The 56152-nt window shown below is 74.5% G+C and carries 50 protein-coding genes, 1 pseudogene and 1 riboswitch (1 of these 52 cut by a window edge); of the genes and pseudogenes, 36 read left to right on the top strand and 15 right to left on the bottom strand.

Translation table 11 applies throughout. The features are described 5' to 3' along the window. The 8 genes from infB to GA0070214_RS24335 all read left to right on the top strand — a co-directional run. Positions 1 to 2796, top strand: partial view of a translation initiation factor IF-2 gene (infB, locus tag GA0070214_RS24375; RefSeq protein ID WP_091268545.1) — the 3' portion only. It extends 210 nt beyond the left edge of the window; only the last 2796 of its 3006 coding nucleotides appear in the window; its start codon lies beyond the left edge, outside the window; it ends in the stop codon at positions 2794 to 2796. A gap of 78 nt (positions 2797 to 2874) precedes the next feature. Then, entirely contained in the window at positions 2875 to 3981 is a 1107-nt protein-coding gene (locus GA0070214_RS24370) for a TRM11 family SAM-dependent methyltransferase (protein ID WP_244167835.1), read from the top strand. Positions 3982 to 4015: 34 nt separating this feature from the next. Then, on the top strand, positions 4016 to 4309 hold the full coding sequence (locus GA0070214_RS24365; protein ID WP_091269011.1) for a DUF503 domain-containing protein: 294 nt from the start codon (positions 4016 to 4018) through the stop codon (positions 4307 to 4309). A 139-nt stretch (positions 4310 to 4448) separates the two neighbouring features. Next, positions 4449 to 4931, top strand: coding sequence for a 30S ribosome-binding factor RbfA (gene rbfA, locus GA0070214_RS24360; RefSeq protein ID WP_091268542.1), 483 nt, complete (start codon positions 4449 to 4451; stop codon positions 4929 to 4931). Further along, the gene (locus GA0070214_RS24355) at positions 4928 to 5974 is read left to right on the top strand and encodes a DHH family phosphoesterase (protein WP_091268539.1); all 1047 of its coding nucleotides are present in this window, start codon (positions 4928 to 4930) and stop codon (positions 5972 to 5974) included. Before rbfA ends, GA0070214_RS24355 begins: the two co-directional genes overlap by 4 nt. Before the next feature lie 77 nt (positions 5975 to 6051). After that, the gene (locus tag GA0070214_RS24350; RefSeq protein WP_091268537.1) at positions 6052 to 6462 is read left to right on the top strand and encodes a hypothetical protein; all 411 of its coding nucleotides are present in this window, start codon (positions 6052 to 6054) and stop codon (positions 6460 to 6462) included. Further along, positions 6462 to 6671, top strand: coding sequence for a DUF6186 family protein (locus GA0070214_RS24345; RefSeq protein ID WP_208602894.1), 210 nt, complete (start codon positions 6462 to 6464; stop codon positions 6669 to 6671). Before GA0070214_RS24350 ends, GA0070214_RS24345 begins: the two co-directional genes overlap by 1 nt. A gap of 691 nt (positions 6672 to 7362) precedes the next feature. Continuing rightward, positions 7363 to 8688: an MATE family efflux transporter gene (locus tag GA0070214_RS24335; RefSeq protein WP_091268531.1), complete on the top strand. Its 1326-nt coding sequence runs from the start codon at positions 7363 to 7365 to the stop codon at positions 8686 to 8688. A gap of 29 nt (positions 8689 to 8717) precedes the next feature. On the opposite strand, the gene GA0070214_RS24330 is transcribed toward GA0070214_RS24335, so the two are convergent. The 3 genes from GA0070214_RS24330 to GA0070214_RS24320 form a co-directional block, all read right to left on the bottom strand. After that, positions 8718 to 9776, bottom strand: coding sequence for a hypothetical protein (locus tag GA0070214_RS24330; RefSeq protein ID WP_091268528.1), 1059 nt, complete (start codon positions 9774 to 9776; stop codon positions 8718 to 8720). Positions 9777 to 9856: 80 nt separating this feature from the next. Continuing rightward, positions 9857 to 10858, bottom strand: a complete 1002-nt coding sequence (locus tag GA0070214_RS24325) for a hypothetical protein (RefSeq protein WP_091268521.1) — start codon at positions 10856 to 10858, stop codon at positions 9857 to 9859. Then, on the bottom strand, positions 10855 to 11058 hold the full coding sequence (locus GA0070214_RS24320) for a hypothetical protein (RefSeq protein ID WP_091268518.1): 204 nt from the start codon (positions 11056 to 11058) through the stop codon (positions 10855 to 10857). Before GA0070214_RS24320 ends, GA0070214_RS24325 begins: the two co-directional genes overlap by 4 nt. Positions 11059 to 11169: 111 nt before the next feature. Here GA0070214_RS24320 and truB point away from each other — a divergent pair, with 111 nt between their 5' ends. From truB to GA0070214_RS24280, 9 genes are all read left to right on the top strand, one after another. Continuing rightward, positions 11170 to 12054 (top strand): tRNA pseudouridine(55) synthase TruB, encoded by an 885-nt coding sequence (gene truB / locus GA0070214_RS24315; protein ID WP_091269008.1) that lies wholly within the window; start codon positions 11170 to 11172, stop codon positions 12052 to 12054. A 28-nt stretch (positions 12055 to 12082) separates the two neighbouring features. Further along, positions 12083 to 13009: a bifunctional riboflavin kinase/FAD synthetase gene (locus tag GA0070214_RS24310; RefSeq protein ID WP_091268516.1), complete on the top strand. Its 927-nt coding sequence runs from the start codon at positions 12083 to 12085 to the stop codon at positions 13007 to 13009. A 206-nt stretch (positions 13010 to 13215) separates the two neighbouring features. Further along, the gene (gene rpsO, locus GA0070214_RS24305) at positions 13216 to 13485 is read left to right on the top strand and encodes a 30S ribosomal protein S15 (RefSeq protein WP_043962418.1); all 270 of its coding nucleotides are present in this window, start codon (positions 13216 to 13218) and stop codon (positions 13483 to 13485) included. 220 nt (positions 13486 to 13705) lie between these two features. After that, positions 13706 to 16069, top strand: a complete 2364-nt coding sequence (locus GA0070214_RS24300) for a polyribonucleotide nucleotidyltransferase (protein ID WP_091268513.1) — start codon at positions 13706 to 13708, stop codon at positions 16067 to 16069. Positions 16070 to 16213: 144 nt separating this feature from the next. Then, complete coding sequence (locus GA0070214_RS24295; protein ID WP_377462493.1) at positions 16214 to 17608, top strand: M16 family metallopeptidase; 1395 nt, start codon at positions 16214 to 16216, stop codon at positions 17606 to 17608. A gap of 59 nt (positions 17609 to 17667) precedes the next feature. Further along, complete coding sequence (dapB, locus tag GA0070214_RS24290; protein ID WP_091268508.1) at positions 17668 to 18426, top strand: 4-hydroxy-tetrahydrodipicolinate reductase; 759 nt, start codon at positions 17668 to 17670, stop codon at positions 18424 to 18426. Between the two features lie 139 nt (positions 18427 to 18565). Continuing rightward, positions 18566 to 19375, top strand: a complete 810-nt coding sequence (locus GA0070214_RS24285; protein WP_091268505.1) for a helix-turn-helix domain-containing protein — start codon at positions 18566 to 18568, stop codon at positions 19373 to 19375. Then, complete coding sequence (locus tag GA0070214_RS32865; RefSeq protein ID WP_279615668.1) at positions 19372 to 19500, top strand: hypothetical protein; 129 nt, start codon at positions 19372 to 19374, stop codon at positions 19498 to 19500. The genes GA0070214_RS24285 and GA0070214_RS32865 overlap by 4 nt, the downstream gene beginning before the upstream one ends. A gap of 161 nt (positions 19501 to 19661) precedes the next feature. Further along, positions 19662 to 20129, top strand: coding sequence for a GNAT family N-acetyltransferase (locus tag GA0070214_RS24280; protein ID WP_091268503.1), 468 nt, complete (start codon positions 19662 to 19664; stop codon positions 20127 to 20129). Positions 20130 to 20214: 85 nt separating this feature from the next. Here GA0070214_RS24280 and GA0070214_RS24275 read toward each other — a convergent pair whose 3' ends face one another. Then, positions 20215 to 22317, bottom strand: coding sequence for an amylo-alpha-1,6-glucosidase (locus tag GA0070214_RS24275; protein WP_091268501.1), 2103 nt, complete (start codon positions 22315 to 22317; stop codon positions 20215 to 20217). A gap of 158 nt (positions 22318 to 22475) precedes the next feature. On the opposite strand from GA0070214_RS24275, the gene GA0070214_RS24270 reads away from it, so the two are divergent. The 4 genes from GA0070214_RS24270 (at position 22476) to GA0070214_RS24255 (ending at position 26798) form a co-directional block, all read left to right on the top strand. Beyond that, entirely contained in the window at positions 22476 to 23453 is a 978-nt protein-coding gene (locus GA0070214_RS24270) for a LacI family DNA-binding transcriptional regulator (protein ID WP_244167834.1), read from the top strand. A 25-nt stretch (positions 23454 to 23478) separates the two neighbouring features. Continuing rightward, a complete protein-coding gene (locus GA0070214_RS24265; protein WP_091268497.1) occupies positions 23479 to 24726 on the top strand; it encodes a sugar ABC transporter substrate-binding protein in 1248 nt (415 codons plus the stop codon). A gap of 67 nt (positions 24727 to 24793) precedes the next feature. Beyond that, positions 24794 to 25909: a carbohydrate ABC transporter permease gene (locus GA0070214_RS24260; RefSeq protein WP_091268494.1), complete on the top strand. Its 1116-nt coding sequence runs from the start codon at positions 24794 to 24796 to the stop codon at positions 25907 to 25909. Position 25910: 1 nt separating this feature from the next. Beyond that, complete coding sequence (locus GA0070214_RS24255; protein WP_091268492.1) at positions 25911 to 26798, top strand: carbohydrate ABC transporter permease; 888 nt, start codon at positions 25911 to 25913, stop codon at positions 26796 to 26798. Positions 26799 to 26843: 45 nt separating this feature from the next. Here GA0070214_RS24255 and GA0070214_RS24250 read toward each other — a convergent pair whose 3' ends face one another. Together GA0070214_RS24250 and GA0070214_RS24245 are read right to left on the bottom strand one after the other, a co-directional pair. Beyond that, the gene (locus tag GA0070214_RS24250) at positions 26844 to 27224 is read right to left on the bottom strand and encodes a VOC family protein (RefSeq protein WP_091268491.1); all 381 of its coding nucleotides are present in this window, start codon (positions 27222 to 27224) and stop codon (positions 26844 to 26846) included. Between the two features lie 97 nt (positions 27225 to 27321). Continuing rightward, on the bottom strand, positions 27322 to 27900 hold the full coding sequence (locus GA0070214_RS24245) for a GNAT family N-acetyltransferase (protein WP_091268489.1): 579 nt from the start codon (positions 27898 to 27900) through the stop codon (positions 27322 to 27324). A gap of 35 nt (positions 27901 to 27935) precedes the next feature. Here GA0070214_RS24245 and GA0070214_RS24240 point away from each other — a divergent pair, with 35 nt between their 5' ends. Beyond that, entirely contained in the window at positions 27936 to 29246 is a 1311-nt protein-coding gene (locus GA0070214_RS24240; protein ID WP_091268488.1) for a glycosyltransferase family 87 protein, read from the top strand. On the opposite strand, the gene GA0070214_RS24235 is transcribed toward GA0070214_RS24240, so the two are convergent. Continuing rightward, on the bottom strand, positions 29145 to 29696 hold the full coding sequence (locus GA0070214_RS24235) for a GNAT family N-acetyltransferase (protein ID WP_091268486.1): 552 nt from the start codon (positions 29694 to 29696) through the stop codon (positions 29145 to 29147). The two genes, GA0070214_RS24240 and GA0070214_RS24235, sit on opposite strands and share 102 nt — an antisense overlap. A 129-nt stretch (positions 29697 to 29825) precedes the next feature. On the opposite strand from GA0070214_RS24235, the gene GA0070214_RS24230 reads away from it, so the two are divergent. The 6 genes and pseudogenes from GA0070214_RS24230 (at position 29826) to GA0070214_RS24200 (ending at position 37737) form a co-directional block, all read left to right on the top strand. Further along, positions 29826 to 31055, top strand: coding sequence for a winged helix-turn-helix domain-containing protein (locus GA0070214_RS24230; protein ID WP_091268484.1), 1230 nt, complete (start codon positions 29826 to 29828; stop codon positions 31053 to 31055). A 370-nt stretch (positions 31056 to 31425) separates the two neighbouring features. Next, positions 31426 to 31914 (top strand): annotated as a pseudogene (locus GA0070214_RS24220) (DUF2752 domain-containing protein); the annotation flags it as partial. A 635-nt stretch (positions 31915 to 32549) separates the two neighbouring features. Continuing rightward, the gene (thyX, locus tag GA0070214_RS24215) at positions 32550 to 33287 is read left to right on the top strand and encodes an FAD-dependent thymidylate synthase (RefSeq protein WP_091269003.1); all 738 of its coding nucleotides are present in this window, start codon (positions 32550 to 32552) and stop codon (positions 33285 to 33287) included. Positions 33288 to 33339: 52 nt separating this feature from the next. Further along, positions 33340 to 34266, top strand: a complete 927-nt coding sequence (gene dapA / locus GA0070214_RS24210) for a 4-hydroxy-tetrahydrodipicolinate synthase (protein ID WP_091268482.1) — start codon at positions 33340 to 33342, stop codon at positions 34264 to 34266. Positions 34267 to 34317: 51 nt separating this feature from the next. Beyond that, positions 34318 to 36006: a ribonuclease J gene (locus tag GA0070214_RS24205; RefSeq protein WP_091268479.1), complete on the top strand. Its 1689-nt coding sequence runs from the start codon at positions 34318 to 34320 to the stop codon at positions 36004 to 36006. Positions 36007 to 36180: 174 nt separating this feature from the next. Continuing rightward, positions 36181 to 37737: a S1 family peptidase gene (locus GA0070214_RS24200; protein ID WP_091268477.1), complete on the top strand. Its 1557-nt coding sequence runs from the start codon at positions 36181 to 36183 to the stop codon at positions 37735 to 37737. A gap of 94 nt (positions 37738 to 37831) precedes the next feature. On the opposite strand, the gene GA0070214_RS24195 is transcribed toward GA0070214_RS24200, so the two are convergent. Next, entirely contained in the window at positions 37832 to 39409 is a 1578-nt protein-coding gene (locus GA0070214_RS24195) for a type III secretion system chaperone family protein (protein WP_091268475.1), read from the bottom strand. Next, entirely contained in the window at positions 39406 to 39885 is a 480-nt protein-coding gene (locus GA0070214_RS24190) for a type III secretion system chaperone family protein (RefSeq protein WP_091268473.1), read from the bottom strand. The genes GA0070214_RS24195 and GA0070214_RS24190 overlap by 4 nt, the downstream gene beginning before the upstream one ends. A gap of 113 nt (positions 39886 to 39998) precedes the next feature. Here GA0070214_RS24190 and GA0070214_RS24185 point away from each other — a divergent pair, with 113 nt between their 5' ends. Beyond that, on the top strand, positions 39999 to 42449 hold the full coding sequence (locus tag GA0070214_RS24185) for a DNA translocase FtsK (RefSeq protein WP_091268471.1): 2451 nt from the start codon (positions 39999 to 40001) through the stop codon (positions 42447 to 42449). Between the two features lie 62 nt (positions 42450 to 42511). On the opposite strand, the gene GA0070214_RS24180 is transcribed toward GA0070214_RS24185, so the two are convergent. Next, the gene (locus GA0070214_RS24180) at positions 42512 to 42751 is read right to left on the bottom strand and encodes a hypothetical protein (RefSeq protein WP_091268469.1); all 240 of its coding nucleotides are present in this window, start codon (positions 42749 to 42751) and stop codon (positions 42512 to 42514) included. Between the two features lie 91 nt (positions 42752 to 42842). Then, the gene (locus GA0070214_RS24175; protein WP_091268468.1) at positions 42843 to 43157 is read right to left on the bottom strand and encodes a DMT family transporter; all 315 of its coding nucleotides are present in this window, start codon (positions 43155 to 43157) and stop codon (positions 42843 to 42845) included. Between the two features lie 52 nt (positions 43158 to 43209). Continuing rightward, positions 43210 to 43275, bottom strand: a riboswitch (guanidine-III (ykkC-III) riboswitch). 95 nt (positions 43276 to 43370) lie between these two features. Between GA0070214_RS24175 and GA0070214_RS24170 the strand changes: the two genes are divergently transcribed. From GA0070214_RS24170 to pspM, 7 genes are all read left to right on the top strand, one after another. Then, a complete protein-coding gene (locus tag GA0070214_RS24170; RefSeq protein WP_167364332.1) occupies positions 43371 to 44294 on the top strand; it encodes an ornithine cyclodeaminase family protein in 924 nt (307 codons plus the stop codon). A gap of 76 nt (positions 44295 to 44370) precedes the next feature. Beyond that, on the top strand, positions 44371 to 45936 hold the full coding sequence (gene rimO, locus GA0070214_RS24165) for a 30S ribosomal protein S12 methylthiotransferase RimO (RefSeq protein WP_377462484.1): 1566 nt from the start codon (positions 44371 to 44373) through the stop codon (positions 45934 to 45936). 47 nt (positions 45937 to 45983) lie between these two features. Continuing rightward, positions 45984 to 46565, top strand: a complete 582-nt coding sequence (pgsA, locus tag GA0070214_RS24160) for a CDP-diacylglycerol--glycerol-3-phosphate 3-phosphatidyltransferase (protein ID WP_167364331.1) — start codon at positions 45984 to 45986, stop codon at positions 46563 to 46565. Between the two features lie 93 nt (positions 46566 to 46658). Further along, on the top strand, positions 46659 to 47231 hold the full coding sequence (locus GA0070214_RS24155; protein WP_091268461.1) for a CinA family protein: 573 nt from the start codon (positions 46659 to 46661) through the stop codon (positions 47229 to 47231). A 278-nt stretch (positions 47232 to 47509) separates the two neighbouring features. Beyond that, the gene (locus GA0070214_RS24150; RefSeq protein WP_091268458.1) at positions 47510 to 47959 is read left to right on the top strand and encodes a helix-turn-helix domain-containing protein; all 450 of its coding nucleotides are present in this window, start codon (positions 47510 to 47512) and stop codon (positions 47957 to 47959) included. 167 nt (positions 47960 to 48126) lie between these two features. Next, entirely contained in the window at positions 48127 to 48978 is an 852-nt protein-coding gene (locus GA0070214_RS24145; protein WP_091268456.1) for a PspA/IM30 family protein, read from the top strand. Between the two features lie 16 nt (positions 48979 to 48994). After that, complete coding sequence (gene pspM, locus GA0070214_RS24140) at positions 48995 to 49774, top strand: phage shock envelope stress response protein PspM (RefSeq protein WP_091268454.1); 780 nt, start codon at positions 48995 to 48997, stop codon at positions 49772 to 49774. A 23-nt stretch (positions 49775 to 49797) separates the two neighbouring features. Here pspM and GA0070214_RS24135 read toward each other — a convergent pair whose 3' ends face one another. The 4 genes from GA0070214_RS24135 to GA0070214_RS24115 all read right to left on the bottom strand — a co-directional run bounded on the left by GA0070214_RS24135 (position 49798) and on the right by GA0070214_RS24115 (position 55939). After that, complete coding sequence (locus GA0070214_RS24135; RefSeq protein ID WP_091268451.1) at positions 49798 to 53409, bottom strand: multicopper oxidase domain-containing protein; 3612 nt, start codon at positions 53407 to 53409, stop codon at positions 49798 to 49800. Positions 53410 to 53590: 181 nt separating this feature from the next. After that, the gene (locus tag GA0070214_RS32610) at positions 53591 to 54604 is read right to left on the bottom strand and encodes a zinc finger domain-containing protein (protein WP_244167833.1); all 1014 of its coding nucleotides are present in this window, start codon (positions 54602 to 54604) and stop codon (positions 53591 to 53593) included. A 37-nt stretch (positions 54605 to 54641) separates the two neighbouring features. Then, entirely contained in the window at positions 54642 to 55436 is a 795-nt protein-coding gene (locus GA0070214_RS24120) for an SAM hydrolase/SAM-dependent halogenase family protein (protein ID WP_091268449.1), read from the bottom strand. Then, positions 55433 to 55939 carry a GNAT family N-acetyltransferase gene (locus GA0070214_RS24115; RefSeq protein ID WP_091268446.1) on the bottom strand — a complete coding sequence of 169 codons (507 nt, stop codon included), beginning with the start codon at positions 55937 to 55939 and terminating at the stop codon, positions 55433 to 55435. Before GA0070214_RS24115 ends, GA0070214_RS24120 begins: the two co-directional genes overlap by 4 nt. Positions 55940 to 56152: the final 213 nt, after the last annotated feature.

The following is a 56152-nucleotide window of genomic DNA, read 5'->3' as shown; positions in this document are numbered from 1 at the left end:
CCGGCGGCGACCCCGACGCCGACCCCGACCCCGGGCGCCCCCCGGGTCTCGGCCAAGCCGATGCCGCCCCGGCGGCCGGCCGCGCCGACCCCTGGACCGAAGCCCAAGGGCCCGGTCCCCGGCCCGCCGCAGCCGGCGACCCCGGTCGCCAAGCCGGCGAGCGCGCACGACATCGAGGTGGCGGCCGCCGAGGCGCGCGCCGCTGCCCTCAAGGCTGAGCAGGAGGCCGCGGTCAAGGCCGCGCAGGCCGCCCGCCAGCAGCAGCGGGAGAACGTCCGCCGCGAGCCCCCGACCGAGGGTGGTCCCCGTCCGGGGCCGCGTCCGGGTCCGAACGCGGTGCCGCCGCGTCCGGGTGCCCCGGCCGCCGGCCGTCCCGGTGGCCCGACCCCGGGCCCGGGTGCCCGTCCGGGCGGACGTCCGCCGGCGCGCGGCGCCGGTAACAACCCGTTCGGCATCCAGGGTGGCCAGCAGCAGCGGCCCCCGGCCGCCGGTGCCGGCGGTCCCCGGCCGAGCCCGGCGGGCATGCCGCCGCGGCCCAGCCCGGCCTCCATGCCGCCCCGGCCCAGCCCGGCGTCCATGCCGAGCCAGCGGCCGACCACGGGTCGCCCCGGCGGTCCCGGCGGCGGTCGTGGCGGCCCCGGTGGCGGCGCGGGTCGTCCCGGTGGCGGCGGCGGTTTCCGCGGCGGTCCCGGTGGCGGTGGCGGCGGCGGTGGTTACCGCGGCGGTCCCGGTGGCGGTGGCGGCGGCGGTGGCTTCCGCGGCGGTCCCGGTGGCGGTGGCGGCGGCGCTCCCGGTGGCGGTTTCCGCCCGGGTGCCCCGGCCGGCGGCGGTGGCCGTCCGGGTGGTGGCGGTCGTGGCCGTGGCGGTGGCGCCGCGGGTGCCTTCGGGCGTCCCGGTGGCCGGCCGACCCGCGGTCGCAAGTCGAAGAAGCAGCGCAGACAGGAGTTCGACAACCTGTCGGCCCCGACCATGTCCTCGGGTGCCCCCCGGGGTCAGGGTCAGGTCGTCCGGTTGTCCCGTGGCGCCTCGCTGTCGGACTTCGCCGACAAGATCAACGCCAACCCGGGTTCGCTCGTCCAGGAGATGTTCAACCTGGGCGAGATGGTGACCGCGACCCAGTCGTGCTCCGACGACACCCTGCTGCTGCTGGGTGAGCACCTCGGCTTCGACGTGCAGATCGTCAGCCCGGAGGACGAGGACCGCGAGCTGCTCGCGCAGTTCAACATCGACCTCGACGCCGAGGTCGCGGCGGACCGCCTGGTCAGCCGTGCGCCGGTCGTGACCGTCATGGGTCACGTCGACCACGGTAAGACCAAGCTGCTCGACGCGATCCGCAAGGCGAACGTCGTGGCCGGCGAGGCGGGTGGCATCACCCAGCACATCGGCGCCTACCAGGTCCACGTCCCGCACGAGGGCGAGGACCGCGCGGTGACCTTCATCGACACCCCGGGTCACGAGGCGTTCACCGCCATGCGTGCCCGTGGTGCCCAGGTGACGGACATCGTGATCCTGGTGGTGGCGGCCGACGACGGCGTCATGCCGCAGACCATCGAGGCGCTCAACCACGCCAAGGCGGCGGACGTGCCGATCGTGGTCGCGGTCAACAAGGTCGACAAGCCCGAGGCGAACCCGGACAAGGTCCGCCAGCAGCTGACCGAGTACGGCCTGGTCGCCGAGGAGTACGGCGGCGACACCATGTTCGTCAACGTGGCGGCCAAGCCCGGCATCGGCATCGAGGAGCTTCTCGAGGCCGTGCTGCTGACCGCCGACGCGTCGCTGGAGCTGACCGCTCCGATCGACGGGCCGGCGCAGGGTGTCGCCATCGAGGCGCACCTGGACAAGGGCCGTGGTGCGGTGGCGACCGTGCTGGTGCAGAAGGGCACCCTCCGGGCCGGCGACTCGATCGTCGCCGGTGGGGCGCACGGCCGGGTCCGGGCCATGCTGGACGAGAACGGCAAGCCGGTCGACGAGGCCGGGCCGGCGCGTCCGGTCATGGTGCTGGGTCTGACCACGGTGCCGGGTGCGGGTGACACCTTCCTGGCCGCCGAGGACGACCGGACCGTGCGGCAGATCGCCGAGCAGCGGCAGGCGCGGCGGCGGGCGGCGGCATTCGCCAACTCCCGTGGCCGGGCGACTCTCGAGACGCTCATGGAGCAGCTCAAGGAGGGCGAGAAGACCTCGCTCAACCTGGTGCTCAAGGGCGACGTCTCCGGCTCCGTGGAGGCCCTCGAGGACGCGCTGTTCAACCTCGACATCCCGGAGGAGGTCCAGCTTCGGATCATCCACCGGGGCGTGGGTGCGATCACCGAGAGCGACGTCATGCTCGCGAGCGCCTCGTCCGAGGCGGTCACGATCATCGGCTTCAACGTGCGGGCCGCCAACAAGGTCCGCGAGATCGCCGACCGCGAGGGCGTGGAGATCCGGTACTACACCGTCATCTACCAGGCCATCGAGGAGATCGACGCCGCGCTCAAGGGTCTGCTCAAGCCGGAGTACGAGGAGGTCGAGCTGGGCACCGCGGAGATCCGCGACGTCTTCCGCTCGTCCAAGATCGGCAACATCTCCGGCTGTATCGTCCGGTCCGGCCTCATCCGCCGCAACGCCAAGGCGCGGCTGCTGCGGGACGGCGCGGTCGTGGCGGACAACCTCACGATCAGCTCCCTCAAGCGGTTCAAGGACGACGCGACCGAGGTCCGCGAAGGCTTCGAGTGTGGTCTGACGCTGGGCGGTTACAACAACGTCCAGGTCGGCGACATCATCGAGACCTGGGAGATGCGGGAGAAGCCGCGCGCCTGAGCGGTGTGAACGACGGCGACGGCCGGGGCCTTCGGGCCCCGGCCGTCGCCGTTTCCGCAGGCTGCGACAATCTCGGGCGTGCTCAGGTACGCGCTGCTCCTCGCCCCCTCCGCCAACCGCGTCTACGCCGACGCCGCCGCCCGGCTGGCCCGCGCCGAGCTGACCGTGTTCGCCGGGTCCGGCGTGCTCGACGCGGCGCCGGTCGACGCCGCGGTGGAGCGGATCGGCGGGGTGGAGTACCTGACCTTCGCGGTCCCCGAGCCCGGTCTCGGCGTCCGGGACCTGGCGCACCTGGCCAACCTCTCGGCGGCGTACGCGCTGTTCGAGCGGGTGGGCGACGACCTGCTCCGGCCCGTGCCGCTGCACCCGCTGGCCCGGTACGACTCCGACCTCGTCACCATCCCCAAGTACGCCGGCAAGACCAACGAGCAGTTCACCCGGCTGCTGCTCAACGTCACCCTGCTGGCGTCGGCCTCGGCGCCCCGGATGCTGGACGGGCCGGTCGTGGTGCTCGACCCGCTCTGCGGCCGGGGCACCACCCTCAACCAGGCGCTCATGTACGGCTACGACGGCATCGGCGTGGAGCACGACGGCAAGGACGTGGACGCGTACGCGGCGTTCCTGCGTACCTGGCTGCGGCGCAAGCGGCTCAAGCACACCGCCGAGACGCTGCCGGTGCGCCGGGACCGGCGGCTCGTGGCACGGCGCTTCGAGGCGGTCCTCGCGCCGTCCCGGGACGCGCACCGGTCCGGGGCAACCCAGCGGGTCACCGTGCTGCACACCGACACCACCCGGGCCCGCGAGGTGCTCCGCCCCCGCTGCGCCGACGTGATCGTCACCGACGCCCCGTACGGGGTGGCGCACGGCAGCCGCAGCGACGCGGGCCTGTCCCGCAGCCCGCTGGACCTGCTCACCGCCGCCGTGCCGGTCTGGCGCGAACTGCTGCGCCCGGGTGGGGCGCTGGGGCTGTCCTGGAACACCCACGTGGCCCCGCGCGCCGCGGCCGAGGCGGTGCTGGCCGGCGCCGGCCTGCGGGTGCTGGACGGGCCCGGCTGGCGGGATCTCGCGCACCGGGTCGACCAGGCGATCGACCGGGACGTGCTGGTGGCGGTGGCGAACGACGACTCCGGCGCGGCGCGCCCGACGCCGCGCGGCGACCTGGAGCCGTCGGCAGAAAACGGGTGACCGGGACGACGCCACTGCCGTACCGTTGCTCGCCGTGTACACCGGAACCGCGCAGTTCGACCTGTTGCTCCCGGGGGATTCCCGGTCCCTGAAGGCCAAGCGGTCGTACGTCCGGCCGATCGTCGCGGCGCTCCGCCGGTTCGAGGTGTCCGCCGCCGAGGTGGGGGCGCTCGACCTGCACGGACGTACGCAGATCGGGGTGGCCGTGGTGGCCGCCGAGCCGGCGCACGTCCGCGAGGTGCTCGACTCCTGCGAGCGGCTGGTGGCCGCCCGGCCGGAGGTCGAGCTGCTGTCGGTCCGCCGTGCCCTGCACGGCGAGGAGGACTGAGCGCCGGCACCCGGCGGCCCCGCGCGAGGGCGGCGACCGCGCGGGTAGTGTTCGAGATGTTGGGCGGTCGGACCCGGCGGCGCCCGCGCCGTCCGGTGCCGGCCGTCGTAGGAAGCGGGAAGCCCTGGAGGTGGGGGACATGACGGATCCGGCCAAGGTTCGCCGGCACGCGGAGCGCATCCGTGAACTGGTCGCGTCGGTGGTGCGGAGCCAGATCAAGGACCCCCGGCTCGGCATGATCACCATCACCGACGCCCGGATCACCGCCGACCTGCGCGACGCCACCGTCTTCTACACGGTGCTCGGTGACGCGGCGGCCCAGGCCAGCACCGCCGCCGCGCTGGAGAGCGCCAAGGGCATGCTGCGCAGCACGGTGGGCAAGGCGCTCGGGCTGCGCCACTCGCCGACCCTGACCTTCGTCCTGGACGACGTGCAGGACCAGGTCAAGCACATCGACGACCTGCTCGCGGCGGCCCGCAACGCCGACGCCGAGGTCCAGCGCCTGGCCGCCCACGCCCAGTACGCGGGCGAGGCCCAGCCGTACCGGGTCGAGGAGGACGAGGACGCCGAGGTCGAGGAGACCGGGGACGAGGAGCCGCGCGGCGGCAGCGACCGCCGGTGACCGCTCCCGCCGCGGGCGGCCCGCCGGCCGGTGCCGGCCCGACCGACACCGACTGGGCGGCCGCCGTCGCGGCGGTACGCGGGCTTCCCGCCACCGCGCGGGTGCTGCTCATCTGCCACGTCAATCCGGACGGCGACGCGCTGGGCAGCATGCTCGGCTTCGGGCTGGGCCTGCGCCGGCTGGGCGTACGGCAGCTCCAGGCGACCTTCCCCGGGCCGCCGGAGGTGCCGGAGCCGTTCCGCTGGCTGCCCGGGTCCGACCTGCTGGTGCCGCAGGACGACGCGTACCCGGATCCCGACCTGGTGATCTGCTTCGACGCGGCCAGCGAGTCGCGCCTCGGTGACCTGGTCGACCGCCTGGACAAGGCCGGCACGGCGCTGGTGCTCGACCACCACGCCTCGAACACCGGGTTCGGCGGCATTCACCTCGTGGACCCGCACGCGGCGGCCACCTCGGTGGTCGCGCTCGGGCTGCTCGACCGGCTCGGGGTGACGCTGGACGCGGAGATCGCCGCCTGCCTCTACGTGGCGTTGAGCACCGACACCGGCTCGTTCCGCTTCGAGGCCACCACGCCGGCCGTGCACGAGCTGGCCGCCCGGCTGCTGGCCACCGGGATCAGCCCGGGGGAGATCTCCCGGAGGATCTTCGACACCCGGCCGTTCGGCGCGGTCCGCCTGTTCGGCGAGGTGGTCGGCCGGGCCCGGCTGGAGCCGGCGGCCGCCGCCGGGCACGGGCTGGTCTGGACCTACGCCACCCGCGAGGACCTGGCCCGTCACCACCAGCCGGCGTACGTGCTGGAGGCCCTCATCGACTCGGTGCGCTGCACCGCCGAGGCGGACGTGAGCTGCGTGGTCAAGCAGTCCGGCGACGCCGAGTGGGCGGTCTCGCTGCGCAGCAAGGGCGCGGTGGACGTGAGCCGGGTGGCCATGGCGCTCGGCGGCGGCGGGCACCGGTTCGCCGCCGGGTTCACCGGGTGGGGCACGGTCGACGAGGTGGTCGAGCGGATCCGCACCGAACTGCCCGGCGCGCTGCTTCCTACCTGACCCCTGGGTGAGAACCGGGGGTGACTCCGGGGCGTGCCGGTCTTCCCGCGTTCCGTGACGCTGGGGACAATCGGGTGATGGATCACCCCCGTGAGCTCACCGTCGAGGCGCCCCGGGCCTGGGACCGCCCGGTCGTCTCCGTGCCGGTGTTCATCTGTCTCTCCCTGGTCGGCGGGCAGCTGCCGTCCTTCTCCACCGCGGCCAACCTCTACACCCTGGGCACCGGCGGGGCGTTGATCTGGGTCGGGCTGAGCAACCGGGTGCCGCCCCGGCGGCCGGCGCCGCGGCGGCTGCCGTCCGCCGCGCTCTGGTGGCTGCTGCCGGTCACCGTCTTCGGGGTCCTGGAGGGCGCGACCTTCGTGCTGTCGGTGGGGGACGACTTCCCGACCTTCTCCCGTCTGGCCGATCCGATGCTGGAGGACCAGCTGGTCCGCTCGGCGGCCTGGTTCGCCTGGCTGACCGCGTTCTGGGGGCTGGTCCGCCGATGATGCGCACCCTGGCGATCGGCGGTTTCCTGGCCGCGCTGCTGCTCTTCGCGGCCGTCGAGTGGGCCGCCCGGCGGGAGGGCTCGCGCATCCCGTCCCTGGCCGACGTCTGCGCCTTCGTGATGCGCTACGAGGTCGGCCCGGTGCCGGTCGGCCGGATCGGCCTGTTCGGCTTCTGGTGGTGGCTGGGCTGGCACTTCCTGGCCCGCTGACGCGCGCTCTCCCTGCTGTCCGCATTTCGGGAACAGTGGGCAGCATGTGGAAAGTGAACGTTAATTTGGGTGAGGGCCGGCGCTTCGGCGCTGGTCACGGGGCGGTGGTGCCACACCCGGTGCCGCCTCCCTCCAGGGTCAGACCGACCCGGGCTCACGCTGCCAGCGGGCCGCTCCGGTGATCCCGGACCGCGCTGCCGGCGCTCAGCAGGCCGACGGCTCCGGGCCGCGGCGCGACGGCGGTCGCGGCGGGTCGGCGCGTCGGTGCCCAGCAGGGCCGCCGTGCTTCGGTGGTCCGCACCCTGGAAGGGACATCCCATGGCGACCAAGCGCAAGCCGCAGACCGAGAACACCACCGACGAGGCGCGCGAGCAGATGCGCCGCGCACTGCAGACCTCGATGGACACCCGTCAGTGACGGTGGCCGCCCGGCGGTGACGCCGCAGCCACGACGTCACCGCCGCTCCGGTCGCCCCACCGGCAGCATCGACGTCCCCGAGCAGCTCGACCTCGAGTTCCTCCGCCGCACCTGGCCCCATCCGAGCCGCCCCACCGGGTCGATCATGAGGTTGGCGGCGCTCTGGATCTCCGAAACTGCCGCCAACTTCATGATCAAACGAGGTGTGCGCCTGGTGCGGTAAGTAGTGCGCGGGGTTGCATGCCTTACGGGGCGCGTGCCAGGATCGGCGGCGATGAGTCAGACAGTCGTGCCCGCCGCCCAGTCCGCCACGGCCCGGCGGATCGCCGCGCTCGCCCTGCCGGCGCTCGTGGTGCTCGCCGCCGAGCCGCTGTACGTGCTGGTCGACACCGCCGTGGTCGGGCACCTCGGCCGCGTCCCGCTCGCCGCGCTCGCCATCGGCGGCACCGTGCTGACGCTGACCGCCTGGCTCGGCACCGTGGTGGCGTACGGAACCACCGGGCGCGCGGCCCGCCGGTTCGGCTCGGGGGACCGGGCCGCCGCGGTGGCCGAGGGAGTCCAGGCGTCCTGGCTCGCCCTCGGCGTCGGAGTGCTGGTGGCGGTCGCCATCGGCGTCGGCGGCGGGGCGTTGGCGCGTACCCTCGCGGGCGGTCCCGGCGAGGTGGCCGACGCCGCCGCGACCTGGCTGCGGATCGCGGCGCTGGGCGCGCCCGGCCTGCTGCTGGCGGCGGCCGGCAACGGCTGGCTGCGCGGCATCCAGGACACCCGCCGGCCGCTGCTCTTCGTGCTCGGCCCCAATTTGCTCTCGGCGCTGCTGTGCCCGCTGCTGGTCTACCCGGCCGGGCTCGGCCTGGCCGGCTCGGCCGTGGCGAACGCGGTGGCGCAGACCATCTCCGGTGGCCTCTTCGCGGCGGCCCTGGTCCGCGAGCGGGTGCCGCTGCGCCCCCGGCCCCGGCACATCGGCCAGCAGCTGGCGCTCAGCCGCGACCTGCTCATCCGGGGCGTCGCCTTCCAGGCCAGCTTCCTGTCCGCCACCGCCGTGGCCGCCCGCTTCGGCGCCGCCGCGGTCGGCGCGCACCAGATCGCCGTCCAGCTCTGGTTCTTCACCGCCCTGGTGCTGGATGCCCTGGCGATCGCCGCGCAGTCTCTGGTCGGCGCGGCGCTCGGCGCCGGCGACGCCGCCGGTGCGCGCGCCCTCGCCCGGCGGATCGCCCTGCTCGGCGGCCTCTGCGGCGTGGCGTTCGCGGTGCTCATCGCCGCCGGCGCCGGTTTCGTGCCGTCGTTGTTCAGCTCCGATCCGCAGGTGCGCGAGCAGGCCATGGTCGCCTGGCCCTGGTTCGTCGCGCTCCAGCCGATCGGCGGCGTGGTGTTCGCCCTGGACGGCGTGCTGATCGGCGCGGGCGACGTCCGCTACCTGCGCAACCTGACCATCGTGGCGGCGCTGGGCGGGTTCCTGCCGGCCATCTGGCTGGCCTACGGGCTCGACCTCGGGCTGGGCGGCATCTGGGCCGGGCTGACCCTGTTCGTGGTGCTCCGGCTGGTCGCCCTGCTACTGCGGCTGCGCTCCGGCGGCTGGGCGGTGGTCGGCGCGGTCCGCTGACGTGGTCGGCGCCGCCCGCTGACCCCGGCTCAGCAGGTGTCCGGGAGGTCCAGCGTCGCGGCGGGGTCGAAGACCGCCTCCGGGTCCGGGCCGTCCGGGCCGCCGAAGCCGCGGGTGCCCAGGGCGAGCAGGCCCTTGTCGAAGGCCGCGCAGTCGACGTTGGCGGCGTACGAGTTCGCGTCCTCGATCCACAGCCCGTTCGAGCCGCGTTCGACGTCGTCGGGGTGCGGCATGCTCCAGACCACCGTGTCGTGCACGACGACCAGCGCGTCGCCCGGCTCGGTGCTGCTGGTCCGGAAGGCGTACGACCAGACGAAGTTGGTGGTCACGGCCAGGATCCGGACGCCGTCGGCGTCCTTGGTGGCCCGGTAGCTGACCAGACCCTTCACCCTCGGCTGGTCGGCGGTGAGCCGGGCGCCGGGCGCCAGCCGGGTGGCGTACGCGGCGAACGTGTCGGACGCGAAGCTCTTGCGCATGCCGGCGCGGGCGTCCCGGGCGAACTGCCGGATCAGCGGCTCCGCGTCGTCGGCGGTCATGAACCGGCGGTCCAGCCGCGCGGTCACGAGGACCGTCCGGACCTTCGCCAGCGCGGCCGCCACCTGCTTCTCGGTGAACGGGCCGGTCCGCTTCGCGGCCGGCAGGGTGATCCCCGCCGGCCCCTGCGGGAACCCGGCGGCCGGGGTGCCGTCGAAGGGGCCGGACGCCCGTGGCGGTGCGGCGGACGTGGCGGCCGGCGCGGCGGACGGTGCCGTCGGCGCGGCGGACGTGGCGGCCGGCGGGCCGAACGTCGGGTACACGACGGGCCGCCCGTCCGCGGACGGCATCGACACCAGGACGGCCCCGCCGACCACCCCGACGAAGGCGAGCAGCAGCAGCGCCGTCGCGCCGGTCAACAGCGAGCCGGAGTGCCGGCTCAGCCAGCCCCGCAGCCCGCCGGCGGCGGGCTGCGGCTGGCGCGGCCAGTCCGGCGCGCCCGGCGGTCCGGGCGGCTGGCGCGGCCACTGCGGCGCGGCCGGCGGACCGGGCCGGTGGCCGGGCGTGGGCGCGGAGTGGCGTGGTGGTGCGGAGTCCGGCCGGTCGTCGGTCATCGCGGCCCCCGGTCAGGAGTGGGCGAGATGTCAGTGAGTGTCCCACCTTGTCGGTCGCCGCGGTAGTCCCCGGCCGGGCCTCAGCAGGTGTCCGGGATGTCGAGGGTGCGATCGGGGTCGAAGACGGCGTCCGGGTCCGGGTCGGCCGGCCCACCGAAGCTGGGGGCGCCCACGTCGAGCAGACCCTTGTCGTACGCGGCGCAGTCGATGTTGGAGCCGTACGAGTCGGCCTTCTCGATCCAGAGCCCGTTGGAGCCGCTCCGCACGTCGCCGGGGTGCGGCACGCTCCAGACCACCGTGTCGTGCACCACGACCACCCCGTCGCCGGGCAGCCCGCCCGTGGTCCGGAACGCGTACGCCCAGACGAAGTTGGTGGTGACCTCCAGGAGGCGGATGCCGTGGGTGTCCTTCGTGGCCCGGTAGCTGATCCGGCCCTTCACCCGCGGCTCGTCCGCGGTGATCCGGGCTCCGGGGGCCAGTCGGGTGGCATAGGTGGCGAAGGTGTCCGAGGAGAAGTCCTTGCGCAGGTCGGCCCGCGCGTCCGGGGCGAACTGCCGCAGCAGCCGGTCCGGGTTCTTCGAGGTGATGAACGACCGGTCCAGCCGGCCGGTCACCAGCGCCTTACGGACCTTGGCCAGCGCGGCGGCCACCTGCTTCTCCGTGAACGGCCCGGTCCGCTTCGCGGCGGGCAGGGTGATCCCCGCCGCCCCCTCCGGGAAGTCGGCGGCCGGCGTGCCGTCGAACGCGCCGGCCGCCGGGGGCGGCGACGCCGCCGAGACGGCCTGTTCGCCGACCGGCTGACTGATCGTCGGGTACGCGGCCGGCGGGTCCGCCCACCGCTGGACGGCCCGGTAGCCGCCCGTCGCGATCAGCCCGAAGAAGGCGACCAGCAGCAGGGCGGCGGCGCCGCCGAGCAGCTTGCCCGAGTGGGCGCCCAGCCGGATGCGCAGCCGGTCGGCGCGGTCCGGCTCGGCCACCGTGGGCGGCTGGCGGAGCCAGTCGGGGACCGTCCCCAGCCCGTCGGCGGGCGGGTACGGCTGGTCGGGACGGCGGGGTTCGAGGGTCGGTCGGTGATCGGTCATCTCAGTGTCCAGGTGTTCGTGGGGCGGGGGTTGAGCCAGAGGCCGCGGGCGTGCCGGCCGAACCAGATACGCAGCCGGGCGCCCGGGCCGACGCGGATCTCCCGCTCCAGCTGGCGTACCCAGTCGGGGATCTCCTCCGGGCCGCTCCGGGAGGGTCGGTCGAGCCGTGGTGGCTCCGGGGTGGGGTCGTCGCTGCTCATCGTGCGTCCCGGGCAGGAGGGGTGCGAGGGGCGCATGATCTTGACACCCGGCGCGATCAGGACGGTATCCCCCGCAGGGCCGATCACCGCCGTCTGGCAGGCTTGGCGGTCGTGAGCGCAGACGGTCTGATCGTGGTCGACAAGCCCGGCGGCATGACGTCGCACGACGTGGTGGCCCGCATCCGGCGGCTGGCCCGGACCCGGCGGGTGGGGCACGGCGGCACGCTGGACCCGATGGCCACCGGTGTGCTGGTGATCGGCGTGGGCCGCGCCACCCGGCTGCTCACCTACGTGATCGGCGCCGGCAAGAGCTACACCGCGACGATCCGGCTCGGCCAGGCGACGGTCACCGACGACGCCGAGGGCGACGTGATCGCCAGCACCCCGGCCGGCACGGTCACCGACGAGGCGGTGCGCGCCGCGCTCGCCGCGCTCACCGGCGAGGTCGACCAGGTGCCCAGCGCGGTCAGCGCCATCAAGATCAACGGACAGCGGGCGTACAAGCGGGTGCGCGAGGGGGAGAGCGTCGAGCTGCCGGCCCGGCGGGTGACCATCTCCCGGCTGGACGTGCTGGCGGTCCGCCGTGACACCCCGGACGTGGTGGACGTGGACGTCGACGTCACCTGCTCGTCGGGGACGTACATCCGGGCCATCGCGCGGGACGCGGGCCTGGCGCTCGGGGTCGGCGGCCACCTCACCGCGCTGCGCCGCACCGCTGTCGGCGGGTTCACCCTGGCCGAGGCGGCCACCCTCGACGCGCTGGAGCAGCGCGCGCCCGACGTGGTGAACCTGCCGCTGGACGCGGCCGCCGGCCGGTTCTTCCCGCGCCGGGACGCCACGCCCGAGGAGGCGAAGACGCTCTCCCACGGCGGGCCCCTGGACCCGGCCGGCATCGCCGGGCCGTACGCGGTCTTCGGCCCGGACGGCGGGTTGATCGCTATCGTCAGCGAGCGGGACGGGCGGGCCCGCGCGGAGATCGTGCTGGCCCCCGCCTGACGGCGTGGGCGGACAGGGGAGGAGCGGCATGCAGCGGTGGCGGGGGTACGAGGCGGCGCCCGGCGGCTGGGGGCGGTCGGTGGTCACCATCGGCGTCTTCGACGGCGTGCACAAGGGCCACCAGGCCACCATCGGCCACGCCGTGGCGCGCGCCCGCGAGCTGGGCGTCAAGTCGGTGGTGGTGACGTTCGACCCGCACCCGGCCGAGGTGGTGCGCCCCGGCTCGCACCCGGCCGTGCTCACCGAGCCGGCCCGCAAGGCGGAGCTGATCGAGGCGCTCGGCGCCGACGTGCTCTGCGTCGTGCCGTTCACCCCGGAGTTCTCCCGGCTGCCGGCCGAGGCGTTCGTGCACGACATCCTCGTCGAGCACCTGCACGCCGCGCTGGTGGTGGTCGGCGACAACTTCCGGTTCGGGCACCGGGCGGCCGGCGACGTGGCGCTGCTGGAGCGGCTGGGCCGCACCTTCGGCTTCGGCGTGGAGGGCGGCCCGCTGGTGTCCGAGGCCGGCACGGTCTTCTCCTCCACGTACATCCGCTCCTGCGTCGACGCGGGGGACGTGGCCGCGGCGGCCGCCGCGCTGGGCCGCCCGCACCGGGTCGAGGGGGTGGTGGTCCGCGGTGACCAGCGCGGGCGGGAGCTGGGCTACCCGACCGCCAATCTGCTGACCCACCGCTACGCGGCGGTCCCCGCCGACGGGGTGTACGCGGCCCGGCTGGTGCGCCGGGGCGGGGAGCCCCTGGCGGCGGCGGTCTCCATCGGCACCAACCCGACCTTCTCCGGCCGGGAGCGCCGGGTCGAGGCGTACGCGCTGGACTTCACCGGCGACCTGTACGGCGAGCGGCTGGCCCTGGACTTCGTGGCGCACCTGCGGGAACAACGGACGTACGACGCGATCGAGCCGCTGGTGGCACAGATCGCCGAGGACGTGGAGCGGACCCGCCGGGCGGTCGGCTGAGCGTGCCGGAGCCGGCCGGCGGGCCGCGTCGCGGCCCTTCACCGGGCGGTTCCCCACCGGGCTGGTAGTCTGGCAGGGACGTCGGCTGACCGACGTGGGGCCTCGCGTGCCTGCACGACGCCGCGGGTGCGAGGAACCGGTCCGTTCCCCGGTCACTCCGACCGATCCGACGGACCTCATCGAACGTTCCACGAAACAGGGAGAATATGGCGCTCGACCAGGAAGCCAAGGCCAAGATCCGTGCGGAGTACGCGACCGCCGAGGGCGACACCGGTTCGCCGGAGGTGCAGGTCGCGGTCCTCACCAAGCGGATCGCCGAGCTCACCGAGCACCTGAAGGTGCACAAGCACGACCACCACAGCCGCCGCGGGCTGCTGCTGCTGGTCGGCCGTCGCCGTCGGCTGCTCAACTACGTCCAGAAGAAGGACATCAACCGCTACCGGTCGCTCATCGAGCGGCTCGGCCTGCGCCGATGACGTGACGGGGGAGTGGCCACTCGGCCGCTCCCCCGTTCCGGTACCACCAGAAGAACCCGGCCGCGCGACAACCCGAGAGGGAGCCGGTCAGCACCGGTCTCCGGTAGTGGCCCCCGGAATCCCGGCATCATGCCGGCCACCCGGGCGCTTCGATCGAAGACCGGCCGCCTGAGCAGTTCCCCGTGTCGTGGGCCGACGACGCGAAGGAGCACCACAGAACATGACCGAGACCAACCTCGGCACCGAATCCCGCACCGCGGTGATCGACAACGGGTCCTTCGGCACCCGTGAGATCACCTTCTCCACCGGCCGGCTCGCCCGTCAGGCCGCCGGCTCCGTCATCGCCCAGCTCGGCGAGACGGTCGTCCTCTCCGCCACCACCGCCGGCAAGCAGCCCCGGGAGCAGTTCGACTTCTTCCCGCTGACCGTCGACGTCGAGGAGCGGATGTACGCCGCGGGCCGCATCCCCGGCTCGTTCTTCCGCCGCGAGGGCCGGCCCAGCGAGGACGCCATCCTCACCTGCCGGCTGATCGACCGGCCGCTGCGGCCGTCGTTCGTCAAGGGCCTGCGCAACGAGGTCCAGGTCGTCGAGACCGTGCTGGCGCTCGACCCGCAGCACCCGTACGACGTGGTGGCCATCAACGCCGCCTCGATGTCGACCAAGCTCTCCGGCCTGCCGTTCTCCGGCCCCATCGGGGCCACCCGGATGGCACACGTCGACGGCCAGTGGGTCGCCTTCCCGACCTACGAGGAGCTGGAGCGGGCCACCTTCGACATGGTGGTGGCCGGCCGCGCCCTGCCGGACGGCGACGTCGCGATCATGATGGTCGAGGCCGAGGCCACCGAGCACACCGTCAAGCTGGTCGCCGGCGGTGCCCCGGCGCCGACCGAGGAGGTCGTGGCCAGCGGCCTGGAGGCCGCCAAGCCGGCCATCCGCGAGCTGTGCCGCGCGCAGAGCGAGCTGGCCGACGTGGCCGCCAAGCCGGTCGCCGAGTTCCCGGTCTTCCTGGACTACCAGGACGACGCGTACGACGCCGTGGCCGGGCTGGCCCGCGCCGACGTCGCCGAGGCCCTCAAGATCGCCGGCAAGGCCGACCGCGAGGAGGCCCTGGACCGGGTCAAGGCCCGGGTCGCCGAGGAGCTCGGCCCGCGCTTCGAGGGCCGGGAGAAGGAGCTCTCCGCGGCGTTCCGCTCGCTGACCAAGTCCGAGGTCCGCAACCGCGTGCTGCGCGAGCAGGTCCGCATCGACGGCCGCGGCCCGCGCGACATCCGTCCGCTGAGCGCCGAGGTCGGCGTGCTGCCGCGGGTGCACGGCTCGGCGCTGTTCGAGCGCGGCGAGACCCAGATCCTGGGCGTCACCACGCTGAACATGCTGCGCATGGAGCAGTCGCTGGACACCCTCTCCCCGGAGAAGTCCAAGCGCTACATGCACAACTACAACTTCCCGCCGTACTCGACCGGTGAGACCGGCCGGGTCGGCTCGCCGAAGCGGCGCGAGATCGGCCACGGCGCGCTGGCCGAGCGGGCGCTGATCCCGGTGCTGCCCTCGCGCGAGGAGTTCCCGTACGCCATCCGGCAGGTCTCCGAGGCGCTCGGCTCCAACGGCTCCACCTCGATGGGTTCGGTCTGCGCCTCGACGCTCGGCCTGCTCTCGGCCGGTGTGCCGCTGAAGGCGCCGGTGGCCGGCATCGCCATGGGCCTCATCTCCGACGAGGTCGACGGCAAGACCCAGTACGTGACGCTGACCGACATCCTGGGCGCCGAGGACGCGTTCGGCGACATGGACTTCAAGGTCGCCGGCACCCGGGAGTTCGTCACCGCGCTCCAGCTCGACACCAAGCTCGACGGCATCCCGTCGGACGTGCTGGCCGCCGCGCTCCAGCAGGCGCACGAGGCCCGGCACACCATCCTCGACGTGATGCAGCGGGCCATCGAGGCCCCGGCCGAGATGTCGGACTACGCGCCTCGGGTCACCACCGTGAAGATCCCGGTCGACAAGATCGGCATGGTGATCGGCCCGAAGGGTCAGACCATCAACGCCATCCAGGACGAGACCGGCGCCGAGATCTCGATCGAGGACGACGGCACCATCTACGTCGGCGCGACCAACGGCCCGTCGGCCCAGGCCGCTGTCGAGCGGATCAACGCGATCGCCAACCCGACGCTGCCGAAGGTCGGCGACCGGTTCCTCGGCACTGTGGTGAAGACCGCCGCGTTCGGCGCCTTCATCTCGCTGCTCCCGGGCCGCGACGGCCTGCTGCACATCTCCAAGGTGGGCGACGGCAAGCGGGTCGAGAAGGTCGAGGACTTCCTCAACGTCGGCGACAAGGTCGAGGTCGAGATCGCCGACATCGACCAGCGCGGCAAGATCTACCTGGACAAGGTCCGCCCGGAGGGCGCCGAGGCGCCGGCCGCCGGTGAGGCCGCCGGTGGCGAGCGTCCGGCCGGCCGGGACCGCGGTGGCGACCGTGGCCCGCGCGACCGCGGCGACCGTGAGCGCGGCGGCGAGCGCGGCGGCCGGGGTCCGGAGGGCGGCGAGGGCGGCGGCGAGTCCCGCCCGCGGCGCCGCACCCGGCACAGCTGATCCACCACCGGCCGGGTGACACCCACGGGTGTCACCCGGCCGGTGACTGCTCCACCGACGGCTCCAGGTCGCTGCGCCGAGCTGGAGCCGTCGTTCGTTCCCACCGCACCACCCACCCCTCGTCGAACTGAGAGCAGGTTCCTCGTGAGTCGGACCCGTCGTTCGTCCTTCCCGGCGGCTCGACGGGGGGTGCCGTCGCCCGGGCTCGCGCGCGCCGCGGGCGGGACGGCCCGGGCGGTCACCCGCACGCTCAGCGACGACCCGCTGGGCGGCACCGTCCGCCGTACCGTGCTCCCCAGCGGCCTGCGCGTGCTCACCGAGGCGATCCCGGCGATGCGCAGCGTCTCGTTCGGCATCTGGGTGGCGGTCGGGTCCCGCGACGAGACCGGGCCGCAGGCCGGCGCCGCGCACTTCCTGGAGCACCTGCTCTTCAAGGGCACCAACAAGCGCAGCGCCCTGGAGATCTCCTCCGAGATCGAGGCCGTGGGCGGCGAGACCAACGCCTTCACCACGAAGGAATACACCTGCTACTACGCCCGGGTGCTCGACGAGGACCTGCCGCTGGCCATCGACGTCATGTGCGACCTGGTCGCCGACTCGGTGCTGGCCGCCGCCGACGTGGAGACCGAGCGCGGGGTCATCCTCGAAGAGATCGCCATGCACGACGACGAGCCCGGCGACGAGGTGCACGACCTCTTCGCCCGCGCCGTCTACGGCGACCACCCCCTCGGCCGGCTGATCTCCGGCACCGAGGAGACGGTCACCCCGATGACCCGGCGGCAGATCCAGAGCTTCTACCGCCGCCGCTACACGGCGCCGCAGATCGTCATCGCCGCGGCCGGCAACCTCGACCACGCCGCCGTGGTCAAGCTGGTCCGGCAGGCGCTGCGCGGCACCCCCCTGGACACCGACGCGGCCGCGCCGGCCGCGCACCGGCCGGCCACCCCGGCGGTACGCACGAAGCCGGCCGCCACCCTGGTCGAGCCGAAGGAGACCGAGCAGGCGCACGTCATCCTCGGCTGCCCCGGCATCGACCGCACCGACGAGCGGCGCTTCGCCCTCGGCGTGCTCAACAACGTGCTCGGCGGCGGCATGTCCAGCCGGCTGTTCCAGGAGATCCGCGAGCAGCGCGGCCTGGCCTACTCGGTCTACTCCTACGCCAGCCAGTACGCCGACAGCGGCCTGTTCGCCGTCTACGCCGGCTGCGCGCCCGGCAAGGTGGACGAGGTGCTGGACCTGACCCGCGCCGAGCTGCAGCGGGTGGCCGCCACCGGGATCACCGAGGCCGAGCTGGCCCGGGGCAAGGGGATGAGCAAGGGCTCCTTCGTCCTCGGCCTGGAGGACACCGGCTCCCGGATGAGCCGGCTGGCCAAGGGCGAGCTGCTCTACGGCAACCTCATGCCGGTGGACGAGCTGCTGGCCCGGGTCGACGCGGTGACCCTGGACGACGTCAACGGCCTCGCCGCCGACCTGCTCGCCCGGCCGATGTCCCTGGCCGTGGTCGGTCCGTTCGACGAGTCCGCCTTCGCCGCCCGCTGACCGTCCCGCTTACCGGTCCGTCGGGGTGGCCGCGTCCCGATTGGGATAGGTTGTGCCCCGTGACTGACGAGCAGGAGAAGACCCGGGTCCGGGTCGGTGTGCTGGGCGCCCGCGGCCGGATGGGCATGGAGGTCTGCAGGGCCGTCGACGCGGCCGGCGACCTCGACCTGGTGGGCACCGTCGACCAGGGCGACGACCGGTCCGCCGCCGCCGGCGCCGACGTGGTCGTCGACTTCACCACCCCCGACGTCGTCATGGACAACCTGCACTGGTGCGTCGACCAGGGCATCCACGCGGTGGTCGGCACCACCGGCTTCACCGAGCAGCGCCTCGAGCAGGTGCGGGGCTGGCTGGCCGGCAACCCCGGCGTGGGCGTGGTGATCGCCCCCAACTTCGGCATCGGCGCGGTGCTCATGATGCAGTTCGCCGCCCGCGCCGCCCGGCACTTCGAGTCGGTCGAGATCATCGAGCAGCACCACCCGCGCAAGCTGGACGCCCCCAGCGGCACGGCCACCCACACGGCCCGGCTCATCGCGCAGGCCCGCGCCGAGGCCGGGCTCGGCCCCACCCCGGACGCCACGAAGGACGAGGTGGCCGGCGCCCGCGGCGCCGACATCGACGGGGTACGCGTCCACGCCGTCCGCGCCACCGGCCTGGTCGCCCACCAGGAGGTGCTGTTCGGCACCACCGGCGAGACGCTGACCATCCGGCACGACTCGTACGACCGGGCCTCGTTCATGCCCGGCGTGCTGCTGGCGGTGCGCGAGGTCCGCCGCCGGCCGGGGCTCACCGTGGGCCTGGACGCCCTGCTCGACTGACTCCTCGCCGCGCGGCCGTACCTGACTGGGACTGGCGGCGGTCGACGGCGCTGGCGATCGGCGGCGCTGAGGCCGGCCGTGCCGCGGGTGCGCAACGGCGATCAAGCGGCGCGGCGCCCGCCGGGTGCAGGCTGTCCACATGACCCGGACCGACGGACTCACCGGCCTTCTCGACTGGCTCCAGCTCGCCCTGGACGACCCCGAGACCGCACCGGCGAAGCTGGCCGCCCGGGCCCACCTGTCCCGGTTCCACTTCGACCGGCTGGTCGCCGCGGCCACCGGGGAACCGCCGGGCGCGCTGCGCCGCCGGCTGCTCCTGGAGCGTGCCGCGCACCGGCTCACCACCAGCGACCGGACCGTCCTCGACGTCGCCGTCGAGGCCGGGTACGGCTCGCACGAGGCGTTCACCCGCGCCTTCCAACGGTCCTACGGCGTCGCCCCGACCGCGCTGCGACGGCGCCCGCCGCTGACCTTCCGCGAGCTGGAGCTGCCCTGCCCCAGCGGCGTCCACTTCCAACCGCCCGGTGGCCTGCGGCTGCCGGCGGCACGTCAGGAGACCCCCATGAACGTTCTCCAGCACCTGGTCGACCACCACGTCCAGACCCTCACCGCGATCATCGAGCGCGCCGCCACCCTCGACGACGAGGTGCTCGACCGGCCCGTCACCGTGTCCGTGGAGACCATCGACGAGCAGCCGACCCTCCGCTCGCTGATCAACGCCATGGTCACCCAGGAGGAGCACTGGCTCTCGGCGCTGCGCGGCGGCGAGTGGCCCGACGAGAGCGACCGCTCGGTGGCCGGGCTGGCGGCCCGGCACGCGGTCGCCGGCCGCGACTGGCGGGCCTTCTGGCCCGGACGCTCGCCGCCGGCACCCTGGCGGACACCTTCGTCGACACCACCTGCACGCCGCCGACGACGCACAGCCTGGGCGGCACCATCGGCCACGTGATCACGTTCGCGGCCGTGCGCCGCACCCTGGCCATCGGCGCCCTGCACACCGCCGGCATCACCGACCTCGGCGCCGGCGACCCGCGCCCGTACCTGGACGCGGCCGCGACCGCCCCGGCCGGCTGACAGCCAGTTGATCCACTCCAGCTCGCCGAGGTGGCGGTGTCCGAGACCCGCCGATGCCGCCATTTCGGCGAGCCGGAGTCGATCAGACAGGTGTGCGACTCCGGCTCCGGCTCCGGCGAAAGCGATGGCCGGGTGTGCGGCCCGGCCCTAGGCTGACCGCCATGATCGATTCCGGGCAGCGTGACCGCGCCGGCCGCCGGGTGACCCTACGGCCGGTGGACGACGACAACTGGCGGGCGGTGGCCGACGTCGCGCCCCGCGACGACCAGCGCACCTTCGTGCCGGCGCTGGCGGCCCGCTACCTGGTGCTGACCATGCGCTCGGACGTCTGGACCTCGCTCGCCGTCTTCGCGGACGAGACGGTGGTCGGGCACGTCATGTGGGGCGTGGACGACGACGCCTCCCGCTGGATCGGCGGCATGGTGATCGACGCCGCCGAACAGGACCGCGGCATCGGCCGCGCCGCGGTGAAGACCCTCACCGACTGGCTGGCCAAGGCAGGACAGCCCATCCGCCTGAGCTACCACCCCGACAACACCCCCGCGGCAACCCTCTACACCTCCCTGGGCTTCCACCCCACAGGCGCGATGGAGGACGACGAACTGATCGCCGAGTTCACCCCTGCCTGACCCGGCCCTCTCCCGTTGATCATGAAGTTGGCGGCAGTCGAGGAGATCGACTTCGCCGCCAACTTCATGATCGACCGCCAGACGGTCAGGCGGGGGAGTTGGTGGGGGTTGCGGTGGTGCGCTGGGTGGGGATCTTCAGGGACGTGGGGAGGTTGGTCACGCTGGCCCGGCCGGTGTGGTCGACCGTGACCTTGACTTCCGTGCCGGCGATTCGCAGGCCCTCGGCGGTCAGGGCGCCCAGTTCCGGGCCGGCCAGGGGGCGGAGGTCGACGCGGCCGGCGGGCACGTCGGGGTAGACGCCGAGGCCGGCCTGGAGGAGCAGCACACCTGCCGCCGCCGACCAGGCCTGCGGGTGGCACGCCGCCGGGTACGGCGCCGGCCGGCCGAGCAGTGCCCGGTCGTCCCCGCCGTACAGCTCGGGGAGGCGGTAGTCGAACGCCTCGGCGGCCGCCAGCAGCCCGTCGGCGAGCCGGAGCGCCGCCGCGCGGTGCCCGGCCCGGGCCAGCCCACCGAGCACGATGGCCGTGTCGTGCGCCCAGATCGACCCGCAGTGGTAGGACAGCGGGCTGAATCCGGCGTCGTCGGTGGACATGGTGCGCAGCCCGAAGCCGCCCGCCAGGGCCTCGGTCGAGAGCAGTGCGGCGACCTGGGCCGACTCGGCGTCCGACAGCAGCCCGGTGCCGAGCAGGTGACCGATGTTGCTGGTCAGCGAGTCCACCGGGCGCTTGTCCCGGTCGAGGGCCAGGGCGGGCTGTGGGCCGTGCGGGCCGTCGACCCAGAACGCGCCGCGGAAGCGGGCGGCGAGCCGGTCGGCGTAGGAGCGCCAGCGGTCGGCGCCGGGGCGGCCGAAGGCGTCGAGCAGGTCGGCCCCGTTCACCGCGGCCTGGTACGCGTACCCCTGCACCTCGGCCAGCACGATGGGCGACTGCGCGAGGCGGCCGTCCCGGAAGCGCACCGCGTCGCCGGAGTCCTTCCAGCCCTGGTTGGCCAGGCCGTGGCCGGTGGTGTCGACGTATTCGACGAAGCCGTCGCCGTCGGCGTCGGCGTGCTCGCCGAGCCAGCCGAGCGCCGCCTCCAGGTGGGGGAGCAGCGGCTCGACCTGGTCGGGGGCGAGCCCCCAGCGCCAGGCGTCGTGCAGCAGCCCGACCCAGAGCATGGTGGCGTCGACCGTGCCGTAGTAGGCGGGCGGCAGCCGCAGCCCGTTGCCGGCCAGGGCGAACTCGTGCCGGCGCAACTCGTGCAGGATCTTGCCGGGCGCCTCGCCGGTGGCCGGGTCGAGCCGGGTGCCCTGCCGGCGGGCGAGCACGCGCAGCGTGCCGGCGGCCAGGTCGGTGCCGAGCGGCAGCATCATCCGGGCGGCCCAGAGGCTGTCCCGGCCGAAGAGGGTGAGGAACCAGGGCACACCGGCGCCGAGGAAGACGTCCTCCGGGTGCGCCGGCTCGGCCAGCCGCAGCCCGCGTAGGTCGGCCAGGGAGCGGTCGAGGAGCCGGACGAGGCGGCGGTCGTCGGCGCGTACCGCCGGTTCGGACCACCCGGGGCCGGGTGGGGCGGCGGTCACCGCGGCCTTCGGGTCGGTGACGGCCAGGCGCCAGCGCAGCGTCGCGGACTCGCCGGGAGCGAGCGTGACCGGCCAGCTCAGCCGGGGTGCCGTGGCCCGGTCGCCGGTGGCGTCCACGGTGGCCGCCTCGCCGGTCACGGTCACGGTGAGGCCCTCGGCGCTCCACTGGACCCGGCCCGGCTCGCCGGCCTTCGCCTCCAGCGGCGCGCCGCTCCCGCCGGACTTGACCAGCTCGATGGGGGCGAGGTCGCAGCCGAGGTCGACGCTGACGGTGGTGCGGACCGGGTCGGTGGCGGTGGACGAGACCACGAGTTCCTCGGTGACGCCGTGCGGGCCTGCCTGCCGGGTGCGCTCGACCCGGACGGTCGGGTCGGGGGTGGGGTCGCCGAGCCAGCGGGCCAGGGCGACGAAGCGGGCGCCGTGCGGCCCGGCCGGCCCGCGGGTCAGCGCCTCCGGCTCCCGGTCGTCGAGGCGTAGCTCGGCGCGGGAGAGTACCCGGGCGTCGGCGTGGAAGACGCCCTGGACGCCGTGCGGCCGGATCTGTCCCGCCGCGTCGCCCAGCGCGCTGGTGGGGGCGTGCACCACGCCGACCAGGTCGTGCAGCAGCGGTTGCAGGTGGCGTTCGGACAAGGGGAACTCCCGGTGCTGATCGATGGGCCGGCGCCGTCTTGACAGATGGCTCCGGCCGGTGCAAAGTGCCAAACATTCCAGAAACTTTGAACGATCTAATCGTGCCCCATCGGAGTTGGATCGTTCAAGGCGGCGAGAGGGTTTTAGTGGCTGAAAAGGTGACCATCGCGACGGTGGCCCGGCACGCTCAGGTAAGCCGGCAGACGGTCTCCAACGTGCTCAACGCGCCGCACATCGTCCGCGAGGAGACGCGGCGGCGGGTGCAGGAGGCGATCAGCGCGCTCGGCTACCGGGCCAACCAGGCCGCCCGGCAGATGCGGACCGGCCGCTCCCGCCTCATCGCCGTGCGCATCGAGCCCACCCGGGACGGGATCAACGGCTCGGTGCTCGACCGGTTCCTGCACGGCCTCACCGAGACCGCGGACGCCGCCGGTTACCGGGTCATGCTCTACACGGCCCGCGACGACGACCAGGAGATCGCGACCTACGACGACCTGCTCGGCGCGTACGACCTGGACGCGTTCGTGCTCACCGGCACCAAGCACGGCGACCCGCGCACCGCGTGGCTGGCCGAGCGCGAGGTGCCCTTCGTGACCTTCGGCCGGCCCTGGGACGCCCTCGACGGGCACCCGTGGGTCGACGTGGACGGTGCCGCCGGCACGGCCCAGGTCACCCGGCACCTGCTCGACGGCGGCCACGACCGGATCGCCTTCCTCGGCTGGCCCACCGGCTCCGGCGTCGGCGACGACCGGTGCGCCGGCTGGCGTACCACGATGACGGCGGCCGGCCATGACGTCGCCGGCCTGCGCCGGGAGAGCGAGGACGGCATCGCCGAGGGCGAGCGCGCGTTGCGCGACCTGCTCGCCCACGACGCGCCCCCGACCGCGGTGGTCTGCGCCAGCGACTCGCTCGCCCTCGGCGCGCTCCAGGCCGCGCGCGACGCCGCTGCGCCGGTCGCCGTCGTCGGCTTCGACGACACCCCGGTGGCCGCCGCGGTCGGGCTGAGCAGCGTCAGCCAGCCGCTCGCCGCGGCCGCCGCCCGCTGCGTCGACCTGCTCACCACCCTGCTCGACGGCCAGCCCACCGACCAGCAAGTGCTGCTCACTCCCACGCTGGTGCTCCGGCACACGGCGTGATCACATCCCCCGTCAGGAGAGTCAGATGACACCTCGCACCCTCACCCGGGCGGCGGTGGCCGGCGTCGCCGCCGTCGCCCTGTTCGGCTCCGCCGCGTGCGGCAGCGGCTTCGACGACTCGGCGAAGGACACCAAGCAGTCCAGCGGCCCGGCCAGCCTGCAGATCCTGATCGGCTCCTCCGGCGAGGCCGAGACCAAGGCCGTGCAGGACGCCGCCGCCAAGTGGGCCTCGTCCAGCGGCAACACCGCGACGGTCACCCCCGCCCAGGACCTCACCCAGCAGCTCGGCCAGGCCCTCGCCGGCGGCACCCCGCCGGACGTCTTCTACGTCGACGCGACCCGGTTCGCCGACTACGCCAGCGTCGGCGCGCTGGAGCCGTACGGCGACAAGATCAGCAACAAGGACGACTTCTACGAGAGCCTGCGCACCACGTTCACCTACGACGGCAAGCTCTACTGCGCGCCGAAGGACTTCTCCACCCTGGCCCTGGAGATCAACACCGACCTGTGGGCGAAGGCCGGCCTGACCGACGCCGACGTGCCGACCACCTGGGACCAGCTCACCGCCGTCAGCCAGAAGATCAAGGCGAAGAAGATGGTGGCGCTCGCCCTCGGCGACACCCGCGACCGGATCGGCGCCTTCATGGTGCAGAACGGCGGCTGGCTCATGAGCTCCGACGGCAAGCAGCCCACCGCCGACACCCCGGAGAACCTCCAGGCCCTCCAGTACGTGAAGTCCCTGCTCACCAACGGCTACGCGAAGTTCCCGAAGCAGCTCGACGCCGGCTGGTCCGGTGAGGCGTTCGGCAAGGGCAAGGCCGTCATGACCATCGAGGGCAACTGGATCAAGGGTGCCCTGCAGAACGACTTCCCGAACGTGAAGTACAAGGTCGTGCCGCTGCCGGCGGGCCCGAAGGGCCAGGGCACCCTCTCGTTCACCCAGTGCTGGGGCATCGCCGCCAAGTCGAAGTTCAAGGACCAGGCGATCAAGTTCGTCGAGGCGATGACCGCGGGCGACCAGCAGGTGACCTTCGCCAAGGCGTTCGGCGTTATGCCGTCGCGGCAGTCCGTCCGCGACCAGTACTCCACCGCCTTCCCGGCGGACAAGCCGTTCATCGACGGCGTCGCGTACGCCCAGGGCCCGGTGAACGCCCCGAAGATGGACAGCGTCCTGCGCGACCTGGAGGCCGGCCTGCAGGGGCTCGCCACCGGTGACCCGAAGACGGTCCTGGCCAACTTCGACAAGAACGCCAAGTCGGCGCTCGGCGGCTGAGCGGTCGCGGAGGGGTCCGCACCGGGCCCCTCCGCGCCGGCTCCCACGGAAAGGAGGGAGGGACGAGATGGCAACCGAAGCGCTGCGCGCCCCGGCGACCACGCCGGTGAAGCCGCCACGCCGTCGCGGCGGCGTCCGCGGCAACGAGAACATCGCCGGCTGGCTCTTCGTCGCGCCGGTGATCGTGATCCTCGGGCTCTTCCTGCTGCTGCCGATCCTCATGGCGCTGTGGGTGAGCCTCACCGACTGGAACGGCCAGGGCAGCCCGTTCACCGGCGACGTGCCGTTCGTGGGCGGCGACAACTACACCCGGCTGTTCACCGAGGACGGGCTCGACCGCCGGGACTTCATGACCAGCATCCGCAACAACATGTACTACGTGGGCATCGTCGTGCCCGTGCAGACCGCGCTCGCCCTCGGCCTCGCCCTCGTGGTCAACAACCGGATGCTCAAGGGGAAGGGCTTTTTCCGCAGCGCCTTCTACTTCCCCTCGGTCACCAGTTCCGTGGCGATCAGCGTGGTGTTCCTGTTCCTGTTCGCCAACTCCGGCGCGGTCAACAAGCTGCTCGCCCTCCTCGGCATCAACGGGCCGGAGTGGTTCGCCGACTCCCGCGGCGTGCTGCACCTGCTGCTCGGTGCGGTCGGCGTGGACAACCCACCCGGCGCGCTCACCTCCGGCGGCCCGCTCGGGCTGACCTGGTGGGACTGGCTCTCCGGACCGAGCGTGGCCATGGTGTCGATCATCTGCCTGGTCATCTGGACCACCTCGGGCACGTTCATGCTCATGTTCCTGGCCGCCCTGCAGAACGTCCCGGTGGCGCTGGACGAGGCGAGCACCCTCGACGGGGCGTCCCGCTGGCAGCGCTTCCGCCACGTCACCCTTCCGCTGATCAAGCCGACCACCTTCCTGGTGCTCACCCTCGGCCTGATCGGCTCGTGGCAGGTCTTCGACCAGGTGTACGTCATGAGCCAGGGCGACCCGGCCAAGACCACGCTCACCCCGGCGTACCTGTCCTACCGGACCGCCTTCCGGGACTTCGACTACGGCTCCGGCGCGGCTATCTCGTTCGTGCTGTTCCTGATCATCATCCTGCTCACCCTGCTCCAACGCCGGGTGATGGCCGACCGGGACGAGCCCCGGCGGGCCCGGTGGTGGCGGCGACGCGTACCGGAGAGGTCCTGACATGGCCGTGCTCACCGACCGGCCGGCGACGCCCGTCGCGCGCCGCGCCGACCGCGGGCCGCGTGCCCGGGTCAACCGCATCCTCGGGTACGCGGTCCTGATCGCCTTCGGGCTGATCTTCCTCTACCCGTTCGTCATCCAGCTCGGCAACTCGTTCAAGACCGAGCCGGACGCGGCGGCGAACCCCCTGTCGCCGCTGCCCGACTCGCTGACCCTCGCCGGCTTCGAGCGGATCTTCGCGGGCACCAACTTCCCGCTCTGGCTCGGCAACTCGCTGCTGGTCACCGTGCTGGTCACCCTGGGCCGGGTCTTCTTCGACTCGCTCGCCGGCTACGCGCTGGCGCGGCTGCGCTTCCGCGGCCGGGCCGGCCTGTTCGCCGCGGTCATCGCGGTGATGGCGGTGCCCGGCGTGGTGCTGCTCATCCCGAAGTTCCTGGTGCTCAAGCAGCTCGGCCTCTACGACAGCTACGCGGGCCTCGTGGTGCCCCTGCTCGCCGACGCGGCCGGCGTCTTCATCATGAAGCAGTTCTTCGAGTCGGTGCCGGTCAGCGTCGAGGAGGCGGCCCGGATCGACGGGGCGGGCGTGTTCCGGACCTTCTGGTCGGTGGTGCTGCCGATGGCCCGGCCGGCGCTGATCACGCTGACCATCCTGTCGTTCCAGGGCTCCTGGAACGAGTTCCCGCACAGCCTGGTCTCGGTGCAGGACCCGGACCTGTTCACCCTGCCCCGCGGGCTGGCCGACCTGGTCAGCGGCTCGCTCGGCAAGGGCACCCAGTATCCGCTCAAGCTGGGCGCCGCGCTGCTCGCCACCATCCCGGTGGCGGTGCTCTTCGTGATCTTCCAGCGCTACTTCGTGCGCGGCGCGAACGAGGGCGCCGACAAGGGCTGACCGGCGGCCGGCGGTCCCGCCCCGTGCCGGGACCGCCGGCCCCGCTCAGCTCTCCTGGAGCACCGAGAAAACGTTGCCGGCCGGGTCGGTGAACCAGGCGATCGACGGGCCGTTGCCCCGCATGACCCCCTTGTCGTCCTGCGGCATGCCCTCGTAGCGCTCGAACCGCACCCCGCGCGAGACCAGCTCGTCCACGGCCCGGTCGATGTCCGGCACGGGGAAGTTGAGCACCGTGTAGGTCGCCGGCCGGTGATCGGGCTTCGGATAGACCAGCACCGGCCGGTCCCCGGCCAGGTGCAGGGTCAGCATGCCGCCCATCGCGTCGTCCCGGGACACCCGCAACCCCAGGACGTCGGTGTAGAACCGCTCCGCGCGGTCCGGGTCGTCCACGAAGAACCCGCTGAACGCCCTCGTGTCTTCGAACATCACCCCTCCTCGATCCGCCGGTGGGTTGCCTCCGTCGTGCCTACCAGGGGTGGGCGGCGCGCGGGAGCACCTTCACCGGCGGGTCACCGGCGGGTTGTCAGGAGGCGGCCGGCTCGGTGGGGACGCCGACGTGCAGGCGGACCTGGGGGACGAGCATGTCGTCCACGTCGAGCGCGCGGCCCGCGCCGTCGGGCTCCCAGCCGGTCGAGGTGAGGAACTTCCGGGTCGCCGTGTCGGCGTCGAACGCCCAGGCGACCGCGCGGGTGAAGCCGTCGGACCGCCAGTGGTCGACCATGGCGGCGAGCAGCCGGCTGCCGTGGCCGCGCCGGCCCCAGCGCGGCTCGACCAGCAGGTCCGTCACGGCCGCCACGCCCTCGGCCAGCGCGTCGGCCGGCTCGCCCGGCGCGAGCGCCTCGGCATCGGCCGGACCGGAGGCGGCGAACCCCACCAGATACGATTGCTCGGCCTGTTCGACGGCGACCAGCACCCGGTGCGCGCCCGAGGGCGGCTCCTGCACCGCGGCGCTCCACCGCCGGGCGAGGTACGCCTCGTCGAGGTTGTCGAGCACGTGCCGGGGCAGGATCCGGCGGTACGCGGCCCGCCAGGTGGCGAGCTGGAGGCGTGCGATCTCGCCGGCGTCCTCCGGACGCGCGGCGCGGACGAACCCGAGAGCCATGGCACGAGAGCCTACGCAGGGCGAGGAGGGCGACGGTGGCGCAGGGTGCCAGGCGGACGATCGCACAGGTCGTCGCCGTGGTGGCGCTCGCCGTGGCGGTGACCGCCTTCCTCTCGGTGGCGGCCGTGCGGCACGGCTTCTTCGACCTCAAGGTCTACTACGGCGCGCTGACCTTCTGGGTGCACGACGGCGGCGAGATCTACGACTTCCTCAAGGGCGGCACCCAGTACGGCTTCACCTACCCGCCGTTCGCGGCGCTGGTCATGCTGCCCATGGCGTACCTGCCGTGGCCGGCGGCGATCACCGTGAGCGTGGCCGCCACCGTGGTGGTCAGCGCCGTGGTGATCTGGTGGCTGCTCGACCCGGTGGCCCGCCGCGCCGGCTGGACCCGGTGGTTCGTCCTGGCGGTGGCGCTCTGCCTGGCCGCCGCCTACGAGCCGATGCGCGAGACGGTCAACTTCGGCCAGGTCAACATGTTGCTGCTGTTCCTCGTGGCGGTGGACCTGCTCCGGCTGCTGCCGGCGCGCAGCCGCTGGGCCGGGGTGGGCATCGGGCTGGCCACCGCGATCAAGCTGACCCCGGGCATCTTCATCGTCTACCTGCTGGTGACCGGCCGCTGGCGGGCCGCGTTCACCGCCATGGGCGCGGCGGCTGCGGCGACCCTGGTGGCCGCCGCGCTCTTCCCGGACGCCTCCCGGGAGTTCTGGACCGAGGCGCTGTGGAACACCGACCGGGTGGGCGAGCTGGCCTTCGTCTCCAACCAGTCGCTGCGCGGGGTGGTGGCCCGGCTCGATCCGGAACACCCGAGCACGGTGGCCTGGCTCGCGCTGGTCCTGGCCACCCTGGTCGTCTGGGGCTGGCGTTCCCGGGCCGCGGTGGCCGCCGGGGACGAGGCCACCGGCCTGGCGCTGACCGGCGCCACCATGTGCCTGGTCAGCCCGGTGACCTGGGTGCACCACCTGGTCTGGCTGCTGCCCGGGCTCATCCTGCTGGTCGACAACGGCATGGCGGCGCCCGCCCGCAGCCGCCGGCGCCGCCTGCTGCTGGCCGCCGCGCTCATCGGGTACGCCTTCCTCATCAGCCGGATCGTCTGGGCCTGGGAGAAGGACTTCACCGGCGTCGACGGGTTCCTGGGCAGCAACACCTACGTGTGGATCAGCCTCGCGCTGCTGCTCGCCCTGCCGGTCCGCCGCTGGGCCACGCCGACCGGCGGTGGCGCCGCCGAGCGGGGCGGGCCGGCCGGGTCAGCCGTCGAGCCGGGCGGTGTAGCGCAGCTCGCGGAGCCGGACCGGGTCCCGCCCGCCGTGCAGCGGGACCGCGTAGGTGGACTCCTCCCCGTCCGGTGACAGCCCGGCCCGCTCGTAGAAGCGGCGGCCCCGGGCGTTGTCGGCGAGCACCCAGAGCCGGTACTCGGCCACACCCCGCTCGGTGAGACCGGCCCGGGCCGCCGCGAGCAGCGCCTGACCGGTCCCGCTGCCCCACCGTGCCGGATCGAGGTAGATCGCCAGGATCTCCCCGTACGCCGGGTCGAGGTCGCCGCGGTCCTGGTTGTTCCGGTACGGCCCGAAGGTGGTGAACCCCTCGATCCTGCCGTCGGTCTCGGCGACCAGCGTGGTGAAGGGGTGCTCCGGGTCGGCCGTGCCCAGGTCCCGGCGGCGCTGCGCCCAGGCGGCCGGGTTCAGCCGGTCCAGCACCTCGGCCGGCATGATCCCGGCGTACCCCGCCTGCCAGCCGCGGATGTGCACCCGGGCGATCGCCTCGGCGTCGTCCGGTTCCTCCCGGCGGATGGTGGCCACCCGTCCGTTCTATGCCGCGCCGGGCTATCGGTCCAGCCGCCGCACTGCGACAACTCCAGCTCGGCGCGTCTAACGCCGCGCCGCGACCTGGAGTCGCCGTGTCAGACGGGTGGAATAGGGTCCCGGACGATGGCCGTACCGGAATCTCTCTCCCTCGCCCAGGCCCGCCGGATCGCCCTGGCCGCCCAGGGCTTCGCCGACCCGGCGCCCGGCGGCGTGCCCACCCGCCGGCACCTGCGCCGGGTGCTCGACCGGGTCGGGCTCATCCAGATGGACTCGGTCAACGTCCTGCAACGCGCGCACTACCTGCCGCTCTACAGCCGGCTCGGGCCCTACCCGACGACCCTGCTCGACACGGCGGCCTACCGGCGCCCCCGCGAGCTGTTCGAATACTGGGCGCACGAGGCGTCGCTCGTCCCGGTGGGGCTGCACCCGGCGCTGCGCTGGCGGATGGCCAAGGCCCACGACGAGGCCTGGGGCGGGATGCGCCGGATCGCCCAGGAGCAGCCCGAGCTGGTCGCCTGGGTGCGTGACGAGGTGGCCGCCCGGGGCCCGCTCACCGCCGCCGAGATCGAGCACGACGCGCCCCGGGAGACCGGAAACTGGGGCTGGAACTGGTCCACGGTCAAGCGCGCGCTGGAGTTCCTGTTCTGGGCCGGCGAGGTGACCGCGGCCGACCGCACCACCTCGTTCGCCCGCCGCTACGACCTGCCCGGGCGGGTGCTGCCGGCTGCCGTGCTGGACGCGCCCACGCCGAGCACCGCCGACGCCCACCGCACGCTGGTGGCCATCGCCGCCCGGTCGCTGGGCGTGGCCGCCGAGCCGGAGCTGCGCGACTACTTCCGGCTGCCGGTGGCCGGCGCCCGGCAGGCGATCGCCGAGCTGGTCGAGGCCGGCGAGCTGACCCCGGTCACCGTGGCGGGCTGGCGCCAGCCGGCCTACCTGCACGCCCAGGCCCGGCTGCCCCGCTGGGTGCGCGGCAACACCCTGGTCAGCCCGTTCGACCCGCTGGTCTGGGAACGGGCCCGCACCGAGCGGCTCTTCGACTTCACCTACCGGATCGAGATCTACGTGCCCGCGCCGCAGCGGGTCTACGGCTACTACGTGCTGCCCTTCCTCCAGGGCGAGCGGTTCACCGCCCGGGTCGACCTCAAGGCCGACCGGAAGGCCGGGGTGCTGCTGGTGCCGGCCGCGTGGGCGGAGCCGGGCGCCGACCCGGGGGAGACCGCGGTGGCGCTCGCCGCCGAGCTCTACCGCCTCGCCGGCTGGCTCGGCCTGGACGCGGTCGCCCCGCCCGCCGGCGGTGACCTGGCCGCCCCGCTGGCCGCCGCCCTGGTGGGCGTGGCAGGTGTACGGTGAGCGCGTGACGAGCGTTGACCGGCCGGCCGCCGCACCCGACCCGCACCCGGCGGCCCCGCCCACCGGTCCCACCGGACCGGCCCCGGCCGGACCGCCCGCCACCGTCACCGGACCGCCCGCAGAGCCGCACGTTGTGCACGCCGGCGGGCCGCACCTTCACCACGGGCCGCACGTCGCGCACGCGGCCGGGCCGCACGTCGAGCACGCGGCCGGGCCGCACGTCGAGCACGCGGCCGGGCCGCACGTCGAGCACGCGGCCGGGCCGCACGTCGAGCACGCGGCCGGGCCGCACGTCGAGCACGCGGCCGGGCCGCACGTCGAGCACGCGGCCGGGCCGCACGTCGAGCACGCGGCCGGGCCGCACGGCGGGCCGGGAGCCTGGCCTGACGGGGTGGCCTACCCGGCGGTCGAGCCGGACCGGTTCACCCGCCTGGTGCTGCGGATGCACGCTCGCGCCCCGCGCTGGGCGGTGCCCCTCGCGGCGCTCGGCTGCGTCGGCCTGGGCATGGCCTACGCCCTGCTCAGCGACCCCACCCACAGCGATCCGGACGCGCGACCGACCTGCCTGCTCAAGCTCACCACCGGGCTGGACTGCCCGGGCTGCGGCGGCACCCGCGCCCTCTGGTACGTGCTGCACGCCGACCTGCCCGCCGCCGCCCGGCACCACTTCCTCTTCGTCTTCTCGCTGCCGTTCCTGGCCTGGCTCTTCGTGAGCTGGGCGGGGAACCGGGCGTTCGGCTGGCGGTTGCCCGAGCTGCGGATCAGCCCCAAGGTGATCGGCGGCTTCCTGGCCCTGTGGCTTGCCTTCTCGGTGGCGCGCAACCTGCCCTGGGCCCCGTTCACCTCGCTCTACGTCTGACCAGCCACGCAGCTCCAGTCGTCCCGGCTCCCGACCACCGTTTCCCGGCGCTCCTGACCGCCGAGGCCGACTCCCCGCCGTCCCGGGTTGCCGTGCCGGCCGCTCAGGAGGCGCTGCGCCGGATCGATGCCCTGCGCCGCGTGCCTTTCGAGCTGAGTCGTTGGTGATGTCACGGCGGGCTCGCGCGCACCCGCTCCGCGCTGACCCGTCGCCCGTTCTCCGCCTCAATAACGGCCTCAGCGAGCAGTCCGCCGCTGGATCTTGGAGGGTTTCCGTTCGGCCCGAACGGCAACTCTCCAAGATCTCGCCGTGGCCCGCTCGCCGTGGCCCGCTCGCCGTGGCCCGCTCGCCGCGGTGCGCGACGGCCGCTCGGGCCTCGTCGCGCACCTCGATCGCCTCGGGCTGTGATGTCGCCACCGACTCAGCTCGACAGCCCGCCGCGGCTAACCCCGGCCCCCGACCGCACCGGCCACGACCTCCGCCGCCACCACCGCACGGCCGTCGAGATCTTGGACACGTACTGTTGGCAGCGAACGGGAAGTGTCCAAGATTCGCAGCTGGTGCCCCGCTTCACCTCCGCGCGCCCAAGTTTCGCCGGAGGCCCAGGGGCCACTACAGTCGCAGGAATGCCGGAGATGGTGCAGCCCCAGGTCAAGTTGATCGCGTGGACCCAGTTCCAGGCCCCGGACGACGTGCCGTGGTCGACCGACGCGGAGGGTGGGCAGGCGCTCGCCGAGTTCGCCGGCCGGGCCTGCTACCAGAGCTGGAAGAAGCCGAACCCGGCCACCGCCACCAACGCCGGCTACCTGGCGCACATCCTGGACGTGGGCCACCTCTCCGTGCTGGAGCACGGCTCGGTGAGCTTCTACTTCAGCGGGGTGTCCCGGTCCTTCACCCACGAGCTGATCCGGCACCGGCACTTCTCCTACTCGCAGCTCTCCCAGCGCTACGTCCCGGAGCGGGACGCGGCCATGGTCGAGCCCGCGGTGATCGCCGAGGACCCGGAGCTGCACAAGAAGTTCGTCGAGGCGAGCGAGGCGGCGGTCCGGGCGTACACCGAGCTGTTGGAGGGCCTGGAGGCCCGGTTCACCGACGAGCCCAACCCGACGCTGCGCCGCAAGCAGGCCCGGCAGGCGGCCCGCGCGGTGCTGCCCAACGCCACCGAGACCCGGATCGTGGTGACCGGCAACTACCGGGCCTGGCGGCACTTCATCAAGATGCGCGCCACCGAGCACGCCGACGTCGAGATCCGTGAGCTGGCCGTGGAGTGCCTGCGGCAGCTGCAGGGCGTCGCGCCGAACGTCTTCGCCGACTTCGTGATCTCCACGCTGCCCGACGGCACCGAGGTGGCGGCGTCTCCGCACGCCGAGTGAGTCGTCGCCCTTCGCCGCCGGGGGTCCGGTGGTCGTCCGCTAGGTTGTGAACATGACGCACGACCTCCCTGCCGCCGCGAACCGGGGCGCGTCGCGCCCGTTCGGGCGACTGATCACGGCCATGGTGACCCCGTTCACCGCCGACGGGTCGCTCGACCTCGACGGCGCCGCACGGCTCGCCAGCCACCTCGTCGACGAGCAGGGCAACGACGCGCTGGTGCTCAACGGCACCACCGGCGAGTCGCCGACCACCACCGACGCGGAGAAGGAGGCCCTGATCCGCACCGTCGCCGAGGCGGTCGGCGACCGGGCCCGGATCGTCGCCGGGGTGGGCACCAACGACACCCGGCACACGGTCGAGCTGGCCGCCCAGGCGGAGAAGGCCGGCGCGCACGGCCTGCTGGTGGTGACCCCGTACTACAACAAGCCGCCGCAGGCCGGGCTGCTGCGCCACTTCACCGCGGTCGCCGACGCCAGCGGGCTGCCGATCATGGTGTACGACATCCCGCACCGCACCGGCACCGCGATCGCCACCGACACCCTGGTCAAGCTGGCCGAGCACGGCCGAATCGTGGCGGTCAAGGACGCCAAGGGCGACCTCACCGCCACCTCCTGGGTGCTGGCCCGCAGCGACCTGGCCTTCTACAGCGGCGAGGACGCCCTGACCCTGCCCGCCCTGGCGGTCGGCTCGGTCGGTGTGGTCGGCACCTCCACGCACTTCACGGGCGCACAGACCAAGCAGCTGATCGAGGCGTACGAGGCGGGCGACACCGCCACGGCGCTCAGCCTGCACCGGCGGCTGCTGCCCCTGTTCACCGGCATCTTCCGGACCCAGGGCGTGATCCTGGTGAAGGCGGGCCTGGCGGCCAAGGGCCTGCCGGCCGGGCCGGTGCGCCTGCCGCTGGTGAACGCCACCGGCGACGAACTGGCCCAGCTGCGCGCCGACTGCGCGGCGGCGGGCCTGCCCCTACCCGAATGATCGAACGACACGACGGACGCCGCACGACGGCGTCGCAGAATGAGGTGACGCGTGACCGAGGCGCACATCGAGGGTGAGCTGCCCCCGCCGCTGCCGGAGGGCGGCCTGCGGATCATCCCGCTCGGCGGACTCGGCGCCATCGGCCGGAACATGACGGTCTTCGAGTACGACGGCAAGCTGCTGATCGTCGACTGCGGGGTGCTCTTCCCCGACGTCGAGCAGCCGGGTGTGGATCTGATCCTGCCCGACTTCGGTCCGATCCTGGACCGGCTCGGCGACGTGCAGGCGATCGTGCTCACCCACGGCCACGAGGACCACATCGGCGCGGTGCCGTACCTGCTCGCCCACAAGCCGGACATCCCGCTGGTCGGCTCGCAGTTCACCCTGGCGCTGGTCGAGGCGAAGCTGGCCGAGCGGCGGATCCAGCCGTACACACTGACGGTCGCCGAGGGCCGGCGCGAGCGGCTCGGCCCGTTCGAGTGCGAGTTCTTCGCGGTGAACCACTCGATCCCGGACGCGCTGGCGGTGGCCATCCGCACCGGCGCCGGCCTGGTGCTGCACACCGGCGACTTCAAGATGGACCAGCTCCCGCTCGACGGCCGCATCACCGACCTGGCCGGCTTCGCCCGGCTCGGCGCCGAGGGCGTGGACCTGCTGCTCTCCGACTCCACCAACGCGGAGATCCCCGGCTTCGTCACCCCGGAGCGGGAGATCGGGCCGGTGCTCGACTCGATCTTCGCGAAGGCGCGCGGCCGGATCATCGTCGCCTCGTTCGCCTCCCACGTGCACCGGGTGCAGCAGGTCTTCGACTCGGCGATCGAGCACGGCCGCAAGGTGGCGCTGATCGGCCGGTCGATGGTGCGCAACATGGGCATCGCCCGCGACCTGGGCCTGCTCAACATCCCGCCGGGCCTGGTGGTCGGGCTGGAGGAGGCCACCACGCTGCCGCCCGAGCAGATCGTGCTGATGTCCACCGGCTCGCAGGGCGAGCCGATGAGCGCGCTGGGCCGGATGGCCAGCGGCGACCACCGGCACATCACCATCGCCCCGGGTGACACCGTGGTGCTCGCCTCCTCGCTGGTCCCGGGCAACGAGACCTCGGTCTACCGGGTGATCAACCGGCTGGCCCGGGCCGGCGCGACCGTGATCCACAAGGACGTGGCCAAGGTGCACGTCTCCGGTCACGCCCCGGCCGGCGAGCTGCTCTACCTGCTCAACGTCACCCGGCCGAGCAACCTCATGCCGGTGCACGGCGAGTGGCGGCACCTGCGGGCGCACGCCCGGCTCGGCATCGAGTCCGGCGTCGCGCCGGACCGGGTCGTGCTCTGCGAGGACGGCGACGTGGTCGACCTGGTCGACGGCCGGGCCAGTCTCGTCGGCCACGTGAAGAGCCGCTACGTCTACGTCGACGGCCTCGCGGTCGGCGACGTCAGCGAGTCACTGCTCACCGAGCGCCGGATCCTCGGCGACGGCGGCTTCATCGCCACCACCGTCGTGATCGACTCGGTCACCGGCAAGGTGGTCGGCGGGCCGACCGTCTCGGCGAAGGGCTTCTCGGAGGACCCGGAGGCGTTCAACCCGGTGGTCCCGCTGGTCACCGAGGCGCTGAACCGGGCCGCCGCGGACGGCATCACCGACCCGCACCAGCTCCAGCAGATCGTCCGGCGCACCGTCGGGCGCTGGGTCAACGACGCGTACCGCCGTCGCCCGATGATCGTCCCGACGGTCGTCGAGGTCTGACGCACCGCGACTCCGCACGCCGGTCCACCGTCCGCGGTGGGCCGGCGTCGTCGCTCTCCGGGTACGCCCCGACGCGTTCCGTCGATGGTGACCACGCGCGTTCAACCGATCGGCGCCCGTCTCCGTACTCCGCTCCGGCAGGCGTACCCGCGCCGGCCGGGAGGAGCGTGGCGGATGGACCGCAGACGGATGACAGCCATCGCCGTACTGGTGGCCGCGGCGGGCACGGCGGCGGCGGTGACCCTGCCGTCGTTCGCCGGCGAGAACCCGACGACCCGGCGGACCGCACCGGCGGCGTCCGACGGGGTGGCGCCCGAGGTGCTCGACGCGCTGAGCCGCGACCTCGCGCTCACCCGGGACCAGGCGGTGCGACGGCTGAAGACCGAGCGGTGGGCGTCCGGCACGGTCGCGAAACTCCGCGGGGAACTGGGCGCCGACTACGGCGGCAGCTGGCTCGGCGCCGACGGCACGACCCTGAACGTGGCGGTGGCGGATCCCGCGCAGGCGGCCCGGGTGACCGCCGCGGGCGCGGTGCCGAGGCGGGTCGACCGCGGGGTCGCCGAACTCGACGCCGTGAAGACCCGCCTCGACGCGGCCGGCGGCGAGGCCACCCCGGACGTCGCGGGCTGGTACGTCGACGTGGCCACCAACTCGGTCGTGGTGGTCGCCCAGCCCGGCGCGGAGGCGGCCGGTCGCCGGTTCGCCGAGGCCAGCGGCGTGGCCGCGGGCGCGGTCCGGGTGCGGACCGCCGACGAGGCGCCCCGCCCGCTGTTCGACGTGCGGGGCGGCGACGCGTACTTCATCAACAACGCCGGGCGCTGCTCGGTCGGCTTCTCGGTGGTCGGCGGCTTCGTCACGGCGGGGCACTGCGGCCGGCCGGGGGACCGGACCGCGGGCGCGAACCGGGTCGCCCAGGGCACCTTCGCCGCCTCCTCGTTCCCCGGGGACGACTGGGCCGTCGTCGAGGTCAACGGGCAGTGGACGCCGCAGGGCGTGGTGAACGACTTCAACGGCGGCACGGTGCCGGTGAACGGCTCCACCGAGGCCCCGGTCGGCGCCTCGGTGTGCCGCTCCGGCTCGACCACCGGCACCCGCTGCGGGGTCATCCAGGCCAAGAACGCCACGGTGAACTATCCGGAGGGGACGGTCACCGGCCTGACCCGGACGAACGTCTGCGCCGAGCCGGGCGACTCGGGCGGCGCCTGGCTCTCCGGCGATCAGGCGCAGGGCGTCACCTCCGGCGGCTCCGGCGACTGCACGCAAGGAGGCGTGACCTTCTTCCAGCCGGTCAACGAGATCCTCCAGCGCAACAACCTGACCCTGGTCACCGCGGACGGCCGGTCCTCCGCGCCGCCGGCCGGCGGCGGGGCCACCGCGCCGCCCGTGAGCACCGCGCCGGCCACCCCGCCGGCCGGCGACGCGACGGACTGCACCGGGCAGGTGAGCCGGACCGGCCGGATCGCCGCCGGGCGGGCACAGGTCCAGCCGGACGGCCGCTTCTTCCGGGTGTCCGGCGGCGCGCAGGAGGCGTGCGTGTCCGCGCCGGCGGGCGCCCGGGTCGTGCTGGAGCTGCAACGCTTCACCGGCAGCGCGTTCCGCACCGTGGCCCGCGCCGACAGCGCCGACGGGCTCGCCCGGCTGACCGCCGACACTCCGGCCGGCGCCTACCGCTACCGGGTGGTCGGGCTGGCCGGCTCCGGCGAGTACACCCTGGCGTTCTCCGCCCGCTGAGCCGCCGCCGGGTCGGCTCCCGGCGGCACCGGACCGCGGCCCCCGTCCACCACCGCCCGGTGGCCGGGGGCCGCGCCACGTCCGGGGTCCGGGCTCACGGCAGTGCGGCGACCGCCTCGGCGAACGCGGCCCCGGTGCTGACCGCCGCCGTGACCAGCACGACGAGCTGCGCCCGGGCCACCCCGTACGCCAGGTCGGTGGTGACGTCGGCGGCCAGCAGCAGCGTCCCGTCGCCCGGGTCGTGCACGTACGCCGCCGGCAGCAGCCGGTCGTGGTTCCAGGCGTTGCAGAACGCGTACGCCTCGGCGCGGCGGTCGGCCGGCAGCCGGCGCAGCGCCACGGCCCGGGCGTGCAGCACCTCGCCCTGCGGCCCGAGCCGGCGGAACTGGACGACCGCCTCGCCCCAGCGCCCCACCACGGTGCCGTCGGGCTCCACCCGGTACGCGTCGCCGCGCGCGTCGAGGGCGGCCGTGAGCATGCGCAGGCTCAGCGGGGCGGGCTCCTCCTCGCCGGGCGGCCCGGGCTCGGTCGCGTCGTCGTCGGGGATCTCGTCCTCGGCGGGCAGCGGCACCGGCTCGGCGACCGGCCGCTCGGCCAGCCAGGACGCGATCCGGCCGGACTGGTGGCCGGTGCCGTTGCGGGCGTCGAAGCTGCCGGCCAGCGTGGTGGCGAGGGACTGGAGCTGGCCGGCGAGCGTCGCCACGTCCACGTCGGCGGCCGGCCGGGGCCCGTGCCCGGGGCGATGGATCCGCCGCTCGCCGAGGCCGTTCTCGACGGCCAGCCCGCAGAGTAGCGCGCCGGCGGTGGCGAACTCCATGGCGGACAGGTCGTCGACCGGGTGGTCCAACCGGGGCAGCTGCTCGGCCAGCACGTCCAGCCCGTGCGCCAGGTGCCCGCCCAGCGCGCAGAACCGCAGGTGCGCGGCGAGCTGCGGGAACGCGGCCCGCTCGCGGCGGTGCCGCCGGTACGCCCGCACGTGCGCCCGCGCGGCGCGCGCCGCCTCGCCGGTGCGCAGCCAGGGCAGCAGCCCCGCGGCGAGGGCCCGCTCCGGCTGGTCGGTGCAGCCCGGCTCGCCGTCGAGCGCCGGCCCCAGCGCGGCCAGCGCGGCCGCCGGCTCGCCCCAGCCGGCCAGCAGCTCGGCGCGGCGGGCCGGGGCGCAGCCGGGACAGCCGGCGACCGGGTGGGACGCGTCGGCGGCGGACCAGTGGTCGTACTCGTGGCGGGCCGCCGGCTCGTCGCCGAGGTGGTCGGCGAGCCGGCAGCGCAGCTCGGCCACCGGGCCGGCGTGCGGGCCCAGCCGGTCGGCCAGATCGTCAAGGAGGGAGCGGGCGTGGTCCAGGGGCACCCGGGGCGTGCCGAACAGCGACTCCACGGCCTGCCGCTGGTGCCGGCGCAGCCGCTCGGTCTCGCCGGGCCGGCCGTCGAGCAGCTCCGGCTGCCGGTCCACCGTGGCCACACACCGGCGCACCGGCTCCACCATCCGCCACCGCTCGCCCAGCTGCAGGTACGCCTCGACCAGCGCGAACCGCGCCGCCAGCGCCGTGCGCGGATCGCCCGTGGCGTCCGCCCGGGCGGCGATCCGTTCCAGCTCGGCGCAGCGGGCCTCGCCGTCGGGCAGGTCCCGGGCGTCGGCGAGCGCGTCCGCCAGCCCCCGGTCCCGGAACGTGGTCATCGCAGCGTCCCGCCGGGCAGGTCCGCCACGGCGGCGGCGAGCTGGCAGCCGGTGGTGACGCCGCAGTCGACGAGCTGGTCGAGCTGGTGCGGGGTGACCCCGCGTTCCAGGTCGGTGGTCACCTCGCCGCAGACCTGGGCCAGCCCGTCGTCCGCGACGTGCACGAACGCCTTGGGCCAGAGCCGGTCGTGGTTCCAGGCGTTGCAGAAGGCGTGCAGGTCCGGCACCCGCTCGATGCCGAAGCGGTGTGCCGCGACGGTGCGCACCTGGAGCAGCTCCCCGGCGGTGCCGCGCCGGTAGAACCAGATGAGACTGTCGCCCCACCGGCCGACCAGGTCGCCGTCGGTGTCCTCGGCCACCGCGTACCCCCGGTTGGCCAGCACGGCGGCGACCAGCTCGCGGGTCAGCGGTCGCAGCGTCTGCGGGTGTCCGGCCAGGGGGCCGTCCGGACCGTCCTCGATCTCCGGCGACGCCATGAGGGCATCCCTTCTGAGGCGAATAACACAAACGGCGGCGGATCCGTGCCGCGACGCGCGGACACGACCCGGAAAAGCGGCGATCTGCCGGGTCCCGCCGTTACGGTGACTCTATGGCGGGCCGTACCTCTCAGGCGAGCCGGCGGCGCGGCGCGTCGCCGCGCGGGACCACGAACAGTCGCGCCCGCCAGCCGGCCAAGAAGGCCACCCGGGCGGCCCCCCGGCGGCGCCCGGCGCGCGGGCCGAGCCCGGCGGCGTTCGTGGGCCGGGCGGTGGGCGCGCTGTGGATGGGGCTGGCGCACAGCGTGGGCTGGGCGTTCCGGGCCGCCGGTCGGCAGGCCGCCACCACCCGCCAGCTGGACCCGGAGCACCGCCGCGACGGTGCCGGGCTGCTCCTGTTCGGCCTGGCCATCCTCAGCGCCGTGGGCATCTGGTCCGGCGGCGCGGGGCCGGTGGGCCGGCACCTCGCGGACACCGCCCGCCTCTTCGTCGGCGCGATCGCCATCGTGGTGCCGGTGCTGCTCATGGTGGGCGCCTGGCGGCTCATGCGCACCCCGGCCGATCCCGAGCACCGGGGGCGCGGCCTGGTCGGCTGGGGCTCCATGCTGCTGGCCACGGCGGCCATGCTGCACATCGGACAGGACCCGGTCGACGAGGTTCAGCGCGACTACGCGGGCGGCCTGCTGGGCGCCGGGGTGGGTGATCTGCTCAAGTCGGCGGTCACCGCCTGGGTGGCCATGCCGCTGCTGCTCCTGCTGCTGGTCTTCGGGCTGCTGGTCATCACCGCGACACCGATCAACAAGATCCCGGAGCGGCTCGGGCTGCGCGCCGGCCTGGTCCCGCCGCCCGACGCCGAGGAGGCCGGGGCCGAGGCCGAGGCGGCGGCGAAGCCGGCCCGCAAGCGGGCGGCCAAGCGCCTCCCGCCGCCGCTGGACCCGCTGGACCCGGACGACGAGCTCGACGGCGTCGACCTCCAGGACACCCTGGTGCTGCCGCGCAAGAAGGTGCCGGCCAGCCGCAAGCCGGTCGAGCCGCCGGAGCACTCTCCGCTGCCCACGCGCGCCGAGCAGCTCGCGCTCACCGGGCTGGCCGGCGACTACACGCTGCCGCCGGCCAACATGCTGGGCAGCGGGGCCGCGCCGAAGACCCGGAGCAAGGCCAACGACGAGGTGATCGCCGCGCTGACCGGCGTCTTCGAGCAGTTCGACGTGGACGCCGCGGTCACCGGCTTCACCCGCGGCCCGACGGTCACCCGTTACGAGGTCGAGCTGGGGCCGGGCGTCAAGGTCGAGCGGATCACCCAGCTCTCCCGCAACATCGCCTACGCCGTGAAGTCGCCGGACGTGCGGATCCTCAGCCCGATCCCGGGCAAGAGCGCGGTGGGCGTGGAGATCCCGAACACCGACCCGGAGAACGTGGCGCTCGGCGACGTCCTGCGGTCGCGGGCCGCCACCAGCGACCACCACCCGATGGTGGTGGCGCTCGGCAAGGACATCGAGGGCGGCTACGTGGTGGCCAACCTGGCCAAGATGCCGCACATCCTCATCGCGGGCGCGACCGGCGCGGGCAAGTCGTCCTGTCTGAACTCGCTGCTGGTGTCCGTCCTCACCCGGGCCACCCCGGACGAGGTGCGGCTGCTGCTGATCGACCCGAAGCGGGTCGAGATGACCGGCTACGAGGGCATCCCGCACCTGGTCACCCCGATCGTGACCAACCCGAAGAAGGCGGCCGACTCGCTGGAGTGGGTCGTCCGCGAGATGGACATGCGCTACGACGACCTCGCCGCCAACGGGGTCCGGCACATCGACGACTTCAACCGCAAGGTGCGCAACGGCGAGATCAAGGCGCCGCCGGGCAGCGAGCGGGAGATGCGGCCCTACCCGTACCTGCTGGTGATCGTCGACGAGCTGGCCGACCTCATGATGGTCGCGCCGCGCGACGTGGAGGACTCCATCGTCCGGATCACCCAGCTGGCCCGGGCCGCCGGGATCCACCTGGTGCTGGCCACCCAGCGTCCCTCGGTCGACGTGGTCACCGGCCTCATCAAGGCGAACGTGCCGTCCCGGCTGGCCTTCGCCACCTCCTCGCTGGCCGACTCCCGGGTCATCCTCGACCAGCCCGGCGCCGAGAAGCTGCTGGGCCGCGGCGACGGGCTGTTCCTGCCGATGGGCGCGTCGAAGCCGCTGCGCATCCAGGGCGCCTGGGTGACCGAGCGCGAGATCCACGACGTGGTGAAGTTCTGCAAGGACCAGCGTGAGCCGGAGTTCCGGCCGGACGTGCTCGCCCCCGCGCAGGACAGCAAGAAGAAGATCGACGAGGACATCGGCGACGACCTGGACCTGCTGGTGCAGGCGGTGGAGCTGGTGGTGACCTCGCAGTTCGGCTCGACCTCGATGCTCCAGCGCAAGCTGCGGGTCGGCTTCGCCAAGGCGGGGCGCCTCATGGACCTCATGGAGACCCGCGGCGTGGTCGGCCCCTCCGAGGGGTCCAAGGCCCGCGAGGTGCTGGTCAAGCCGGACGAGCTGGAGGAGGTCCTGGCCGGCCTGCGCGGCGGCGAGGAATAGGCCCGGTGCCACGACGAGGGCCCCGCCGGAATCCGGCGGGGCCCTCGTCGCGCTGGCGGCCGTCAGGAATTCAGGATCGCGGCGGCGATCACCATGCCGAGAACGGCGCCGACGACGCTCGCCACGGCGGCGTACCAGCCGAGCGGCTTGTCGCCGAGCACCGCGCCGACGATGCCGAGGATCAGCCCGACGAGGCCGAGGAACGGCACGAAGATGGCGATGACGGCGAAGACGAAACCGAGGATCGTGCAGATCCGGGCGGCGTTGCTGCGGGGTCGGGTGCTGGCGGGCATGTCGGCCATGATGTCCTCCGTCGGTGGGTTTCCTCTCGGGTGAAGCGAGGAGGGGATACCCCGGGCGGCACGCCGTCCAAACGGGACGTCGGCGGGTCGGTCAGTGGAAGAGCTTGAGGCCGACCACGCCGGCCACCACCAGCAGCAGGCAGCCGATCCGGGGGAGGCTGGCCGACTCGCCCAGCGCCAGCATGCCGACCAGCGCGGTGCCGACCGCACCGATGCCCACCCACACCGCGTAGCCGGTGCCGACCGGGATGTCGCGCAGCGCGTACGCCAGGCCGGCCATGCTGGCCACCAGCGAGACGGCGAAGACCAGGGAGGGGAGTGGGCGGGTGAAGCCGGCGCTGCGGTCGAGGGCGATCGCCCACCCGGTTTCCAGCAGTCCGGAGAGCACCAGCACGAGCCAGGCCATGGGTCACCTCTGACGGGACGGGCCCGGCCACCGGGGCCGGGACGGGCGGTCACACGGGGCGTCTTGGCCTGACCGGGTACGCCCACCACTCGTCCGGGGCGGCACGGGGCCGCCGGATCCGACGCTAGCACCGCCGGGGCCGGCGGTCCGATGCGGTGACAAACCCCACCATCGCTGGAGTTAACGCGAACTTCAGGTTGCAGGATGGTCGGCATGACCGTGCTCTTCTCCGACGAGGACGTCGCCGCCGCCGTGGACGCCCCGCTCACCGTCGCCGCCATGCGGGACGCGCTGCTGGCCGCGTACGAGGGACGGCTCATCGCCCCGCCCCGGGCGTCCGCCCCGCTCGGCGGCGGCCGGATGGTCCTCACGGCCGGGCACCTCACCGGCGAGTGGTACGGCTTCCGCTCGTACGACACGTTCGGGCACCCGGAGAGCGGGCAGCTCGTGGTGCTGCACGACGCCGCCACCGGGGCGGTACGCGCCATCGCCGTCGGCGAGGAGCTGGGCTCGCGGCGCACCGGGGGGCTCGGCGGGGTGGCCGTGGACGCGCTGGCCCGCCCCGACGCGGCCACCCTCGGCGTGGTGGGCTCCGGCCGCCAGGCGTGGACCCAGGTCTGGGCCGCCGCCGCGGTCCGGCCGCTGCGCGAGGTGACCGTGCACAGCCGCTCGGCAGCCCGGCGCGAGGCGTTCGCCGCCCGGGTCCGGGCCGAACTGGGCGTGCCGGCCCGCCCGGTCGACTCGGCCGCCGCGGCGGTGCGCGACCGGGACCTCGTGGTGCTCGCCACCACCAGCACCTGCCCGGTGCTGGACGCCGCCGACCTGGCCCCCGGCACCCATGTGAACACGGTGGGCTTCAAGCAGGTCGACCGGCACGAGTTCGGCCCCGACCTGCTGGAGGCCGCCGACCTGCTGGTCACCGACTCGCCCGCGCAGGCGGCCGCGTACGCCCCGCCGATGCTCGCCGCCGTCGACCCGTACGCGGACCGGCTGCGCGACCTGGGCGCGGTGCTGGCCGGGGCGGTCCCGGGCCGGACCGGCGCGGACCAGATCTCGGTCTTCTGCTCCACCGGCCTGGCCGGCACGGAGGTCTTCCTCCTGGACCGGCTGGCCCGGGTCGGCGCGGCCGCCCGCTGACCCGCGGCTCGGTGTGAGCCGGCCGATGCCCGCGGCCCGCCGCCGTGGGGTTCCCGGCGCGGCCCGGTACCCTCGGATGGTGTCTGCCACCTCCCCTTACGACGACTCCAGCTCGGCGCGTCTGACGCCGCGCCGCGACCCGGAGCCGTCGTCTTCTGCCGCTGCCGGCGCCGACGGCCGTCGCGTCGCCCTGCTGACCCTGGGCTGCGCCCGTAACGAGGTCGACTCGGAGGAGTTGGCCGCCCGGCTGCACGCCGACGGCTGGCAGGTGACCACCGACGGCGAGGGCGCCGACGTGGTGGTGGTGAACACCTGCGGTTTCGTGGAGAAGGCCAAGCAGGACTCGATCCAGACGCTGCTGGCCGCCGCCGACACCGGCGCCAAGGTGGTCGCCGCCGGCTGCATGGCCGAGCGCTACGGTCGCGAGCTGGCCGACAGCCTCCCCGAGGCGCAGGCGGTCCTCAGCTTCGACGACTACCCGGACATCGCGGCCCGGCTGGACGCCGTGGTGGCCGGCGAGGCGCTGGACGCGCACACCCCGCGCGACCGGCGCGAGCTGCTGCCGCTCACCCCGGTCAAGCGCCGGGAGGCGGCGGTGTCGCTGCCCGGCCACGGCACCCCGACCCGGGTCGCCACCGACTCCGACGAGCACACCCCGGCGCACCTGCGGCAGGTGCTGCGGCACCGGCTCGACACCGGGCCGGTGGCCTCGCTGAAGCTGGCCAGCGGCTGCGACCGGCGCTGCGCGTTCTGCGCCATCCCGGCGTTCCGCGGGGCGTTCGTCTCGCGTACCCCGGACGAACTGCTCGCCGAGGCGGAGTGGCTGGCCAAGACCGGCGTCCGTGAGCTGGTGCTGGTCAGCGAGAACTCCACCTCCTACGGCAAGGACCTGGGCGACCCGCGGGCGCTGGAGAAGCTGCTGCCGCAGCTCGCCGCGATCGACGGCATCGTGCGCGTGCGGGCCAGCTACCTCCAGCCCGCCGAGACCCGGCCAGGCCTGGTCGAGGTGATCGCCACGACGCCGGGCGTGGCCGCGTACTTCGACCTGTCGTTCCAGCACTCCAGCGAGCCGGTGCTGCGCCGGATGCGCCGGTTCGGCTCCACCGACCGGTTCCTGGAGCTGCTCGCCTCCGCCCGTGAGCTGGCCCCGGAGGCGGGCGCGCGGAGCAACTTCATCGTCGGCTTCCCCGGCGAGACCCGCCAGGACGTGGCCGAGCTGACCCGCTTCCTCACCGAGGCGCGCCTCGACGCGATCGGCGTGTTCGACTACAGCGACGAGGACGGCACCGAGGCCGCCGGCCTGCCCGGAAAGGTCTCCGCCGCGACGATCAAGCGGCGCTACGACCGGCTCGCCGCGCTCGCCGACGAGCTCTGCTCGCAGCGGGCCGAGGAGCGGCTCGGCTCGATCGTGGAGGTGCTGGTCGACTCGGTCGCCGACGGCGTGATCGAGGGGCGGGCCGCCCACCAGGCGCCCGAGGTCGACGGCTCGACCACGCTGGTCGCCCCGCAGGGTGGCGGGGTGGACCTGGCCGCGCTGCGCCCCGGCGACCTGGTCCGCGCCACGGTCACCGCGACCGAGGGAGTCGACCTGGTCGCCGTACCGGATGAGATGATCTCGGCGGCGCCCGGCGCGGCACGGTGACGGCGGGCCCGGACGGAACGGGGAAGCCACGTGGGGCGGTGCCGGACATGACCGGAGCGGAGTCGACCGTGGCGTCGCCGGTGCCGCTGCTCAACGCGGCGAACGTGCTGACCGCGGTGCGGCTGGTGCTGGTCCCGGTCTTCGCGGTCACGGTGGTCGCCTCGGCGATGAGCCACGCCGGCTGGCGGATGGCGGCCTGCGTGATCTTCGTGGTCGCCTCCGCCACCGACCTGGTCGACGGCTGGATCGCCCGCCGGTTCGGCCTGGTCACCTCGCTCGGCAAGGTGGCCGACCCGATCGCCGACAAGGCCCTCACCGGCGCCGCCCTGGTGCTGCTCTCCTGGTACGACCGGCTGCCCTGGTGGGTGACCGTGGTGATCCTCGCCCGCGAGCTGGGCATCACCGCGCTGCGGTTCTGGGTGATCCGGCACGGCGTCATCGCGGCCAGCCGGGGCGGCAAGGTCAAGACGGCGCTTCAGATCCTGGCCATCACCTGGTACCTCTGGCCGATGCCCGACGCGCTGGCCCCGGTCGGCCCCTGGATCATGGGCGCGGCCGTGGTGGTCACCGTGGTCACCGGCTTCGACTACATCGCCCAGGCGCTGCGCCTGCGCCGCCCCGCCCGCTGACCCCGGGCGGCGCGCCGCGGGCGATAACCTCATGATCGGCGAATCCGTACGCAGGATGAGTAGGTCGCGGCGGGGCGGGAAGAGAGGGCCGGCATGGACACGGATGCGAACCACGAGCGGACCGCCGGCAGCCCGGCGGCCTCCGTGGTGCACAGCCTGCACGAGCGCAAGGAGACCCTGGCCACCGTCGAGTCACTGACCGGCGGGCTGCTCTCCGCCGCAGTCGTGGAGATCGCCGGGGTGAGCGGGATCTTCCGGGGCGGCCTGGTGGTCTACGCCACCGAGCTGAAGTCGGAGCTGGCCGGCGTACCGGAGAACCTGCTGGCCGAGCGCGGACCGGTCGATCCCGACGTGGCCGCCGCCCTGGCCGAGGGCGGGCGGCGGCGCTGCGGCGCCGACTGGGGGCTGGCCACCACGGGCGTGGCGGGGCCGGAGCCGCAGGACGGCAAGCCGGTCGGCCTCGTCTACGTCGCGGCGGCCGGGCCCGGCGGCACCGAGGTCCGTGAGCTGCGCCTCGACGGTGGCCGGGACCACATCCGCTCGGCCGCGGTGATCGAGGCGCTGCGTCTGCTCGCCGAGCAGATCCACGCCGCCGTCCAGGCCGACGAGGCGCGGTCGACCGACGAGGCGGACGACACCGACCGGGCGGAGGCCGGCCGGCGGTGAGGCCTCCTGCGGCGGCGAGCCCGTCCGGCGCCGGTGGGCCGGTCCGCAGCGGCCCGGCGCGCGACACGCCCGACGGCGTGCGGAGCGTGCGGAGTGGCCGACCGGCCCCCGCGTCCGGTTCCGCAGGATTGGAGAGGCGGGGTGGGATGTCGTCCGCGCGGTCAACGGGTACGGTTGCGGGAAGGCTCCGGCGGTCGACGCCGGCGCCGGGGCGGTCCGCCGCGCCCGGCGCGGCACGTCCGGCCGGAGATGGTGGTTCCCGTTCAGGGGGAGGTGCGATGGTTCTGCTACGCCGGGTGATCGGTGACGCACTGCGGGCGCGCCGGCAGGGGCAGCACCGCACCCTCCGCGAGGTCTCCTCCGCCGCCAACGTGAGCCTCGGTTACCTCTCCGAGATCGAGCGCGGCCACAAGGAGCCCTCCAGCGAGCTGCTGGCCGCGATCTGCGACGCGCTCGGCGCCCGCCTCTCCGAGCTGCTCCGCGAGGTCAGCGACACCGTCGCGCTGGCCGAGCAGATGCCCGGGGTGCTGGTCCCCGTCGCCGACAAGCCGGTCGAGCCGACGCCGGTCGCGCCGCCGGCCGTGCGCAAGGCGACCAACCGGGGGGTCCACCAGGTCACCTCCGACGGTTCGGTGGCCGTCCAGGTCCGCCAGGACTCGCCCCTCAAGGCCACGCTGCGCACCACCCGGGTCCGCCCCGCGGACCGGGACGTCGTCTGCGCCGCCTGATTCCGCCCGTCGCGCCGTGGTCGCCCGTGGCGGCCGCGTCGTAGTGTTGATCAGGGTCGTACGGGGTGCCGGGTTGGCGTCCGACTGGGACCATGGAGGCACACCGCGCGGCCCGCGGGTCGACCCCGGCCGAGGCGACGCGACGCTACTGAGGGGACAAGGCGGAGATGGCGAACCCGTTCGTCAAGGGTTGGAAATACCTGATGGCGCTCTTCGGCGCGAAGATCGACGAGCACGCCGATCCGAAGGTGCAGATCCAGCAGGCGATCGAGGAGGCCCAGCGGCAGCACCAGGCGCTGGTCCAGCAGGCGGCCGCCGTGATCGGCAACCAGCGCCAGCTGGAGATGAAGCTGTCCCGGCAGATGACCGAGGTCGAGCAGCTCCAGGCCAACGCGCGGCAGGCCCTCGTCCTGGCCGACCAGGCCCGGGGCCGCGGTGACGAGACCGAGGCGGGCCGCTACGAGCAGTCCGCACAGCTCCTCGCCAGCCAGCTGGTCTCCGCCGAGCAGGCGATGGAGGACCTCAAGACCCTGCACGACCAGGCGCTCGGCGCGGCCGCGCAGGCCCGCAAGGCGGTCGAGAACAACTCGATGATCCTCCAGCAGAAGCTGGCCGAGCGCACCAAGCTGCTCAGCCAGCTCGAGCAGGCCAAGATGCAGGAGACCGTGGCCCGCTCGCTGGAGTCGATGTCGGCGCTCACCGCCCCCGGCACCACCCCGTCGCTCAACGAGGTCCGCGACCGGATCGAGCGCCGCTACGCCGACGCGATGGGCCGGGCCGAACTGGCCGGCAACTCCGTCGAGGGCCGGATGCTGGAGATCCAGAAGGCGACCCTCGACTCGGCCGGGTCGGCGAGACTGGAGCAGATCCGGTCGAGCATGGCCGGCGAGCAGCTCGGCGGCCGGCAGGAACGGCCCGGGGTGGGGCAGCCGGCCGACCCGGCGGCCGCCGCCCGGCTCGACGAGATCCGATCCACCATGAGCCGGGAGCGCGGCACCGGGGAGAGCACCACGAGCTAGGGGACGGGGGAGACCGATGGTCGACGAGCGGGCGCGGCACTTCCGCCGGCTGCGCAGGTTGCGCCGGTCGGCCCGGCACTGGAGTGTCCTGGCCGGCGGGCTGGGCGGCGCCGCCGCGGTGCTGACCCCGTACGCGGGGCTGGGCCTGCCCGACGCGGCCTGGGCCGGCGCCGCGGGCAGCGCGATCGCCGTCGCCGCCTGGCGCTGGGTCGACCTGCGCGCCCTCGCCGCCGTGCCGGCCCCGCCGGCCCTCGACCCGGCCGAGGTCGCCGCCCGCTCCCGCGCCCGGCTGGTCGCCGCCGTCGAGCGGCTGCCCGTGGGGCCCGGCGTCCTCGCCGAGGTACGCCGCGTCCGCTCCCGCTTCGCGCTGCGCGGCACCACCGCCGCCGACGCGTGGGCCCGGCTGGACCGGGCCGCGCTGACCCTGGCCGGGCTGGCCGGCCGGCTCACCGGGCTGGCCGAGCCGGCGGTCCGTGAGGCGGCCGAGGCCGACCGCTCCCTGCGTGACCTGGCCAACCGGGTGGCCGGCGTGGAACGGGCCCTGAAGCTCGCCCCCGCCGAGGCGCGCGGGTCGCTCGCCGAGGCGCACGCCACCCTCGTGGGTCAGCTCGAGAGCGGGGTGGCCGCGTACGAGCGGCTCGTGGTGGCCGCCGCGGGCTACGTGGCCGAGGACGCCCACCCGAGCACCCAGGACCCCTCGGCCACCCGCCTCACCGAGGCCACCGACCTGCTGCACGGCGTCGCGTCCGCCCTCGCCGAACTCCGCACCACCCACACCCCCCTCCGCACCCCCTGACCCCTCCCTGGTCGGGCGGGCCGTCACGGGGGCGTGCTGACCTGGGTGGGGGTGGTCCAGGGAGAGGTGCCCACCACGTTCGCCGAGCGGATGCGGTAGTGGTAGGTCACGCCGCGGGCCAGGCCCGTGTTCGTGAAGCCCCGGCCCGTCACGCTGAACGTGGCCAGGTCCTGGGTGAAGGTGGCGTCGGTGGCGCGTTGCACCACGAAACCGGCGCCCGCGCCGGTGGGCGTGCTGGCCGACCAGCTCAGGATCACCGTGGCGGTGTCCGGGGCGGGCGCGGTGGCGGTGGCGAGCACCCCGGTCGGCACCCCGGGCCGGGGCGGCGTGGTCACGGCGGCCACCGTCGACCAGGGTGACGCCGCCCCGAGGTACGTGGTGCGTACCCGGTAGTAGTAGGTCGTGTCCGGGGCGACCGCCGGGTCGAGGTGGGCCTCACCCACGGCGATGGCCGTGGTCCCCGGCCCGCTCGTGAACGTCGGGTTGGTGGCCCGCTGCAGGTCCACCCCGGTGGCGAAGGAGCGGTTCGCCCAGCGCAGCGCGACCCGCAGCGGCGCGGCCGGCGGCACCACGGCGGCCAGCTTCGCCGGTGCGGTCAGCTGCACCGAGGCGGGGATGCTGTTCGACCAGGCCGAGCAGCTGACGGCGTTCTCGGCCCGGATCCGGTAGTGGTAGGTGACCCCCGGGGTGACGGTCGCGTCGGTGTAGCGGGTTGCGGTGGCGGCCACGGTGATCTCGGTGAGGCCGGCCGCGAAGGCCGCGTCGGTGGCGCGTTGCAGCCGGTGGCTGGTGGCCGGCGGTCGGCTGCCGTTGCCCGTCCAGGCCAGCGCGATGGCGGGCAGCGCGGTGGCCGAGCCGGGCGCCGGGGTGGCGGTGAGCCCGGTCGGTGCCTTGGGTGCCACCCGCAGCACCAGCGGCCGGCTCATGCCCTGGTCGCGCAGCCCCGCCGAGCGGGTCTGCCAGCGGTACTCCCAGCCCAGGTTCACCAGTTGGTTGACGACCACGGCGGGCCGCCCGTCGACCGGGCTGACCGGGCTGGCGTCCAGCCGGGCGCCGGCCGGCCGGGTCGGGTCGAGCAGCCGTACGCTGTCGCCGATCTTGAAGGGCAGGCTGGGCGGGACCGGGCGCAGGGCCACGATCACGTCCTCCCGCGGGTTGACCCGGACGGTGTCCTTCCAGCCCAGCTCGTTGGCGTCCGGCGGGCGGACGCTGCCGTCCCAGCCGACCCGGTTGACAAGCTGCACGTCGCAGCCCTCGATGTGCACCGGATGGGTGCGGGGCGCGTCGCCGACGATCCGCCACAGCTGGGTGCCGTCGGCCGGCGCGCCGACCGGCACGGTCGGGTCGGTCACGTACAGCACCTCGGTGGCCGGGTCGACCGGGCCGAGCGGCAGGGTTGCCGGGGTCCGCTGCCCGGCGACCGGGTGGCCGACCCCGAGCCGCCCCACCGCCCGGCCGTGCCGGGACTCGAAGACCTGCCCGACCGACTTGACCGCCAGCGGCACGGTGACCGGGGCGGCCGCGCCGGCCGGGGTGAAGGTCACCGAGGTGGCGCGCGCCGGCACCAGCGTCGGGCCGGGCGTGCGGGTGCCGAAGGCCGCGTCGTAGGCCGGCTGCGGCACGATCGGCGGTCGCTGGCTCTCCGCGTACGCGGCGGGCAGCCGGGCGGCGAGCCGCTCCCGGTCGTACGGCGCCGCCGGGGTGCCGGTCACCCGGATCTGGAGCAGCGTACGGGTGTTCGGGCCGTAGCCGGGTCGCGCGGCGGGGAGGCCGCCGGTGGCGGTGCGGTCCGGCGCGTCGGTGTGCTGGTCGTACCGGGGGTCGAACCGGGGCAGGGGCGCGGGGCAGTCGTTGTAGAGGATCAGCGTGCTGCCCGGCGGGACCGCCGCGAAGTCGACCACCACGTCGGCCCGCTCGCCGGGGGCGAGCAGCAGGGTGTGCCCGTCCACGTTGAGCACGGTGGGGTCCTGGCGGTCGTACCGGTAGCCGATCGGGCGGTTGGGCAGTACCACGGGGGCCGGCAGCAGGCCGCCCTCGTTGCCGATCTGGACCAGCTCCGGCCCGGCGGCGGCCGGGTCCGGCACCCCGCCGTCGCGCCCGTCCACCGGCCAGTGCGCCGGACGCCCGGCGGCCCGGGCCGCCTCGACCATCGGCACCTCGCCGGCGAACGGGTCGCCGGCCGTGCCGGTCTCCGTCCACATCGGTGAGTCCGATCGGGCCCGGTAGAGCTGGAGGTTGAGCGTCCGGTCCGCGCAGGCGTTGAGGATCCGGAACCGGTACGCCCGCGGCGCGACCTCCAGGAACGGGTAGGCCACCCCGTTGACCAGCGGGGTGTCCCCGTACGCCTCGGGCACGGCCGACGGGTGCGGCACACCCGGCGCGAGCGGCGGCTCGTCCGGCTCGGCAACGGGATCGTGGTGCGGGTTCGGCACCGGGGCGACCCAGGGGCTGGCCCCGCCGTCCGGGTCGTGCGTCCACGGGCCGTAGTCCCAGCGGCCGGTCGGGTTCCCGCCGCTGGTCCGGTAGGGGTTCTGCCGGGGCTGGTAGACGTGCGGGTGCCACAGGCTGCCCTTCGCACCCCAGCGGTCCCGGTCCCAGGTGGGATCCTGGGCGGCGAGCTGGGCGTCGTCCGGCACGAAGGTCTTGTCCTCGATCACCAGGGGGAGCTGGTCGGCGGGGAGCACCCCGTCGTCGACCAGCCGCTCCTCGGCCGGGTCGGTGAGCAGGTAGAGCGCGAGCTGCCCGGAGTAGACGGTGAGCCGGGACAGGCCGAGGGTGTTGTCGTGCAGCCACATGAGCCGGCCGCTCTGCTCGTTGGGGAAGTAGAGCGTGGTGGCGCCCGCGCCGGGCGGCGGCATGTCCGGCACCGGGGTCACCCCCACCCCCGTCGGGTACGGGGTGATCTCGCCGGCCGGGGTGACCCACTGCCACGGGTTGCCGGCGCTGATCCACCCGGTCTGCGCCCCGGCCAGGTGCGGCACGGCCCGGTTCTGCGGGTAGGGCGCGGGCCCGTCCAGCGGGCCGATGCCGGCGCCGTCGACCGTCTCGTCCACCGGCAGGAACAGCTCGCCGGCCTGACCGGTGGGCAGCTGGTTGATGAACTTGACCCGCACCGGCCGGCCGCGCCGGGCCACGATCATCGGGCCGAGGTGCCAGGGCCGGTCGGGCGGCGCGACCGTGTTGTGGCCGGACGCGTCGGTGCCCAGGTTGAGCTGGCGGTAGCCGCGCAGCCGGGTGGCCGGCAGGTCGCGGTGCAGGCGCTGCGCGTACTCCTGGAGGCCGATCTCGTAGTAGTCGCAGCCCGGCCAGGTGATCGTGTCGGGGACCGCGACCGGCAGGCGGGCGCCCAGCCCGGCGGTGGCCGGCGGGCCGGGCACCGGCAGCGGGTCGATGAACTTGCGGATGCCGGTGCCGGGCAGCGGCCGGCCGTCGGCGTCGAGCGCGGGCAGCGGGCTGGCGGCGAAGTTCGGCACCGGGCCGAAGCAGCGCGGCACGGCGGCCGGGTCGAGGGTGGCCGGGGCGGGGCCGGTGTCCTCGTCGGCGGCGCGGGCGGCGGGCACGGTCGGCGCGTGGTCCTCGGCGGTCCGGGCGAACCGGTCCGTCCATCCCGGCCGGAGTCTGCGGAACAGCACCATGGCTCTCCCCGGGGTCGGGGCGCGCCTGCCGTCACCCCGACGTGGCGGGCGTACGCGCTGCTGACGAGCGGTGAGCACTCCACCGCAGCATGCGACGCCGAAGGTAGGGGAGGGAACTACCCAATCGTCCCTATCTCGGGCGATCTTGGGCGTTTCGTGGAAGTTCCACGCGCCGTCCCGCTCAGCGGTCCGGCTGGCAGACCGGGCACCAGTACGTGACCCGCTCGCCCAGCTCCTCCTTGCGGATCGCCGTCCCGCAGCGCCGGCACGGCTGGGCCCGCCGGCCGTAGACGTAGCTGGTCTGGCCCCGGTGCAGCGAGCCGGTGGTGCTCTGCGTCCACCGGCCCCGGTTGGCGGCGAGCAGCCGCTGCGCGAGGGTGACCGTGCCCGGCAGGTCGGCCACCGCGCGGACCGGCGTCCACGGGTTGACCCCGCGCAGGAACAGCACCTCGCACTTGTAGAGGTTGCCCACCCCGGCCAGGTTCCGCTGGTCCAGCAGCGCCTCGCCGATCGTCTCGTCCGGGTGGGCGGACAACCGGCGCACCGCCTCGTCCGGGTCCCAGTCGGGGCCGAGCAGGTCCGGGCCGAGGTGGCCGACCAGGGACTCCTCCTCGGCGGTCGGGATCAGGGCCAGCTCGTGCAGGTGGTAGCCGACCGCCACCGCGCCGGGGGAGCGGAGCACCACCCGGATCAGGTGCGCGGGGCGGGCCGACCACCGCTCGCCCGGGGCGTACGCCCGCCAGACGCCGTCCATCCGCAGGTGCGAGTGCAGCGTCCAGTCCCGCCCGCCGCCGTCGGCCGACCCGGCGGCCTCGCCTCCCGCGGCGTCGGTTCGTCCCGCGCCGGCCGGCGTGGGTGTGGCCGGCGCGGCGTCGGTTCCTCCGGCTGCGGCCGGAATGGGTGTGGCCCGCCCGGCGGCCGTTTGTCCGGCTGCGGCCGGAATGGGTGTGGCCCGCCCGGCGGCCGTTTGTCCGGCTTCGGCCGGCGTGGGTGTGGCCCGCGCGGTGGCCCCGGGCGGTGCGGTGAGCCGGAGCAGCAGGTGCTTGCCCCGGCTGGCCGACTCGCGCACGGTCCAGCCGGTCAGGTCGGTCGCGGCGAGCTGCGGCACACGGAAGTCGGAGCCGGTGAGCCGGGCGCCGGCCAGGGCGCGCTGGAGGACGCGGGCGGTGTTCCAGACGGTGTCGCCTTCGGGCACCCCTCCATCCTCCCTCGGCGCGCGGGATCCGCACGGTTCAGGCGCCGGTCACCGTCACCACGTCGCCCGGCCGCACGCTCAGCAGGTCGACCGCGCGGCCGGTGTTGACCGCCAGCGCCACCAGCCCGGCCGAGTCCACGTACGCGACCAGCCCGCCGGCCGGGGCGTCGCCGAAGGTGCGCCCGCGCACCGCCGCCCGGCCGGCCACCCGTACCCGCTCCGGCAGCCCGGCCAGCAGCGCGCCGGGCGCGGCCAGCTGGACGTTGCCGAAGTGGTCGACGGTCAGCACCTCGGCCGTGAAGCCCGTGTCGGCGGTGCGGACCAGCGGCTCCGGCAGCCGGACCAGCGTCGCGGGGTCCACGGCCCGGCCCGCCTCGTCGAACGGGGCGCCGAGCGCCAGCCGCGCGGCGACCGGCGCGAACACGTCCCGGCCGTGGAAGGTGCGGGAGACCGTCGGGGCGAGCCAGGCCGGATTGGTCAGCTCCACGGCGCCGGTGATCCCGCCGAGGGCCGCGGCGGCGTCCAGCAGCAGCCCGTTGTCCGGGCCCACCAGCAGCCCGCCGGGGGTGGCCAGGGCGACACCGCGCCGAGTCGTGCCGACGCCCGGGTCGACCACGGCCACGTGCACCCCGACCGGCAGGTACGGCACGGTCTGCGCGAGCACGGCCGCGCCCCGGCGTACGTCGGCCGGGGGCACCAGGTGGGTCACGTCGATCACCCGGGCGGTCGGGGCGAGCCGGGCGAGCACCCCGTGGCAGGCCGCCACGAACCCGTCGGTCAGGCCGTAGTCGGTCGTCAGCGAGATCCAGGCCGTTTCATCGGGGCCGGTCACGGCCGGACCTCCCGCCCGGTGAGCCGCCGTTCCAGCCGCAGCTCGTCGTGGAGCGGGATGTCGTCCTCGCCCAGGCGCGGGATGCTCGGTTTGGCCGCGCGTGCCCGATCGACCGCGCCCGGGTCCACCGCCACGATCCGCAGCCCCCGGCGCTGGTAGAAGCGGAGCGCCCGGAGATTGTCGTTGGTGGTGACCAGCCAGAGCCGGCCCGCCCCGGCGGCCGTGGCGACCGCCTCGGCGGCGGCCAGGAGGGCGCTCCCGGCGCCGTTGCCCGGTGCCGTGGCGGCCAGGCTGACCACTTCGAGGCCGTTGTCGGCGAGCCGGTGCACCAGCGCCCCGGCGAAGCCGCCCGCCCCGTCCACGGCCACCAGAGTGGGCAGTTCCCGCAGGTCGTAGCGGGTGTCGTGGACCACCACGTACGGGCCGCCCCACTCCCGCTCGTGCAGGGCCGCGAGGTCGGCGTGGTCGCCGGGCCCGGCGGGTCGTACCTGGATCGAGGCCATCGGTCCCTCCTCGTCACGTGCGGCCACACCCTAGCGACGAGATCCCGGTCGGGAACCCCGTCCGCATCCCGGTACACCGACTAGATCTTGGTAGCAAGCGGCCCCTATAGGGGCCATTTCCTACCAAGATCGCCGACGTGGCCGCAACTGGCGCCGATGACTTGCGCGGCCGACGTGTCGAGGTAGGCGTGTCGGGGGGGGAGGGGGGGAGGG

It is taken from the genome of Micromonospora chaiyaphumensis, from assembly GCF_900091435.1.
GTDB lineage: Bacteria > Actinomycetota > Actinomycetes > Mycobacteriales > Micromonosporaceae > Micromonospora > Micromonospora chaiyaphumensis.
This window is presented reverse-complemented; position numbering and strand designations above follow the sequence as displayed.

What these genes read in the sequence shown, in the direction of transcription:
- GA0070214_RS24280 (WP_091268503.1), top strand. Translation starts at nt 19,662, where the DNA reads ATGATCGATTCCGGGCAGCGTGACCGCGCCGGCCGCCGGGTGACCCTA.
- GA0070214_RS24245 (WP_091268489.1), bottom strand. Translation starts at nt 27,900, where the DNA reads ATGGCTCTCGGGTTCGTCCGCGCCGCGCGTCCGGAGGACGCCGGCGAG.
- GA0070214_RS24135 (WP_091268451.1), bottom strand. Translation starts at nt 53,409, where the DNA reads ATGGTGCTGTTCCGCAGACTCCGGCCGGGATGGACGGACCGGTTCGCC.
- GA0070214_RS24310 (WP_091268516.1), top strand. Translation starts at nt 12,083, where the DNA reads ATGCAGCGGTGGCGGGGGTACGAGGCGGCGCCCGGCGGCTGGGGGCGG.
- GA0070214_RS24345 (WP_208602894.1), top strand. Translation starts at nt 6,462, where the DNA reads ATGCGCACCCTGGCGATCGGCGGTTTCCTGGCCGCGCTGCTGCTCTTC.
- GA0070214_RS24155 (WP_091268461.1), top strand. Translation starts at nt 46,659, where the DNA reads ATGGACACGGATGCGAACCACGAGCGGACCGCCGGCAGCCCGGCGGCC.
- GA0070214_RS24320 (WP_091268518.1), bottom strand. Translation starts at nt 11,058, where the DNA reads ATGAGCAGCGACGACCCCACCCCGGAGCCACCACGGCTCGACCGACCC.
- GA0070214_RS24200 (WP_091268477.1), top strand. Translation starts at nt 36,181, where the DNA reads ATGGACCGCAGACGGATGACAGCCATCGCCGTACTGGTGGCCGCGGCG.
- GA0070214_RS24190 (WP_091268473.1), bottom strand. Translation starts at nt 39,885, where the DNA reads ATGGCGTCGCCGGAGATCGAGGACGGTCCGGACGGCCCCCTGGCCGGA.
- GA0070214_RS24255 (WP_091268492.1), top strand. Translation starts at nt 25,911, where the DNA reads ATGGCCGTGCTCACCGACCGGCCGGCGACGCCCGTCGCGCGCCGCGCC.
- GA0070214_RS24185 (WP_091268471.1), top strand. Translation starts at nt 39,999, where the DNA reads ATGGCGGGCCGTACCTCTCAGGCGAGCCGGCGGCGCGGCGCGTCGCCG.
- GA0070214_RS24115 (WP_091268446.1), bottom strand. Translation starts at nt 55,939, where the DNA reads ATGGCCTCGATCCAGGTACGACCCGCCGGGCCCGGCGACCACGCCGAC.
- GA0070214_RS24180 (WP_091268469.1), bottom strand. Translation starts at nt 42,751, where the DNA reads ATGGCCGACATGCCCGCCAGCACCCGACCCCGCAGCAACGCCGCCCGG.
- GA0070214_RS24250 (WP_091268491.1), bottom strand. Translation starts at nt 27,224, where the DNA reads ATGTTCGAAGACACGAGGGCGTTCAGCGGGTTCTTCGTGGACGACCCG.
- GA0070214_RS24285 (WP_091268505.1), top strand. Translation starts at nt 18,566, where the DNA reads ATGACCCGGACCGACGGACTCACCGGCCTTCTCGACTGGCTCCAGCTC.
- GA0070214_RS24330 (WP_091268528.1), bottom strand. Translation starts at nt 9,776, where the DNA reads ATGACCGACGACCGGCCGGACTCCGCACCACCACGCCACTCCGCGCCC.
- thyX (WP_091269003.1), top strand. Translation starts at nt 32,550, where the DNA reads ATGGTGCAGCCCCAGGTCAAGTTGATCGCGTGGACCCAGTTCCAGGCC.
- GA0070214_RS24150 (WP_091268458.1), top strand. Translation starts at nt 47,510, where the DNA reads ATGGTTCTGCTACGCCGGGTGATCGGTGACGCACTGCGGGCGCGCCGG.
- rbfA (WP_091268542.1), top strand. Translation starts at nt 4,449, where the DNA reads ATGACGGATCCGGCCAAGGTTCGCCGGCACGCGGAGCGCATCCGTGAA.
- GA0070214_RS24300 (WP_091268513.1), top strand. Translation starts at nt 13,706, where the DNA reads ATGACCGAGACCAACCTCGGCACCGAATCCCGCACCGCGGTGATCGAC.
- GA0070214_RS24325 (WP_091268521.1), bottom strand. Translation starts at nt 10,858, where the DNA reads ATGACCGATCACCGACCGACCCTCGAACCCCGCCGTCCCGACCAGCCG.
- GA0070214_RS24145 (WP_091268456.1), top strand. Translation starts at nt 48,127, where the DNA reads ATGGCGAACCCGTTCGTCAAGGGTTGGAAATACCTGATGGCGCTCTTC.
- GA0070214_RS24195 (WP_091268475.1), bottom strand. Translation starts at nt 39,409, where the DNA reads ATGACCACGTTCCGGGACCGGGGGCTGGCGGACGCGCTCGCCGACGCC.
- GA0070214_RS24170 (WP_167364332.1), top strand. Translation starts at nt 43,371, where the DNA reads ATGACCGTGCTCTTCTCCGACGAGGACGTCGCCGCCGCCGTGGACGCC.
- rpsO (WP_043962418.1), top strand. Translation starts at nt 13,216, where the DNA reads ATGGCGCTCGACCAGGAAGCCAAGGCCAAGATCCGTGCGGAGTACGCG.
- GA0070214_RS24265 (WP_091268497.1), top strand. Translation starts at nt 23,479, where the DNA reads ATGACACCTCGCACCCTCACCCGGGCGGCGGTGGCCGGCGTCGCCGCC.
- GA0070214_RS24175 (WP_091268468.1), bottom strand. Translation starts at nt 43,157, where the DNA reads ATGGCCTGGCTCGTGCTGGTGCTCTCCGGACTGCTGGAAACCGGGTGG.
- pgsA (WP_167364331.1), top strand. Translation starts at nt 45,984, where the DNA reads ATGACCGGAGCGGAGTCGACCGTGGCGTCGCCGGTGCCGCTGCTCAAC.
- GA0070214_RS24230 (WP_091268484.1), top strand. Translation starts at nt 29,826, where the DNA reads ATGGCCGTACCGGAATCTCTCTCCCTCGCCCAGGCCCGCCGGATCGCC.
- GA0070214_RS24350 (WP_091268537.1), top strand. Translation starts at nt 6,052, where the DNA reads ATGGATCACCCCCGTGAGCTCACCGTCGAGGCGCCCCGGGCCTGGGAC.
- pspM (WP_091268454.1), top strand. Translation starts at nt 48,995, where the DNA reads ATGGTCGACGAGCGGGCGCGGCACTTCCGCCGGCTGCGCAGGTTGCGC.
- GA0070214_RS24335 (WP_091268531.1), top strand. Translation starts at nt 7,363, where the DNA reads ATGAGTCAGACAGTCGTGCCCGCCGCCCAGTCCGCCACGGCCCGGCGG.
- GA0070214_RS24260 (WP_091268494.1), top strand. Translation starts at nt 24,794, where the DNA reads ATGGCAACCGAAGCGCTGCGCGCCCCGGCGACCACGCCGGTGAAGCCG.
- dapA (WP_091268482.1), top strand. Translation starts at nt 33,340, where the DNA reads ATGACGCACGACCTCCCTGCCGCCGCGAACCGGGGCGCGTCGCGCCCG.
- rimO (WP_377462484.1), top strand. Translation starts at nt 44,371, where the DNA reads ATGGTGTCTGCCACCTCCCCTTACGACGACTCCAGCTCGGCGCGTCTG.